The following is a 44,646-nucleotide window of genomic DNA, read 5'->3' as shown; positions in this document are numbered from 1 at the left end:
GTGCCGGGGACGGGGGCGGCGGGGTCGGAATCCAGGGAGATGATCTTGTTGGAGCGGTCGACGTGGACGACACGGGGAACGAACTCGCGGGCCTCGGTGTCGGTGAGCTGGGCGTAGCTGATGATGATGACCAGGTCACCGGGCTGGACGAGGCGAGCGGCGGCGCCGTTGATGCCGATGACGCCGGAGCCGCGCTCGCCCGCGATCAGGTAGGTCTCCAGGCGGGCGCCGTTGTCGATGTCCACGATCGAGACCTGTTCGCCAGGCAGCAGGTCGGCGGCGTCCATCAGGTCCCGGTCGATGGTCAGCGAGCCGACATAGTGCAGGTCCGCCTGAGTCACCGTGGCTCGGTGGATCTTCGACTTGAACATCGTCCGGAACATCAGGGCTCCTCGGGGAACTGGAGGGGGACGTTGTCGATGAGGTGAGTGGCGCCGACACGGCCGGCGACGGCCAGGACGGCCGGTCCCGCGTAGGGAAGTGTGATCGCGGTGAATGTCGCCGGGTCGACGAGGACGAGGTAGTCGAGGAGGAGCGGCGGATCGGCGGTCGCGGCCTTGTCGAGGACCACGCTCGCCGCGGCGATCACCGCTTCGGGTCCTTCAGAGACGGCGTCCGCGCCGGCATGGAGGGCGCGCGATAGGGCGAGGGCGGTCCGGCGTTCGGCCTCGGAGAGGTAGCGGTTGCGGCTTGAAAGGGCCAGGCCATCCGGCTCCCGGACGGTCGGGCAGCCGACGATCTCGACGGGGACGTTCAGATCGGCGACCATCCGGCGGATCATCGCGAGCTGCTGCGCGTCCTTCTCACCGAAGATCGCCACATCGGGACGAACGAGGTTGAGCAGCTTCAGCACGACGGTGAGCATCCCGTCGAAGTGGCCCGGCCGGGTCACGCCCTCGACGACCTCGCCCATCGGGCCCGATTTGATCGTGACCTGCGGAGCGTCCGGATACATCACCGAGTGGGGCGGCGCGAAGACGAGGTCGACGCCTTCGGCGGTGCACATGTCGAGGTCGGTGGCGAGCGTCCGTGGGTAGCGGTCGAAGTCCTCGTCCGGGCCGAACTGGAGCGGGTTGACGAAGATGCTGACCGCGACCGTGTCCGCGCTCTGGCGGGCCTGCCGGATCAGTGAACGGTGGCCTTCGTGCAGCGCCCCCATGGTCGGGACGAGCGCCAGGGTTCCCTTGATCCTGGAGCGGGCTTCGGCCAGTTCGTCCCGTGTCCGGCTGATCGTCGATGTCACGATGTCCCCTTCGCTGCCCCGAAACCCTGGTACCCCGCGTCCGACGGCCTCCCATCGACCGCCGAGTTCTCCACACGCGCCGAGTTCCCCGCAGAGTCCACCCTCGCCGAGTTCCCCAGCAAGGCCAGGCTCACCAAGTCCCCGGCAGAGGCCAAGCTCACCGAACCCCCAGGCGAGACCAAGCTCACCGAACTCCCCGCAGAGGCCAGGCTCAGCGAATTCCCCGCAGAGAACGACCTCAGCGAATTCCCCGCAGAAGACGAGCTCAGCGAGTTCCCAGCAGAGGCCAAGCTCGGCGAATTCCCCACAGAGGCCAAGCTCACCGAGATCCCCGCAGAGGCCGAGCTCACCCAACTCCCCGCAGAAGCCGAGCTCACCCAACTCCCCGCAGAGGCCGGGGTTCCGGTGGGCGTGAGGTTGCGGGTGGAGGATGGGGTTCCGGTGGAGGGCAGGTGGGTTGGTTGCACTGTTTCGTCCTGGTCAGTCGGCCAAGGCTTCTAGGAGGCGTTCGGCGTCCTCGGGTTTGAGCATTCCGGCGGCCAGGGCGCGGTCGGCGGTGAGGCGGGCCAGGGCGATGTAGGCGCGGCGGCTTTCGGCGGACACCTTGCCCAGTTCGCCGACGTGGTCGGAGACGGTTCCGGCGTCGCCGCGGGCGACCGGGCCGGTGAGGCCGTCGATGCCGAGGCGCAGGCCGTTGTCCAGGGCGGCGCCCAGGAGGGGGCCGAGCATCCGGCCGGGTTCGGCCACGCCGGCGATATGGAGAAGGTCCATCGCCTCGACGACCAGGGTGACCAGGTGGTTCGCGCCTCCGGCGAGAGCGGCGTGGTACAGGGGGCGCATCTCCTCGGTGATCCAGACGGGTTCGCCGCCCATCTCCACGACGAGCGCCTCCGCGACGGGGCGCAGCGGCTCGGGGGAGGTGACGCCGAAGGAGATTCCGGCGAGCCGGTTCACGTCGTCCGGGCGTCCGGTGAAGGTCATGACCGGGTGCAGGGCGAGGGGGAGGGCACCGGCGCGGGTGAGCGGGTCGAGGATGGTGGTCCCGTAGCGGCCGCTGGTGTGCAGGACGAGCTTGCCCGTGACCGGGACGCCCGCGGACACCAGGCCAGACGCCAGTTCGGGCAGTTCGTCGTCCGGGACGGTCAGCAGCACCAGGTCGGCGGCGGCCACGACCTCCGGCGGGGTCGCGACGTCCGCGCCGGGGAGGCGTTCCGTCACGTGGGACCGGGACCGCTCGGACACGGCGGTCGCGGCGATCACGCGGTGGCCCGCGCGGGACAGCGCGGCGCCGAGCGCCGTGCCGACGCGGCCGGCGCCGACGACGCCGACCGCGAGCCGCGCCGGCCTGTCCTCCGGAGTCGGCTCCGGCCCGTTTCCGGGCGCGGCGGAGGAAGGCGTGGCATGTGGGTCCATCGGTTCGTTCCAGTCCTCAGGTAGGTACCGGACGTGCGCGAACCAGCGTACCCGCGGGCCTGGGTCCCACCGCCCGGTGGGTGGGGTGGGGGGCGGCGGCCGCCCCCCACCCCATTCAGTCATGCGACAGGGACTCCACTATGGACGTTCTCGCGGCGCGCCGCGCGGGCATCACCGCGGCGGCCGTCCCGGCCAGGCCCGCGAGGACGACGAACGCGACGACCTGCAGGTAGGGCAGCGAGAAGACGGAGTCCGACGCCATCGCGTTCGTCGCGGCCCAGCCGAACGCGACCCCGAGCACGACCCCGGTGAGCGCGCCGATCACGGCCATGACCAGGGCCTCGACGGACAGCATCCGGCGAAGCTGGCGTTTGGTGAGGCCGAGGGCGCGCAGCAGCGCCGACTCGCGGGTGCGTTCCACGACCGAGAGGGTCAGCGTGTTGGCGATGCCGAACAGCGCGATGACGATCGCCAGGCCGAGCAGCCCACCGAAGATCATCAGCATCATGTCGACGGCCTTCGTCATCGACTCCTTGAACTCGGCACTGGAGATCACCTTCGCGGCGGGGTAGGGCTGCGCGGCGCCCTCCACGGCCCTGCGGGCGTCGGACGCGAGCACGTCGTCATGGGTCTTGACGTAGATCGCCGTCGGATCGCGGGCGCCGAAGTATCGGATGAAGTCGGACTCGGGGACGACGATTCCGTCCAGGCCGGTGCCCGGCGCGTAAACCGCGGTGATCTTCACCGGGACGGTACCGTGCGCTGTCTTCACCTGGACGGTCTTCCCCATCGCCAGGCCAGGGGCCTTGGCCGTGTCCGCGTCCACCATCGCGGTGCCCGGCTTTTGCGCGGCGTCCAGCGTGCCTTCCGTCATCTCGGGTCTCACGATCGTGCCGAGAGCGGACGCGGTGATGGTGGTGATGTCCTTGCCCTTCCCAGCGGACTTGGTCTCCTGGCGGTGCATCTCGATGACGTCGGCGACCTCGGGACGGTCGCGCAGCGTCCCGGCAAGCGCGCGCGGGACGGTCCCCTGGAAGTCCTGCGTCCTGATCTGGAACTCGACGGGGAACTGCTCCGCCAGCTTGTGCGTCGCGGTCGCCTTTCCGCTCGCCGCGATCACCGCGAACAGGCTCATCAGCCCAACGCCGACGGTCAGCGCGATCGTGGTGGTCGCGGTGCGGCGGGGGGCGCGCTGCGCGTTCGCCACCGCCAGCCGTCCCGGCACGCCCCCGAGCCGCGCCGGGACCGCGCCCGCGAAACGTCCGAGCGGCCGGACGAGCGCGGGCATCGCCGCGATCACCGCGAGGAAGAACACGCCGCCGGCGAGCGCGACCACGAACATCGCGGCCTGGCCCTTCGGCATGGCGATCGAGCCGAGCGCCCCGATGACCAGGCCCGCGATGCCGAGAAGGACGGAGATCACCGTGCGCGGCACGCCGAGGCGGAACCGTCCGCTGCCCGGTTCCAGTTCCGAGCGCAGCGCGGCGACGGGTGCGACGCGGGTCGCCGCGCGGGCCGGCAGGAGGGCCGACACGACGGTCACGATGACGCCGACCGCCAGGCCGATCAGGATCGTTCGGGGGGCGAGGGACGTGCCCGACGGTCCCGTCATGGCGAGGTTGGCGTCCAGCTGCCTGATCCCGACGAGCGCGCCCGCGCCGAGGCCGACGCCGGCGGCGAGGCCGAGGAGCGAACCGACCAAACCGACCACCGCGGACTCCACCAGGACGCCGCCGAAGATTTGCCGGCGCGTCGCGCCGACGCAGCGCAGCAGCGCCATCTCCCGCATCCGCTGCGCGATCAGGATGGAGAAGGTGTTGTAGATGACCAGGGCGGACACCAGCATCGCCACCAGCCCGAAGATCAGCAGCCCGGTACGGATGATCTTCGTGTCGGCGCCCGCCGACTTCGCCAGCTTCGTCCCCAGCTCCGCACCGCTGTACACGCGACCGGACGGCGCCGCGCCCGCGTCGCCGCCGCCCGCCTTCACGGCCGCCTCCATCGCCGCCCGGTTCCCGCCCGCGACGTCGATCTCCTCGTACGTCGTCTCGCCGGTCATCGCCTTCGCGGTCGCGGGGTCGAATCCCACGGCGCCGCGGAAGCTCGCCTCCTGGTCGATACCGAAATCGACCAGCCCGACGACGCCGAAGCTGTGTGACCGGTTCTTCCCGTCCAGGACCGTCACCGTGTCACCGACGGTGTAGCCCTCCCGCTTGGCCAATTCGGTGTCGAGGACGGTCTCGCCGCCGCCGGACGGAGGACGTCCCGTATCGAAGTCGTACCGCAGCAGCCGGCCGGAGGGCACGGACATACCGACGGTGGGGAAATCGCCGGCGGCCTTACCGTCTTTGCCGACGAGGGCTGCGTCGCCCTTGACCATGCCGTGCACGTCCGTCACGCCAGGTACTGTGCGAACCTGGTTGAGTGTGCTGGCGCTTAGCCCTTTCTCTGTGTCGTCGTCAGGGAGCACCGCGAAATCGACCTTGTCGGCGGACCGTGCGAACGTCTTGGCGACGCCCTTGTCCATCGTGTCGGTGAGGACGAACGTCCCCGAGATGAAACCGACGCCCAGAGTGATGGCGACCGCCGTCAACAGCAGCCGCAGCTTGTGGGCGCGCAGGCCCGCCAGAGTCGTCCTCAGCATCACGCCCCCAGGCCCTTGAGCCGGTCGAGCACGGCCTCGGGCGTCGGCTGGACGATCTCCGACACGATCTCGCCGTCGCGCAGGAACACCACCCGGTCGGCGTACGAGGCGGCCACCGGGTCATGGGTGACCAGCACGATCGTCTGCCCCATCTCCCGGACGGACGCGCGCAGGAACCCCAGGACCTCCGCGCCCGCCCGGGAGTCGAGGTTGCCGGTCGGCTCGTCCGCGAAGATCACCTCGGGGCGGGCGACGATCGCGCGGGCGCACGCCACCCGCTGCTGCTGCCCGCCCGACAGCTCGCTCGGGCGGTGCCTCAGCCGGTCGCGGAGCCCGAGGACGTCCACGACCTGGCCGAACCACGCCCGGTCGGGCTTGCGGCCCGCGAGTTCGAGCGGCAGCAGGATGTTCTGCTCGGCCGTCAGCGTCGGCAGCAGGTTGAACGCCTGGAACACGAACCCGACGCGGTCGCGGCGCAGCATCGTCAGCTGCCGGTCGCCCATCCCGGTGATCTCGGCGTCGCCGAGGACGATCCGCCCGGACGTGACCGTGTCCAGCCCGGCGAGGCAGTGCATCAGCGTCGACTTCCCCGACCCGGACGGCCCCATGATCGCCGTGAACGCGCCCTTCGCGAACCCGACGCTCACCCCGCGCAACGCGTGCACGGCCGCATCACCGGACCCGTACACCTTCGACACGCCCTCGGCCATGACGGCCGGACCTGCTGTGACCGCCGGGACTCCCCCGGGCGGGTCGGTGAACGTGCTGGTCACGGGTGGCTCCTTCAGGGCTCGGCCGCGGCTCGGACTGATCGATGACCACGCTAGAAATCCGCGCCGCGCCTGCCATCAGCCCGCCGGCCACGATCCCCGTCAACCTCGCGCCTACGAACCGCCCCCTCGTACGACCTGAGTCGTACGAGCCCGTCCGACCTTCCACCGACACCGCACCGGCGGCGCCCGCTCGAAAATGCGGAAGCGCCGGAGCCCCCTCGGGTTTCCGACGCTTCAGCGATGGGCGCGAACGCCCGTTCATCAGGACCAGTGAGCCTCATCCCAATGCGGCGCAGAGGCCGCACCCTTCGGCTCCTGCCAGGATGAAGAGCTCAGTTCTTGACGGACGCACCGCCCTTGCAACCCGCCTGAGCGTGGCCGATGACCGCGATCGCATTGCCGCAGACGTTCACCGGGATCGAGATCGGCGCGATCACCTGGGTGCCGCCCAGGATCGAGAAATTGCCGCTGGTCTTGTTGTGGTTGAACGAGCCGTGACCTTTGCCATGGCCTTTGCCATGGCCGTGACCGTGGCCACCGGCGTACGCGGGCGTCGAGGCCAGGGCGGCGCCGGCGACCGCGAAGCCGAGGATGCCGGTGGCGGCGAGCTTCTTGAACACGAGAGTCCTCCCGTACGTGGGCTTAGCAGGCCCGATCTGACAATTGCCGACGTCGCGCGAAGAGGCGGCGTCGCGTACGGTAGTTACCCAGCTACTCTAAGCTAGATCGAAGTCAATCCCCATGATGAAGGCAAATGGTCATCACGGAGTGACAATCTCACTCCGCGGGCCGGTCTCTTTGGCCGCTTTTGACCAGGCCTGTCTCATAGGCGAAGACGACCGCCTGGACCCGGTCGCGCAGGCCGAGCTTCATCAGGATCCGTCCCATGTGTGTCTTAACGGTGGCCTCCGAGACATAAAGCCGCTCCGCGATCTCCGCGTTCGACATTCCCCGGGCGACGAGCCTGAGCACCTCGCCCTCCCGCTCGGTGAGGCTCTCCAGCGCCCCGCCCGCTTTCTCCTCCGCGTCCGGCAGATGCACCGCGAACCGGTCCAGCAGCCGTTTCGTCGTGCTCGGCGCCACCACCGCGTCTCCCGAGTGCACCGCCTTGATCGCCTCGATCAGCTGCGCCGGTCCCGCGTCCTTCAGCAGGAACCCGCCGGCCCCCGCCTTGATCGCCGCGAACGCGTACTCGTCGAGGTCGAACGTGGTCAGAATGACGACCTTCGGCCCCGACTGAGCCACCACCCTCCGGGTGGCCTCGATCCCGTCCATGCGCGGCATCCGGACGTCCATGAGCACCACGTCCGCCTGCGTCCCGCGCAGCAGTTCGAGCGCCTGCACACCGTCGCCGGCCTCGCCGACGACCTCGATGTCCGGCTGCGCGTCCAGCACCATCGTGAACCCGGCCCGCACCAGTTCCTGGTCGTCGACCAGCACCACGCGGATGGGAGCCACGCCATCAACCTCCGTCATGCACTCTCCCTCTGGGACGACCTAGTCAGTCAGGCGACTCTCGCGCCGTTGATCAGGACGACACTCGCGCCCTCCGCCAGAGGAACGTCCGCGCCATCGGTCAGATGAGACCCGCACATTCGCACAGGGCACGCCTCACGCCTTCGAGCAGAGCAAGACCCGCGCCTCCACACAGGGCGCCCCTCGCGCTTCCGCACAGAGCAAGGCCCGCACTTCCACACAGCGCGCCACTCGTGCTTCCGAACGGGACGAGGCCGCTCCCGCGCAGACAGCACGACCTGGCGCCTCCACGTAGGACGACCCTCATGCCTCCACACAGGTCGAACCCACACCCCGCACACCGAGCAAAGCCCGCACCTCCGTTCGGGGCGGCCCTCACGCCTTCACCCAAGGCGAGACCTGCGCGTTCGCACGGTGCGTGGCCCGCTGGCGCTAAGAGCGACCTTCGCGCCTTCGCACGGGCCGACTCTCACGCCTCCACACGGTGCAAGGCTCGCGTTTCCGCTCAGGGCGACCCTCGTGCCGTCGGTCAGGTAAGGCTCGCGTCGTCGCACAGAGCGACCCTCGTACCGTCGCACAGAGCAAGGCCCGTGCCGTCGCGCAGAGCGAGACTCACGCCGTCCCACAGAGCAAGGCTCGTGCCTTCCTATAGAGCAAGGCCCGTGCCGTCGCGCAGGGCGCGGCCCGTGCCGTCGCGCAGGGCGAGGCCCGTGCCGTCCCATAAAGCGAGGCTCGCGGCGTCGCTTAGGGCGGAGCTCGTGTCTTCGCTCAGGGGGAGGTTTGTGCGCTTGGGCTTGCTCGGTCATGCCGCGCCCACCTCCTCGTGTACCGGGATCCGTGCGACCACCTCGAAGCCGCCTCCGGGGCGCGGCGCCGCCCGGACGCTGCCGCCGTACACGGTGACGCGCTCCCGCATCCCGGCGAGACCATGGCCCCGCCCGTCGTCGGGGGCCGCGGCGCCGCGTCCGTCATCGTCCACGCGGATCTCCAGCGAGTCGCCCGCGTACCGCAGCCGGATCGACACGGCTGCGCGCGGGCCGCCGTGCTTGAGGGTGTTGGTCAGCGCCTCCTGGACGATCCTGAAGACCGTCAGCTGGCGTCCCTCCGACATGACCGCCGGCGTCCCGTCCACCTCGAACGTCACCGGAAGTCCGGACGCACGGACCTGCTCCACCAGCTCGTCGATCTGCGCCACCCCCGGCTGTGGTGCGAACACGCCCACATCGTCGTTCTCGCGCAGGACGCCCAGGAGCCGCCTCATCTCCGCGAGCGCCAGCCGTCCCGTCGAGGAGATCGTGTCAAGGGCCTGCCTGGCAAGTCCCACATCGGTGTCGATGGCGTAGGACGCGCCGTCGGCCTGCACAACGATCACGCTGACGTTGTGCGCCACGACGTCGTGAAGCTCGCGGGCGATACGCGCGCGCTCGGCGGCCATGGCCATCTTGACCTCGTTGTCGCGTTCACGCTCCAGCCGCTCGGCCCGCTCCTCCACCGAGCGCAGATACGCGCGGCGCGTACGCATGTGCAGGCCGAGCAGCCACACACCGGCCACGACCGCCGTCAGCATGACGAACGTGTACTTCCTGTCGGCCGCACCATCCGGGTAACGCCACGTCGCCATGGCCGCACCCACCTCGGTGCTCAGCACCGCCGCCAGCCCCCACCGGAACGAGCAGCCAGCGGCCACCGTGTAGAGGCTCATCAGGACGGCGACGTTCGCCAGCAGGGGGACCACGCTCAGCACGCACTGGACGAACGAGATCAGCGCGACCGCGGCGAAGACCGCGCGCGGGAAGGTGCGGCGCAGGACGAGCGGGGCCGTCAGCACGACCGCCATCAACGCGTACGTCGCCCTGCCGATCCCGTACGAGTCCCCTACCAGCCCGGGGAGGGCGAAGAACAGCACAGGTGCCGCGAAGAACGCGTCGACCAGGGGCTTCCTGCCCCGCAGCCAGTCCCACACCGGCACGACCATGCGGACAGCGTACGTACCCGCAGTTCAGCCTCGGATCAGCCGCAGGTCGGACCCCCGTACGCCTCAAGGATGGCCGGCTGCCTGCGGGCTCGCCGACCGGCCCCCAGGATCGCCGTCCGGACACCGTCGCCCACGGTAACGTCACCCTCGTGGAGGCGTTGGTTACCGAGTGGGTGCCGTGGCGTACCGCGATGGAGCGCGCACTGTACGGAGATGGCGGTTTCTACCGGCGCGGCGAGCGTCCCGCCGAGCACTTCCGCACCTCGGTGCACGCCTCCCCGCGGTTCGCCCTCGCCATCGCACGCCTCCTCGTCGAGGTCGACGCCCTGCTCGGCCGGCCCGGCCGGGTGGACGTCGTCGACATCGGCGCGGGTTCCGGGCGGCTGCTGAGCAACATCCTGGCCTGCGTCCCGTCCGATCTGGCGTCCAGGCTCGCTCCGACCGCGGTGGAGATCGCGCCGCGTCCACCCGACACCCCCTCACAGATCGTCTGGCAAGGCGAGTTGCCGGATCGCATCACCGGTCTCGCCGTAGCGAACGAGTGGCTCGACAATGTGCCCTTGGACGTCGTCGAATGCACCCCTGACGGCGTACGCACAGTGCTGGTCCAACCGTCGACCGGCACCGAGCGTCCTGGGCCCGCACCGTCCGACGAGGACCGTGACTGGCTTGAGGACTGGTGGCCCCTCCACGAACCCGGTGACCGCGCCGAGATCGGCCATCCGCGCTGTGCCGCCTGGGCCTCCGTGGTGGGACGGATCTCGCGGGGGCTCGCGCTGGCGGTGGACTACTCGCATTCTCGCGAGTCGCGTCCCGTGTACGGCACGTTGACCGGCTACCGCGACGGCCTGACCGTCCCCGCCGTCCCGGACGGCTCCTGCGATGTCACCGCCCATGTCGCCCTGGATGCCTGCACCGCCGCCGGAGAACGCGCCGGTGCCACGTCCACCCTCTTGACGACCCAGCGCAACGCCCTGCGGGCTCTCGGCCTCTCCGGCGCTCGCCCGCCCATGGACCTGGCCCACCGCGACCCCCGTTCCTACGTCGCTGCTCTCTGCCACGCGGGTGAAGACGCCGAGCTGACCGACCCGTCCGGTCTAGGTGGCTTCGGCTGGCTCGCTCAGACCATGAACATCCCCCTCCCAACCGTTCTGGGCCCGTAACCACCACGGGCCTGCACACTTTCAACCCTCGGAGGGGCCCGCGCCGGGGCCGGGTGGCGTCCGGCGGTCAGCGTTCCACGTGGAGGGCCTTCAGGCCGCGCAGGACGAAGCCGGGTTTCCATTGCGGTTCGGCCGACAGGCGGAGGTCGGGGACGAGGCCGAGCAGCGCTCCATAGGACTCGGCTAGTTCGATCCGGGCGAGCGGGGCGCCTAGGCAGTAGTGGATGCCGAGCCCGAACGTGATGTGCAGGTTCGGGTCGCGCGACAGGTCGAGCCGGTCGGGATCGGTGAACACCTCAGGGTCGCGGTTGGCGGACGCGAACTGGAGCGCGACCTCGGCCCCGCGCGGAATGGAGACGCCGCCGACGGTGATGTCCTCCAGGACCCACCGCTCGAACATCGGCGCCGGGGTGTCATAGCGCATCAGTTCCTCGACGGCCGTGGGGATGAGGGAAGGGTCGGCCCGGAGTCGTGCCAGTTCGCCGGGATTGCGGAACAGCGCCCACCAGCCGTTGCCGGTCGCGTTGACGGTCGCTTCATGTCCGGCGTTGAGCAGCAGGACGCAGGTGCCGATCAGTTCGTCCTCGGTGAGCCGGTCGCCCTCGTCCATGACGTGGGCGAGGGCGGTGATGAGGTCGTCGCGCGGCTCGTCGCGGCGGGCGCGGGCCAGGCGGCGCAGGTAGTCGGAGAACTCGGAGGCGGCGCGGACGGCCGTCCGCTGGATTTCGTCCGGGGGATTCAGTTCGTACATGCCGCAGATGTCGGCGGACCACGGGCGCAGGAGGTGCCGGTCATCCACGGGGATGCCGAGCATCTCGGCGATCACGTTGACCGGCAGCGGCTCGGCTACTTCGGCGAGGAGGTCGCCGCCGCCCTTCGCCGCCAGTGCCCCGGCCAGCTCCCCGGCGAGGCGTTTGATGGTCGGACGCAGCCCCTCCACCATGCGGGCGGTGAACGCCTTGGACACGAGACGCCTCAGCCGGGTGTGGGTGGGCGGTTCCATGTCGAGCATCCCGGCCCGGACGAGGTCCCAGAACGGTTTGAGGAAGTCGGCCTCCGGCTCCTGACCGAACTCCTCATGGCTCGCGAGGTGGAGATACGTGCGGCCGAGCCGACGGTCCCGCAATAGAGCGTTCACGTCCTCGTATCGGCTGATCACCCACTGGCCGGTGGGTTCGTCGAAGTACACGGGACGGTCGGCGCGGAGGCGCTCGAACGCCGGGTAGGGGTTCGCCACGAACTCCGGGGACCAGGGGTCATAGGCCAAAACACTCATGTCTAACGATGTTCGCATCTCATGCACTTCTCGGCCACACCTTTCCTCCACCGACCACCGTGCATTGACGGCGTCGACGTTCCAAGTGCGCCGATAACGTCGGCAAACGCTCGAAGTCTCGATTGAAAAGGGCCGAGTCGCGCCCATCCGTGGACACACGCCGAGGCGGCATCGCGAGTTGGCTCGTCATCTCCGAGGGCGTTGTAAGCAGTTCGTTCACCAGCGGGAGAGCCATCCTTGTGCGGCGACGCACGGCCCCGAACCTGATGCGACCGTGCCGGTACGGCACGAGCGGGCCTGGGCGTCCATCGACGCCAACGGACAGCCTGTTTGCAACCTGCGTGATCATTCGCTACTCCCCCCGATGATGCCGACGGTGGCGGTCGGCCCGCCCATCCCCCCAGCGGGCGGGCCGACCGGGATCCATGTTCGACGAGCGCGGACGAGCCGGGAAGTAGAACGGGATTCTGTGGATAAGTAGGTCAGCGAGCCCAGCGGGCCGGGTCCCCGCCGGCTCGCCGGGCGGCCAGGGCGCGGCGGGCGGTCGACTCCACGATGGCGCGGGCCTCGCCCAGTTCGCGGTCGGTCGCTGCGACCTGCACCGGGCCGGGGGGCGCGTCGACATGGACGGTGGCCAGCCCGAAGAGGCGCTGGAAGAGATTCATGGTGAGCCGGACGCTCTGCGCGCGCGCATGGGCGATCACGTCGGTGCGACGGCAGGGCCAGCCGTGCCTGGTCACGAAGACGACGTCGTCAGTGCCGGCGCCGTCCGCGCGGTCGATGGCCACTGCCTTGGACGACGCGGGGACGAGAGAGACGGCGTCGACATGGGTTCCGGGGAACACCTGCGAGACGAGATGCATGGCGACGTGCCGGGGCGCCACGGGCAGGAGGGTCGACGACAGCGCCTGGCGCTCGCCCGCGTAACCGGCGACGGTGACCTCGACGCGGGCCCAGCCGAGGGAGCGCCAGATCGCCGGTTCGACGATGCTGACGGCCTGGACGCGTCCCGGAGGGAGCGTCTGCATCCGGGTCTCCAGGAGGCCGTAGCGGAGCCGGATCCCGTCCGGGGACATGGCGACTGTGAAGTTGGCGTACATCACGAGTGGCGCGATCACGGCCCGGATGAGCGCTAGCAGGACGGGGATGGTGACCGCCAGGATGCCGCCCTCTGTGTACATCACGAGAAACAGCAGCGACGCGAAGAAGAGCAGGACCGTCCCAAGGACGGGCAACCGTACGACCAGTGACCCGAGGAGGGCGCCGAACGGGACGCGCCACAGGTGACGTTCAGGGGCCTCGGGTGTGTGGCCGGGTAGTCCGGCCGCGCGTGCCAGAAGTTCGGCACGCAATTGCAGGGCAGAATGCCGCCCCAGGTAGCGGAGCGCAATCTCGCTGTGCGCGCCGCCGGCCAGTTCCACGCGCACTTCGGCAAGGGCGAACACGCGGGTAACCAGAGGACGGACGAGATCGATGGCCTGGATGCGTGAAAGCGGAATTCGGCGCTTGTTCTTGCGGAGCACACCAGTCTCAACGACCAGGTCGTCACCGTCCACACGGAAACGTACGGAAAGCCACGTCCAGAGGCCCGTTCCCACTGCGATCAGCCCCATGGGGATGCTCACGATGAGGAATCTGGCAACCACTTCCGGAGTGAGCGCCAACGTTATGCCGTCCTCCGTCTGGGTCAGCAGCAGAGGAAAGCCGAGGAGGACGAAGTAGATGATGAGGAAAATGAACGCGCGCAGTGGGGCCGTTGCCCAATGAAGCCTGTGCGTCCCCTCGGAGAACCGGATCGGTGGACGAGAGCCCGGCGGCGGTCCGTAGCCATAGGGCGGACGAGGCGGCCCATACGGCTGGCCGGGCGGAGGGCTATGAGGCGGTCGCGGCCCATAGGGCGGGCTGGGACGGCCATGGGGCCCGTGCGGCCCGTAAGGGCCAGGCTGCCCTGACGGGCCGTAGGGCCCAGGCGGACCTGATGGCCCATAGGGGCCGGACTGGCCTGAAGGGCGGTAAGGGCCAGGTTGTCCAGGCAGTCCGTGGGGGCCGGGTTGGCCTGGCGGGCCGTAGGGGCCGCTCATAGGCCCATGCTCCGTTCCTCGCCCTTCTGGGCGAGGCGGTCGCGCAGGAGCGCGGCCTCAGAGGCGGGCAGGCCCGGGATGGTGGCGTCCGTGGCAGCGGCGGCGGTGTGCATCCGGACGGTCGCGATGCCCATCCACCGCTCCAGCAGTCCGGCAGTGACGTCCACGAACTGCATCCGCCCGTAGGGGACGACGATGAGCCGCTTGACGAGAACCCCATGGGTGACGATGAGATCGTCCGCGCGCTCGGCGTAGCCGTAGGCCCGGCGGTCCAGCTCGGCCACCAGCCAGGTGAGGATAGTCCCGAACCCGACCGCGGCGACCCACATGGCGGCCGGGACCATGCCACCGTTCCTCCATACGATGAACCCGCCCACACCACCGATCGGAATCGCCCAGAGAACGGCGGTGAGAAGCCTGTGCAGGGCATGGCGTTTCGAGATGGGGGACCAATGCAGGCCGCCGCCTGCCGCGAAGGCCTGGTCCGCTCTGTAAACGGGCTGCCCGGACGGGCGATTCTGGTCCGGCGAGTAGTGGGCCGGTACCTGGCCTTGACCGGAAGGACCCGGCGGTTGACCACCGTGCCCTGGGCCGGAAGGCGCGGGCGGGTGGGCCGCGCCCTGGGCTCCAGAGTTCGCGGCGGGCTCGAACGGCGGTTCGCCGTGGCTCGCGTTCATTGCCTCCTAGTCAATCGGATAACGAGTACCGCTCGCCATGCGACCATGAAGCGGTGACCGGAGCGGCGGAGACGCGACCATGACCACCGAACGGATCGTCGGGATCGGTGCGGGCGCCAAGGAGCTCGCCACCGAGGACATGACTTTGAACATCGGTCCCCAGCACCCGTCCACGCACGGTGTGCTCCGGCTGAGGCTGACCCTGGACGGCGAACGCATCTCGGCGGCCGAACCCATCATCGGCTACATGCACCGGGGAGCGGAGAAGCTCTTCGAGGTCCGGGACTTCCGGCAGATCGTCGTGCTGGCCAACCGGCACGACTGGCTGTCGGCGTTCTCCAGCGAACTCGGCGTCGTCCTCGCCGCGGAGCGGATGCTGGGAATGGAGGTCCCGGCCCGCGCCGTGTGGGCGAGGACGCTCCTCGCCGAGCTCAACCGGATCCTCAACCATCTGATGTTCCTCGGCTCGTACCCGCTCGAGGTAGGCGCCATCACCCCGATCTTCTACGCGTTCCGTGAGCGTGAGACGTTGCAGCGGGTGATGGAGGAAATCTCCGGTGGGCGCATGCACTACATGTTCAACCGGGTCGGCGGGCTGAAGGAGGAGCTTCCCGCCGGTTGGACTGCGCGCGCGCGGAAGGCGGTGTCCGAGGTCCGTGGCCGAATGGGCGACATCGACGACCTCATCATGGGCAACGAGATCTTCCGGGCCCGGACGAGAGGCGTCGGGGTGCTCACACAGGAACAGATCCTGCAGTACGGCGTATCCGGGCCCATCGCACGCGCGTCGGGTCTGGACTTCGACCTCCGCCGCGACGAACCGTACCTCGCCTACGGGGACCTGGACGTCCGCGTGGTCACCCGTTCGGAGGGCGACTGCCTGGCCCGGTTCGAATGCCTGCTGGACCAGGTCCACGCGTCCCTCGACCTGGCCGACGCGTGCCTCGACCGCCTGGTAGCACTCCCGCCCGGCCCCATCAACCAGCGGCTCCCGAAGGTCTTGAAGGTCCCGGAGGGCCACACCTACGCCTGGACGGAGAACCCGCTCGGCATCAATGGCTACTACCTGGTGTCGCGCGGCGAGAAAACTCCGTGGCGCCTGAAACTGCGGTCCGCGTCGTTCAACAACATCCAGGTCCTGAAGGAGCTGCTGCCCGGCAACCTGGTCGCGGACATGATCGCCATTCTCGGCTCGATGTTCTTCGTCGTCGGCGACATCGACAAGTGACGGCCCGGAGCCTCCTGCGGCCGGGCGAGGTCAGGCGCGGGACGCTCCACGGTTGCGTTCCTCTTCGTCCGGGTCCTTGGGCACGCGGCACGCGTACTCCAGGAAGAACGCGGCGGCGACCAGGACGGCCGCGGCGAGGAACGTCCCGCCGCTGACGAAGAAGTCCTGGCGGGGCGTCGGCTTGTCGAGCGACGACGCGAGGCTGGCGGCGAACCCGGCGAAGATGCCGGCGATGACCGCTGCGGAGTGCGCGCTGGCCTTGCCCAGGGCGGCGAGCCGCGCGACCGCCATCGGCTCCAGCGGTTTGGGCGACGGCCTGCGGCGCTCGTCCGGCCGGCGTCTGCCGTCCGGTCTGCGGCGGAGGCGGCGCAGCACGTTCAGGCCGGTGGAGGCCTCACCGAGCGCCAGCAGCAGCAGGGTGGGGACAGCGGTCCACGGCAGCGGCGGCAGCGACAGGTAGGCGGAACGCAACACCGCCCAGGTGATCATCGCTATGACGACCACGAGGGCGACGAGGAACAGGGGGCGGGACGGTTTCATGCAGGCTGCTGGAGGGCCAGGTCCTCGCGGCGGCGAACGGCCGATGGACCACCCTCCGACTGTTTGGCCTGGGCGAGGTCACCGACGCGTCCGTGCCCGGGGAGCAGGACGTCCGGTTCGATGTCGGCCCACGGAACGAGCACGAACGCCCGCTCGTGCGCGCGCGGGTGCGGAAGCGTCAGATCGGGGTCATCGGACGAGATGTCGCCGAAGACGACGATGTCGATGTCGAGCGTGCGCGGCCCCCAGCGGACCTCGCGTTCCCGCCGCATCGACGTCTCGATGTTCAGTACGCGCTCGAGGAGGTTCTCCGGTGGCAGCCGCGTGTCGGCGATGAGCACGATGTTCAGGAAGTCGCCCTGTTCCGGGAGGGTCTCGCCGGGCGGCGCGTACGGGGTGGTCTCGTACACGGGGGAAAAGGCCACGAAGTTCAGCCCGGGTGCGTCGAACAGCGCGTCCACGGCCTCCTGGATGTTGTCCAGGCGGTCTCCGAGGTTGCTGCCGATCGAGAAGACGACGCGGTGCTCGACCAGCATGTGGCCGCCGGTGGCGGTGCGGTCGGGCATGCGGTCGGACGCTGTCATGGGCGACTCCTCCTGATCTTCACGGCCACGTCCGTGAAGGGGTGCGGCACCGGGGCGCTCGGCTTGTGGACGGTGATCTCCACCTCGGACACCGTCCTATCTTGCAGACATATCGTTGCCAACCGGTCTGCCAAAGTTTCAAGCAGGTTGACGGGTTCTCCCTCGACGGCGGCGACGAGGCGGCCGGCGAGCGTTCCGTAGTCGACGGTACGTGAAAGGTCGTCCCCGGCGGCGGCGGGGCGGGTATCGAGACCGAGGACGGCGTCCACCACGAACTCCTGCCCGAGTTCGCGCTCCGCGGGAAGGCATCCGTGCCGTCCTCGCGCCCTCAGGCCGCGCAGCTCGATGCGGTCGAGACTCATTCTTCCTCTGCATCCGCGACGTTGAGGACAGGGGAACCGTGGTGGAGCAGCAGCCTCCACTCTCCGTCCGCCCGTACGAACACGTTGGTGGCGACGATGCTTCCCCCCGCGAGGAACCCGGCCTCGGTGTCCTCGTCGGCGGTGAGGACGTTCTCCTTGCACGTCACCACCGCGTGGTCACCGTAGACGTCGGTTTCCACGTCGGTGAGCACGAACTGTATGTAGGTCGTGTTGGCCATGATGAGCGCCCAGGAACGCAGCACCTCTTCGCGTCCGCGCAGCATCGTCCAGCCGGGATGGACGCAGGAGACGCCGTCGGCGTACGGGCCGTCCGCCCATACGTCGGACATGCGGTCGAAGTCACCGGCCTCGAACGCCGCATAGAACTCCGCGTGGACCTCGTCCACATCGGCACGGTTCACGGCATGGCTCATGGACGCTGACTCCCGTGGTCGGCGTGATCGTCAGCTACGGCTTGCTCAGGACCGTCTTCATCGGCGGGACGGGCGGCGCGGAACGCGGCCGCCACGCGCACGGCGTCCGCGTTCGGGCGGACGCGGTGGACCCGCACACACCACGCACCGGCGGCGGCGGCCAGCGATGTGACGGCGACGGTGGCGTCGTCGCATTCGAGGAATGGACGACGCGTCCCATCAGGCTCAGCCAGAAGCCTGGTGAGGAAGTTCTTGCGAGACCCCCCGACCAGGACGGGATAGCCGAGTGCGGTGAGAGCGTCCAGATGCGCAAGCAACGACCAGTTGTGCCCGGCCACCGGGTTCTTACCGAAACCGAGCCCTGGGTCGAGCACGATCATCGACGGGTCGACGCCCTCGGCCAGCACCGCGTCGACTCTGCTCAGCAGTTCGTCGCGCACCTCCCGCACCACGTCCTCATAGACGGCGCGCGACTGCATGTCATGGCTGTGACCACGCCAGTGCATCACGACGTAGGGAACGCCTGCCGTGGCGACGACCTGAGGCATCTGCGGATCGGCCAGCCCACCGCTGACGTCGTTCACCAGCCGGGCGCCCACATCGAGGGCCGCCTCCGCCACTTCGGCGCGCATGGTGTCGACACTCACCGGCACGTTCTCGTCGGTGAGCGCCTCTATGACGGGAACCACTCGACGCAGTTCCTCGTCCCTGGACACGCGCTGCGCTCCGGGGCGCGTGGACTCACCGCCGACGTCGACGATGTCGGCGCCCTCCGCGACGAGGTCCAGCCCGTGGGCGACGGCCTTCTCCGGGTCGAACCAGGCCCCGCCGTCCGAGAACGAATCGGGGGTGACGTTGACCACGCCCATGACGAGGCAGCGCCCTGGCGCGGGCAGCCCCGGAACAGTGGCGATGGTCATGGACCCAACCCTATGCCTTGAACTCGCCCGGCCGGGCGGCGCCTCCGCCGCCCGGCTCGCCCGGCAGTCCCCGCCCGAGAACGCCGGAACGGGCCTCAGAGCGACGCTGAGGCCCGTTCACACGTTCGATGCCCCTGGGGCCGGGTGGACGGTCAGTAACGCCCGAGAATCAAGCTCATCGCCTCGGACCGCGTTTCGGCATGATCACGGAAGTCGCCGCGGACCGCCGACGTCACCGTCTTCGCGCCCGGTTTCCGCACGCCGCGCATCGTCATGCACAGGTGCTCGGCCTCGATCACCACGATCGCGCCGCGCGGCTCCAGCACGCTCATCAGCGCGTCTGCCACCTGGCTGGTCAGCCGCTCCTGTACCTGCGGGCGACGCGCGTACACGTCCACCAGGCGTGCCAGCTTCGACAGGCCGGTGATCTGGCCCCTCTTGTTGGGCGTGTAGCCCACGTGAGCCACCCCGTGGAACGGCACCAGGTGATGCTCGCAAACGGAGTACACCTCGATGTCCTTCACCAAGACCATCTCTTCGTGGTCGGCGTCGAACACCGTCGTCAGCGCGTCCTCCGGCTGCTGCCGCAGGCCCGCGAACTGTTCGGCGTACGCGCGCGCCACCCTGGCCGGTGTCTCGCGGAGCCCGTCGCGCTCAGGGTCCTCACCGATCCCGATCAGGATCTCCCGGACGGCCTTCTCGATCCGAGCATGGTCGAACCCTGGCGGCTCCTCCAGGATCCGTGCCTCGCCTTCGACGAACGCACGGCCGGCGTCACGCGCGGCCTTCACCTTCTCCGCCTCACGCGCGGTTTTCTCGCCCGCCGTCCACCGGTCCTGCTCAGTGCCCGCGGACGGGTCACCGGGGGACGATGCCTCGTCCCCCGGTTCGCCGTGCGCCGGTCCTTCGTCCCGCGGATGAGCCAACGCGGTCAGCTTTCGCCCTGGGCCGGGTCAGCGGCCTCCGAAGCGACGCCGCCCTGGCCGTTGTTCTTGGTCAGGTCGGTGACGTCCTGCGGGCCGAGCAGTGCCAGTTCCTTCGGCGTCATGATCGGCGGGCGGTCGGACGGCAGCCGCTTGCCATAGCCGGTGTAGGAGTTCTGGTGCGGCCGCTTCTGGATGGGCTCGAAGATCCGCAGCACCTGCTCCTTGGAGAGGGTCTCCTTCTCCATGAGGTTGACGACGAGCTCGTCCAGGACGTCCCGGTACTCCACGAGGATCTCCCACGCCGTGTCGTGCGCGGCCTCGATGTAGCGGCGGACCTCGTCGTCGATGGCGGACGCGATGTCCTCGGAGTAGTCGCGCTCGTGCCCCATGTCGCGGCCCAGGAAGACCTCACCCTGGCCGGTGCCGAACTTGCGTGCGCCCAGACGCTCGCTCATGCCGTACTCGGTCACCATGTTGCGGGCGATCGAGCTCGCCTTCTCGATGTCGTTGGCGGCGCCTGTCGTCGGCTCGTGGAAGACCAGTTCCTCCGCGGTACGCCCGCCGAGCAGCATGGCGAGCTGGTCGTTCATCTCCGAACGCGTCGTGAGGAACTTGTCCTCCATGGGGAGGGTCATGGTGTAGCCCAGGGCCCGTCCACGCGGAAGGATCGTCACCTTGTGCACGGGGTCGGAGTTCGGCAGCGCGTGCGCCACCAGCGCGTGCCCGCCCTCGTGGTAGGCGATGATCTTCTTTTCCTTCTCCGACATCACGCGGGTCTTGCGCTCCGGCCCGGCCATGACGCGGTCGATGGACTCCTCCAGGGTGTCCATGTCGATCAGCTTGCGGTCGAAGCGCGCGGTGAGCAGCGCGGCCTCGTTGATCACGTTGGCCAGGTCGGCGCCGGTGAAGCCCGGGGTGCGGCGCGCGATGATGTCCAGCTCGACGTCCGGGGCGAACGGCTTGCCGCGGCCGTGCACGCGCAGGATGCCCTTGCGGCCCTCCAGGTCCGGGCGGTCCACGGTGACCTGGCGGTCGAACCGGCCGGGACGCAGCAGCGCCGGGTCGAGGATGTCGGGACGGTTCGTCGCGGCGATCAGGATCACGCCGCCCTTGACGTCGAACCCGTCCATCTCGACCAGCAGCTGGTTCAGGGTCTGCTCGCGCTCGTCGTGGCCGCCGCCGAGGCCCGCGCCGCGGTGCCGGCCGACGGCGTCGATCTCGTCGATGAAGATGATCGAGGGCGCGTTGGTCTTGGCCTGCTCGAACAGGTCGCGGACGCGGGACGCGCCGACGCCGACGAACATCTCGACGAAGTCCGAGCCGGAGATCGAGTAGAAGGGGACGCCGGCCTCACCGGCCACCGCGCGCGCGAGCAGCGTCTTACCGGTGCCGGGCGGGCCGTACAGAAGCACGCCCTTGGGGATTTTGGCGCCGATGGACTGGAACTTCGCCGGGTTCTGCAGGAAGTCCTTGATCTCTTCCAGTTCCTCCAGGGCCTCGTCGGCCCCGGCCACGTCGGCGAAGGTGGTCTTCGGGGTGTCCTTGGTGATGAGCTTGGCCTTGGACTTCCCGAAGTTCATCACCCGGGAGCCGCCGCCCTGCATCTGGTTCATGATGAACAGGAAGATCAGCACGATGACGACGATCGGCAGCAGGCTGAACAGCAGGTTCAGGAAGAAGCTCTGCTTCGGCACGTCGACGTTGTAACCACCGGACAGCTTGCCCGCGTCGGCCTGCTTCTGCAGTTGCTCCTGGAGGCGGAGGCCTTGGCCGTCGACCCAGGAGGCCTGCTGCTGCTTGCCGTTGGTGAGCGTCAGCTCGATCCGCTGGTCCTTGTCAATGATCTTGGCGGACTTGACCTGCCCCGCGTTGATCTCCTGGACGACCTTGGAGGTATCGACCTTCTCGTAGGAACGGCCGGGGTTGACGCCCCACATGACGAGGGCGACCAAGAGGCCGAACAGCAGGATCCACAGCAGCGGCCCGCGAAAGTAGCGCTTCACGTCCATTTATCCGGTTACCCCTCCGGGGCCCGTCCCTCCTGACCAACGAATGTGTACGATCCTCGTCCGTCCCGGGGGACGGACGCCGGGGCGACCAACAAAAAGCGTCCCACGAGCGGCCCGACGCCCGGGGGCTCCGGAGCCGCCGTGACGGCTTCCCTCGTGTGGCACCCCGACCCGAGGGTCCGGGACAACGACGGTACACCGCAGGATGCAGAAGACGCAGCCGACGCCGTTCTCCTGCATCCCTTCCATATACCCGTCAACGACCTTTGCAACGATTCGTCACGGTCCCTTTGTTCCCTGACGCCGCCTGTAGGGCCCCTGGGACGTGCTAGGACCCCCCGCCGTACACGTGCGGGGCGAGTGTGCCGACGAACGGCAGGTTCCGGTACTTCTCCGAGTAGTCGAGCCCGTAGCCGATGACGAACTCGTTCGGGATGTCGAACCCCACGTACCGGACCTCGACTTCGGTCCGGACCGCCTCCGGCTTGCGCAGCAGCGCGCAGATCTCCAGCGACGCGGGGTCACGCGAGCGCAGGTTGCTCACCAGCCAGGACAGGGTCAGGCCCGAGTCGACGATGTCCTCGACGATCAGGACGTGCCGGTCGAGGATGTCGGTGTCGAGGTCCTTGAGGATGCGCACGACGCCTGACGACTTCGTCCCCGAGCCGTACGACGACACGGCCATCCAGTCCATCGAGGCGGGCGAGTGCAGGGCCCGCGCCAGATCGGCCATGATCATGACGGCGCCCTTGAGGACCCCGACGAGGAGCAGATCCCTGCCCGCGTAGTCGGCGTCGATCTGCCCGGCGAGCTCCTGCACCTTGGCCTGCAGGTCGGCCTCCGGGATGAGCACCTTCGCCAGGTCCGTGCCCAGGTCCTTCTCGTCCACTACCCCACCCTCATCGCTCTGACCTCGCCCGTCCTGAGGGACGGACATCGCCGCGCGCCGTTTTCGCCGTCCACGCAACGGACGCGCCGTGCGACGTTCATGTGACGATTCGCACACGGCGCGATGTCAAACCGGGCCGAACAGCAGCCTCCCATACCGCCGAACGGCTCGAAGCCCCCCGGGCAGATCCACGTGCCGCTGGCCGTGCCAGGCCGTGACCAGCCGATCGACTGCATCGACATGGACGGCCGCGAGCGTACCCGGTGGGCTTCCCGCCTTGACCGCCGCCATCCGCATTACACGTGTACGGACGGCTCTGGGCAGGTCTTCGAGCCCTTCCAGGCGGAGCGCTACGGAGTGGCCGTCTTCGGGGGACTCAAATTCGTCGTAGGCCCGGGCGGCCAGTTCGTCGAGGGCGTCCGCGTCATCGCGCAGCATCTTCGCCGTGCGCGCCAGGGCTTCGGTCACGCCGGGGCCCAGAGCCTTCTCCAGGGCAGGCAGAGCCTCATGGCGTACACGCACGCGCGCGTAGGCGGGGTCGACGTTGTGGGGGTCGTCCCAAGGTTCGAGTCCCATCGCCTCACACGCCCTGCGCGTCGTCCCGCGGTCGAGCTCGAGCAAGGGCCTCAGATAGCGGACGGTCCGCTCCTCCCCGCCATCACCTGTGGCGACAGGGCGGGTGAACGCGGCCGGCATGCCGGACAGCGATCGCGCTCCCGAACCACGCGCCAAACCCAGCAGGACGGTCTCGGCCTGGTCATCCTGCGTATGCCCGAGCAGGACGGCCGCAGCGCCCAGCCGGTCAGCGGCCTTGTCGAGCGCTCTGTAGCGGGCGTCGCGGGCCGCGTTCTCCGGTCCGCCCGGTCCATCGACCGTGACCGCGATAGATCCGGAGGGGTCCAGGCCAAGGTCCGCCATGGTCCGGACGACGCCGTCAGCGCGCTCTGCAGAGCCGTCCTGGAGGCCGTGGTCGATCGTGACACCGGCGGCCAGGCGTCCCGCTCTGGGCGCCTCAAAGGCCACTGCAGCGGCGAGCGCGAGGGAGTCGGCACCGCCGCTGCACGCGGCGACCACCACCGCGTCCTTGGGAAGGTCGGCCAGGACGCGCCTCACTGCGACACGTACCGCCGCCACTGCCGGATCAGGCCCCATGTGAAACCTCTACCACCACGCGGCGTGCCGCGCCCGGCCGCGCCCGCAGGAGTTCCCCGGGCCAGGCCGCCGCCTAAGCCAGGGCGCCGTTCGACTCGGTTCTCGTACGGTCAGGCTTCGTTCGCCTTAGGCGGCGCGTCGAGGGCGCGTGGGCCGATGACGCGGTCCATCCACAGGGTCGGTTCCTTGATCTCGTCGTGCGTGGGCAGCGTCTCCGGGGACTGCCACACCTGGTTGAACCCGCTCATGCCGACCTCGGTGACGACCCGCCGGACGAACCGCGAACCTTCCGCGTACTGCTTCATCTTCAGGTCGATACCGAGAAGGCGCCGGATCGTCTTGTCGAGCTTGGAGCCGCCGTCCCGCCGCCCCTGGAAGCGGGACCGGATCTGCTGTACCGACGGCACGACCTCTGGGCCGACGGCGTCCATGACGTAGTCGCCGTGCCCTTCGACCAGCGTCATCACCGCGGTGAGACGGTCGAGGATGGCGCGCTGCTCCGGGCTCTGGATCGCGTCGATGAGGTTGGCGTCGCCGCCGCGCACGGCGTCCGCGACTGCTTCGGCAGCGTCGCGGATGCGGTCCAGCATGACGCCCGGGTCGAGGTCGGAGGCGAGCAGGAACTGGGTCATCTGGTCCTGCACGTATTCGCGCAGCCACGGAACACCGGTGAACTGGGCGCGATGCGTCTCCTCGTGCAGGCAGACCCATAGTCGGAAGTCATGCGCCTCCACAGCGAGTTCCTGCTCGACGTGCACGATGTTGGGCGCGACCAGTGTCAGCCGTCCTGTCGGGGCACGTCCGGACGGGTCGGGTGGCAGGAACAGCTCGTACTGGCCGAGGACACGGCTGGCCATGTAGGCGAGGATCGCGCCGACCTGCATGCCGGTGACGCGGGAGCCCACGGCCTGGACGACGACGTTGCCCGCGCCGCCGAGCGCTCCGGGCCCGCGCCGCTCGGACATCTGCTCCATGAGCGGTTCGAGCACCACGCGGAAACCGTCGACGTTGGCCCGGATCCAACCGGGCCTGTCCACGATCGTCGCCGGGTCCGGATCGAGCTCGGAGGCCATGCCGGTGAAGTCCCGGACATGCCCGTGGGCGATCTTCGACAGCGCGCGCAGCTCCGCCACGACCTCGCGGGCCTCGGCATGGCTGACCTGCGGCCCCGGCCTGACGAGCCGGGTCCCGGCCTGGACCGCCACGTTCCAGTCGATCATTGAGGCGCTCATGTACTCCACCGTACGTTTCGGACGCGGCGCCGGAGCGCCCTGCACAGTCGTTCAACGAACAACCGTTCTGGTTATCTCCCGTACGGCCCCGCCCACACACCACCGCAAACCACCAGGTGCCTGTCAGAGCGGTCAACCACAGCCGCAGGCCGCAATGGCAGCCGCCAGCTGGTCCAGCTTTCCCGGATCGACCGGTCCCTTGCCGTCTCCCGCCATGAACGCGAAGGCGAGCAGCCGGCCGTCGACGTCGTACGCAAGCCCCGCAAGCGCGCTGACGCCCGCCAGCGTGCCCGTCTTGGCGCGGACCATGCCCGCGCCTGCCCGGCTGGCCGCGACGGTGTAGCGCGGCGGGCTCAGCGTGCCGGAAAAGCCGGCGATCGGCAGGCCGGTGACGACAGAACGGAGCTCTGGGTTCTTCTCGCCTGCGGCGATCGAGACAAGGTGGGCCAGTGCGATAGGCGAGATGCGGTTACGCGTGGACAACCCGCTGCCGTCGTTGACCAGAACCCCCTGCGCGACGCCGAGCCTGGCGAGTACCTGCTGGACGGTCTGCGCAGCGTCCGCGAACGTCGCCGGGCGGCCCAGCTTCATGGCGACCTGCCTGGCCACCGCCTCAGCCACGTCGTTGTCGCTATCGGTCAGCAAATGCTCCACCAGCGCGGACATCGGCGGTGACTGGACGGCACCGAGCCGCTGCGCCCCCTTCTGCGCGACGATGCTGCGCCCCGCCTTCGCGCTGACCCCGTACTTGGAAAGCAACCGGGCGAACTGCTTCGCGGCAGCGGCCGCTGGATCGGGGACCCGCGTCTTCTTGGACGGGTCAGATGGAGCCACGCGTCCTTCGTCAACCGCCAATGCAGTGACCGGCGCGACCTCTCCGTCAGGCACGTAGTTGGGCTTCCACCCCGCTGCTGTACGTGGCCCCTGGTAGGCGGACGTGTCGTAGTCCACGCGCACGCGTTCCGCACCGGACGTCTTCAGCGCGGTGGCCGTCTGCCTGGCCAGGTCCGCGAGGGACGCATACGGCGGATGGCTCGCGTCAGGACGCGCAGGAAGGGCCGTCAATGTCGGGTCCCCGCCACCGACCAGTACGATCCCGCCACCGGCACCCCGCACGACCTGCGTGGTGATCCTGTGCGCGGGCCCGACAGATGCCAGTGCCGCCACCGACGTCACCAGTTTCGTGGTCGAGGCCGGTGTCGCGGGCCGGTCGGCGCGCCACTCGAACAGTGACCGGCGGGTCGCCACGTCGATGACCACGGCGTTCATCTTCGCGCTCGGACCGCCGATCAGCGCGGAGAGCCGTCCCGCCAGGACGGACGCGTTCGGCGGCCGGCCGTCCGTGAGCTCGGCCGCAGGGAACGCCGCCGACACGGGCGCCCGCACGAGGTCACGAACGGCCACGCTGGGCGGCTGCGCGGTGAGACGCCGGTCAGGTGTGAGTTTCACCACTGCAGACCCAGCGGCGACAGCGAAAACGTTAAGGAGGCACAGCGACAGGACTGCGAGGGCACCGGCCCGTCCAGGCACGTGACCGTCCCTCTCCCACTCAGCACTCACCAACGTGCGACATCCTTATATAAGGGAAACACTCACCTGTGGGGACGGCCTCGCCCACGGGCTCCCGAAAGACTATTCACTGCGCGCGCGCAGGGAGCGGAGGACATCTTGGATTTCGACGTCACCATTGAGATCCCGAAGGGCCAGCGGAACAAGTACGAGGTGGACCACGAGACCGGGCGCATCCGGCTCGACCGGATGCTGTTCACCTCGACGCAGTACCCGGCCGACTACGGGTTCATCGAACACACCCTCGGCGAGGACGGCGATCCCCTGGACGCACTGGTGCTGCTGCAGGAGCCGACGTTCCCCGGCTGCCTCATCCGCTGCCGCGCGGTGGGCATGTTCCGGATGACCGACGAGGCCGGTGGCGACGACAAGGTCCTGTGCGTGCCCGCGACCGACCCCCGCATGGAGCACCTGCGCGACATCCACCACGTCGCCGAGTTCGACCGGTTGGAGATCCAGCACTTCTTCGAGGTCTACAAGGACCTGGAGCCCGGCAAGTCCGTCGAGGGCGCCAGCTGGGTCGGACGCGTCGAGGCCGAACAGGAGATCGAGCGTTCCCTCAAGCGCGAGGCGGATCGGGGCGGCCACTGAGCGCGGCCCCCACCGGCCGCCAGGCCGCCTCCTGCGCATAGACCGACCCGGCTGCGCCAAGCCGCACGTGGTCAACGGTGCCGAACCGCTCCCGCGCCGATGTGACACGAATGCGAAGAACCCTTCCGCACGGAATCCCCTGCGGAAGGGTTCTCGTCTTCCATCGCACCCCAGTCCAGCAACCAGGCGCTCGGTCCCGGTAGCCCTACACGTGGTCTCGGCCGGCGCTGCGCGGTGGCTCGGTCAGCGACGTGCCCACGGCTCAGAGGGCGGGACGGGTCGCGCCGATCAAGTCGCCTCGGTGGATTCCCGATATGCGCACCCTTGCACCGGTGTAGGGCGCCTCGACCATCCGACCCTTGCCGACGTAGATGCCCACATGGTGGATGGTGGCGGGATCGGACGTGTCGGTCGCGAAGAAGACGAGGTCACCGGGGAGCAGCTCGTCGATGGGAACGTGGGGCCCGGACGTCCACTGTGTACCCGTCCAGTGGTCGAGCCGTACACCGGCTTTGTGCCACGCGTACATTGCCAAGCCGGAGCAGTCGAAGCCGACTGTTCCCGCTCCCTGTGCCACGCCGTAGCTCGGACCGTCCACAGTGCCCCCGCCCCACGAGTACGGGGTACCGAGCCACTTGAGTGCCGCTCGCACCACGATGACACCACGGGCCGCCGTCGTGGGCCCGCCCGCGACGGGCCGTTGTGAACCGGTGAATTCGGAACGAATCTTGCGTGTCTCTACCTTTTCCAACGCCCGTTCCCGCGCGCGCTTGACCCGGGCCGCGTGAGCCTGAGCGCTTCCAAGACGGCGCTCAAGACGGCGCTTCTCTGCCTCGATGCGCTGCACGGACGCTTGCTGCTTGGCCACTGCGTCCTGCGCGGCTTGCCTGGCCTCGTCGGCACGTTTCGTCGCGGTGCTTTGCTCGGCGAACGCCGCCTGCGCCTGGCGGCGGAACACGTCGGCGACGTTCCTGGACGCTTCCACCCGGTCGAGCATTGCGGCCCGTCGTTCGGCGAGCAGCTCGACCATCGCGGCGCGATCCATGGAGCCTTGGGGGCCACCGTTGCCGGCAAGCGCCAATGGCATCTGGTTGTAGCCGGTGTTGCTGCGGTAGGCCTGCGCAGCGAACGACGCCAGTTCGGCGCGTGTCCCCTCTAATCTTCGGTTGGCCTCGCCCAGTCGCGCCTGGGTGTCCCTGTACGCCTGCTGCGACCGTTGCAGTTTGAGCCGCTCTCCGTTGTAGCGCTCTATCGCGGCCTCCGCGGCGACGGCGAGCCGGTCCAGTTCGCCGTCGGCCTGCGCGAGCATGGCTTTCGTCCGTCCGACTTCGGCTGCCCTTGCCCTGACCCGGTCCTCGCTTCGTTCAACGTCGCGAGCGCTGGGACCCGGGTCGGCGGCGGTGGGCCGGGCGGACGCCGTCGGCGCCTGCATGCTCATTCCGAGCGCGAGGGTCGCGGAGAAGGCGATCAGCGGCAGCGCCGCACCGCGGAAGGGGGACGGAATCGCGCGACGGGCCTTTGCTACGCCAGATGCCATGCGCACGTCCTGCCCCTGACATGTATTGCTTAGCGCAAACAATCTCCTACGAGGAGTAGTTGAATCGGGCAATGACAGGTACGTCCAGCCGCTCGGCCGATCAGGAACTGGGTGTCGTGCTCGTGCTGGGAGCTGTGGACCTGGTCGACGAAGGCGGTTCCGTGGACGGAGACGGGTCAGGTCCGCCGTCAGACGGCGGTGGCCCGGAAGGCGACGGCTCTGGAGACGACGGCGGCTTGGACGATGGAGGATCGGAGGACGGGGGGCGGGACGATGGAGGCTTGGGCCTCGAAGGCGGCGGGCTGGTCGGCTGCTGCGTGCCAGGCGGAGTGGACGGTTTTCCAGGGCCGGAACCCGTCGGCGTAGGCGAAGGTGTAGGGCCCGGGCCAGGAGCGGCGGGCCGCCAGGTGACCTGCACCTGCTTCCTTCCTGGGAAGAATGTGATGGTGCCGTTCCCGCGGGAGGTCTGCTGGCGCGAGACGTGCACGCGTACGGTCATGCTCTGGCCGGCCCTCAAGTGTCCCGACGTGGGGTCGACTCGCACAGGCGCGCGGCTCTTCGCTTGCCAGGACACCGGTCCGCCCTCTGCTCGCAGCTCTACGGAACCGTCCGCGCCTCCTGCCAGATCCAGGTAGAGCGGGGAGACCGCCAGCGCGCCCTTTGCGGGGGAACCCGTCGGTTCACCTGCGGGTCCGGACGGAGTCGGCAGAGCGGTCGGCGGGGCGGACGAGACCCGAGAGCCCAAGGGGAATGTGGCGGACACTGGAGCGACGTCCAGGTGAGCGGCAGCATCCGGTTGGTCCGCGGACGGGTGTCCTGGGCCTGGTGCCTGCGAAGCGCCTGGGAACACGGTCGGACGCGGACCGGCGACGTGGTCCAGGTCACGCCGTCCTGCGCCGAACAGCCCGTAGATGGAAGCGACACCGCCCCCGGCAAGAACGGCTATCGCCGTGAGCACCAAAACCACACGAACGGCGTGGGCGCCAAGGCCGGCCGACCTGGAGTCGCCTTCCTCGGGCAGGGCTGCCTTCGGCCGGGAGTTCTTCCTGCGGAAGCGACGAGGCCGGAAGAGCCCTTTCGGACCCGACCTTCCCAGCGGACCCGCCGGCTGCCCGGACTGGACGGGGAACCCGTCGGCGGTGAACTCGGTGACCCGGGTGGCGACGAAGAGCCTGAAGCCGACGAGTTCCGGATCCAGGAAGCAGCTCATGACCCGGAGACGCAGTTCCGTTGCGAGGTCGGCGTCCGGCAGTAGCCCGTACACCTTGGCCGCCGACACCGTGCGCGGGCGGAACGCTCCGCAGACGGAGCACTCCTCGGCGTGCTTCATCAGTCGGCCGTTCAGGGCATGGTTGAACTCGCCGCGCCGTTCTCGCAGCAGCCGGGCCCGCTGGGCGCAACCGTACGGCCCCTGGTGCGCGAGTATCTCGGCGGTCAACGCCTCTTCCAGCTCGGCATGCGCGCGTTCAAGCGTCGACTGGGCGTCCTTCAGCGGGACGTCGAACACCGCGGCGAGGTCGGGGACGGACAGCTGGTGCCTGACTCTCAGCTCCAGAATCTCCCGCGAGACGGGCGGCAGCGCCAGAACCGCCTGCCAGGCCATGATGCGCTGGTCGACGTCCTCCTGGTCGTGGCTGGCCACCGGTACGTCCGGCGCCTGCTCTCTGGGCGGCATGCGCCGCGCGCACTCCAGCCTGGCGATGGCGTAGAGCCATGGCCCGAACCGGTCCGGGTCACGCAGCCTGCCGATGTGCGCCTCCGCCACGACGAACGTGTCGCGCAGCGCCACTTGGGCGGCGTCCCTGCAACGCAACTGGAACCAGCAGTAGGCGTAGAGGCGGTCGGCATGGGCGTCGTACACCGCGGCGGGCGCGTCGGCGTCGTGCTCACGCAGTGCCTCGACCAGGAGATGGTCGTCCATGTCACAGAAGGTAAGGGCTGCGAGCGCCATTTACGGGCTAATTCAATAGATCAAACTCTGATGTCGCACACCATTCCCCCACTTCGCTCACTCTTTTCCAGAGTGTCCTGGACGCGGAGTTAGTAGCGTTTTGTCCGACCTTGTACGGACAGAGTCGATCATTAGACGACCAGGCCGTTATGTCTACACGCGATGACGTAACTACGCAGAGCGAAGGGTACGGAAATCCACACTCACTCCGGAAGGAGTATTTCCATCATCGGCGGCAGTCGCCGTTCAGCGGCCGCCGCCAGGGTAGCCACTTGCGCGCTGGTGTAGATGACCGGCTCCCCTGCAATTGCTCGCGGGATGCTCCTTGCCGCATGGAACAGCACTCGCCCGTGCCTTACACCGTCCCGTGCAACCCGTGCCCCGTGTACGACGACCATCGGTGTGACCTGAACATCCTGGTCCAACTCCTCGGAGAGCAGCGCGGCCACCGTCTCGGCGGCGTGCGCCGCCGCAGCGGTCACCCCGGTCACGGGCCTGGACCCCGTCCACAGCCGGTTCTGTTCGGTGTGCAGTCGAGCGCCCCAGCGGAACCGCCTGCTCGCTATCGCATAGATGCCGGACAAGCCGACCACCAGGTGATCGAGGTTCGTCGTCGGCACAGGATCGTCCGAGAAGGCCCGGTCATGCAGAACATGAAAGCCGGCCGGATCCAGGCGCGACAGCCTTCTTCCAGTGCGCCGTTCGGCCGAGGCACCTCGTCGCCAGTTGGTCACAGGGCCTGGCCGGTATCTCGCATACGTCGCATGCACGGCGAAGAAGAGAACGGCGACCAGTATCCCCACCCACCAGACGCTCAGGCCGACCGCGACGACTCCCGCACCACAGGCCAGCACGGCGCGCACCGCACGTCGTTCCCAGCGATGCTCCCCCGCCAGCGCACGGTAGCGGTACAGGGCCGAGGCCCCGGCGCTCGAAACGCCCACACCGCCGCCGCCCACCGCAAGGCCCCTTCTCCTCGCCCCCGAAGCCGCACCTGGAGGCACAAGCGTGCGACGGCCCGGCGGTTCCAGCAAGGACTTTCCGGAGTCGATCTTGAAATCAGCTTGACACTGTCATCGTGACAGTGTCATCATCGGACCATGGACGGCATCTGGACGATCAGCGAGCTGGCGGAACGCGCCGCCGCGGCCCTCGCCGCGGACGGATCCGCGCAGGTCAGCGGCCGGGTGCGCGATCTGCCCAACGAGCGGTTGATCCGCTGGTACACCACGATCGGCCTGGTCGACCCGCCACTCGGCCGCCGCGGCCGCACCGCCCTGTACGGGCCGCGCCATCTCCTGCAGTTGGTCGCGGTGAAACGGCGTCAGGCCATCGGCCGCTCGATCGCCGAGATCCAGGTCGAACTCGCCGCCGCCACCGACGCGACCCTCGAACGAATCGCCTCGCTTCCGTCCCGGCCGGGCCCGGCCTCCGGCCACAATCTGCGCGCCACGGCCGAGGCCGCCCGCGAAGCCCTCCGACGTCCCGGCCGGTCGGAGGGCCCCAGCGCCCGCACGTCCGCGCTCAACCGCTCAGCACGCCAGGCCCCCCGCGCCCAAGGGCCTGTCCCCGGTGGGCCGACAGACCCACCGGCCGTTTCGCCACACCCAGCCCACAGGCAGGCCGACCCTGCGGCCCAGGCTGCCTCTAAGACCGGCGACGACGACGGGGCGGTCGCCCCGCCGGACGTCCGCGCCGACCGTCCCCCAGGCTCTGCTGCCGGCTCGGCAGGCCCCACCGCTGCCGCACGGCCCGACTCCGCGGCTGACGCCGCCGACGCCGAGTCGGCGGGCTCGGCCGCCCCGACGAGTCGGCCGGCCAGTTTCACCACCGCTTCGGCGGGCTCCCCGGGCTCAGAAGCAGCGGCGCCCGGGACCTCCACGGGCGAGCCGCCGCACCACCCCGCCGTCTCGGAAAACCCAACAGCCGAGGAGGAAGGAGCGGGACGGCACGCGGAAGCCGCCCGTGGAACCTTCTGGAACACGCGTCCCGACGTGTCGTACAGGCCGGCGATCGTGGCCGACGACTACGGCATACCTCTTCCACCGGTCGTCCAGGGGGTCCGGCTCGCGTCCGGCGTCACCCTACTTCTGGACGTCTCCGCCCTGAACGGCGATGACCTCGCCGCCATCGAGAACGCCGCGCGCCCATTGCTCGACGTGCTGCACCAGCGCGGCCTTCTCGCCCTCGCAGAAAGCCCCGCGTTCCCGTCCGCCGATCCTTCTCGGAGGTCCCAGTGACCGTGCGCATACTGCCGTTGCCCGAGACCGCGCCACCAGAGCCCGAGCACGGGCTGGGCGCGCTCACCACCGACAAGGGCAACCTGCCGCTCGACTCCGTCGACGTGCACGCCTCGATCACCGGGCTCACCGCCGGCATCGAGGTCGTCCAGGGTTTCCGCAACCCGTACGACACGCCGCTGGAGGCCACCTACGTCTTCCCGCTGCCCGACCGCGGTGCCGTCACCGCCCTGCGGATGGAGGCCGCCGACCGGGTCATCGAAGGGAAGCTGAAGGAGCGCGGCCAGGCCCGGCAGGACTACGACACCGCGATCGCCGCGGGCCAGCGGGCCGCCATCGCGGAGGAAGACCGTCCGGACGTCTTCACCATGCGGGTCGGCAACATCCTGCCGGGCGAACGCGTGACGATCAGGCTCGCGGTCGACCAGCCCCTGCCGCACGAGTCGGCGTCCAGCGCGACGTTCCGCCTCCCGCTGGTCGTCGCGCCCCGCTATATCCCTGGGGCGCCTCTGGACGGCGAGCGGGCCGGAGCCGGGGTCGCCGACGACACCGACGCCGTGCCGGACGCCTCCCGGATCAGCCCGCCCGTCCTGCTGCCCGGCTTCCCCGACCCTGTCCGGCTGGCCGTCACCGTCGACATCGACCCCGCCGGGCTGCCGCTGACCCAGATCCGCTCGGCGCTGCACGTGGTGGCCGAGGAAGGCGACGGCGAACGCACCACCGTGCGGCTACGGCCGGGCGAACGCCTCGACCGCGACTTCATCCTCCGGCTCGACTTCGCCGAGCACGAGAGCGCGGCCCTCACCCTGATCCCGGACGAGTCCGGCGAAGAGGGAACGTTCAGCCTCACCGTGCTCCCCTCCGGGGTGAGCCGGCCGAGCCCCCGCGACGTCGTGCTCGTCCTCGACCGCTCCGGCAGCATGCAGGGCTGGAAGATGGTCGCCGCCCGCCGTGCCGCCGCCCGCATCGTCGACACGCTCCGCACCGAGGACCGGTTCGCCGTCCTGTCCTTCGACACCGTCATCGAACGTCCCCGCGACCTCGGTACCGGGCTGGTGGACGGAACCGACCGCAACCGGTTCCGCGCGGTCGAACACCTGTCGGCACTGAGCGCACGCGGCGGCACCGAGATGCTGGCTCCGCTCGACGAGGGCTGCCGCCTGCTCGCCGAGTCCGAGCGCGACCGGGTACTCGTCCTCATCACCGACGGCCAGGTCGGCAACGAAGACCAGCTCCTCGCCCATCTCGAACCGCGGCTGCGTGGCGTCCGCGTCCACGCGGTCGGCATCGACCAGGCGGTCAACGCCGGTTTCCTGAACCGTCTCGCCGCCATCGGCCAGGGCCGCTGCGAACTGGTCGAGTCCGAGGACCGCTTGGACGAGGCGATGGAGCACATCCATCACCGGATCGCCGCGCCGCTCGCGACCGGGCTCTCACTCCACCCCGACGGCCTGGAGATCATCCCCGACTCCGTGGCGCCGGGCCGGCTGGGCGCGCTGTTCCCCGATGTGCCACTGGTGGTCGCGGGCCGCTTCCGCGGCACTCCGTCGGGCTCGCTGTCCGTCCGCGGCACCGCGTCTGGCGGGAGTGCCTGGGAGCAGCGCGCGACGGGCACCGTCACCAGGAACCTGGCCGCCACGTCCATCTGGGCCCGCGCGCACCTGCGCGACCTCGAAGACCGCTACACGGCTCGCGGGCCTGACGACCTGGAACAACGCATCGTGGACACGTCGCTCCGCTTCGGTGTCCTGTGCCGTTTCACCGCGTTCGTGGCCGTGGACAGCCGGGTGGTCACCGATGGCGACGCCCCGCACCAGGTCGTCCAGCCGGTGGAGATGCCCGGGGGTTGGGCGGCGCCCGCAGCCCCGCCGAGGATGATGCACGCCGCCGCGTTCTCGGCCCCTGCCCCGGAAGCCCTCCTGGCAGGCACCGAGTCCGCGCCTCTCCCGGCCCCAGGATCCCCACCGTCGTTCGCGTATGGCGCTGCACCGCAGGCGGGCCCGCCCACGCGAGGGTCCAGCCGACCCCTCGACACGCAGCAGCCCACAGGCGAAGGTCCGGTATCACCACGCCGCGCTCGCTCCGCATCCGCAGTCACCGGGTTCCAGCAGGAACTCGGCAACGTGCTCGACCGCCTCGGCCAGGTCCCCGAAACGTATGACCAGCGCGTCCACCACCTGCTGAGCGAACTCCTCCCGGCCCTTGACTCGATCATCCAACGCATGGAGGCACAGCAGCTCGACACCACGTCCCTCACAGCCCTGCGCGACGACCTGCGCCGCCTGCACCCCACATCGGACCAGGCCACCGTCAACGACCTGTGGGCCCGCGTACTCCAGGTCCTCAGCGACTTCACCGGAAAGGCAGCACCTCGCCGCCCCTTCTGGAAACGCAAGAACTGACCACCAAGCCCGCCTTGACGACTGTCTCGTCCTGCATGGGCGCAGCGCAGTGCGCCGGAACACCGGTACCGGGCACGCCCTGGTCGCCGGTGAACCACTGGCCTAACGGTCACGGACTGGGGCAACTGCGGGAAAGGGTGCGGGGACGCACTCTGGATGAGTGCGTCCCCGCCCGGGCGTGGGTCGTTGGTGCGTTAGGTCGTTGGGTCGTTGGTGCGTTGGGTCGTCGGTGCGTGGGGCGTCGGTTCGGTCAGGCGTGCTTGGGGCGGTAGCGGCGCAGTAGCGGGACCAGGTTCAGCGCCAAGCCGACAACGGCGACGGCACAGACCAGGTTGACGCCCGGGTGGAACTCGCCGAAGCCATCGCCGCCGGCGGCCGTTCCGCCCGCGACCAGGGCGGTGACCACCGCCAAGACCAGGGCGGCGCCGACCTGTCCCGACGTCTGGACGAGACCGGACGCCAGCCCCTGTTCGGAGTCATCGATCCCGTCCGTGGCCTGTCCCATGATCGAGCTGAACCCGAACGCGAACCCGCCGCCCAGCAGGAGCATCGTCGGCAGGATCGTGAACAGGTAGTGCGGGGCGTTCCCGGCCGTGGCCAGGAACCATGCGTAACCGAGGGTCAGGGACGTCATGGCACTGATGATCAGCCGGGGCGTCCCGTACCGGTCGATCAGGCGGCCGACGAACGGGGAGCCGAAGGCCACGAGCAGTCCGGCCGGCAGGAGCGCCATCGCCATCTTCAGCGGCGACCAGCGCAGCACGTCCTGCAGGTAGAGCGTCATCATGAACTGGAAGCTCAGGTACGACCCGAACAGGGCGACGATGCTGAGATTGGCCCGGACGATCGACCCGATCCGCAGGATGCCGAGCCGGATCAGCGGGTGCCGCACCTTCTTCTCGGTGACGAAGAAGGCGGCCAGCAGCACCGCTGCGAGGGCGACCGAGCCCAGCGTGACCGGGTCGAGCCAGCCCCGGTCGGGCGCGGAGACGACGGTGTAAACGGCGAGCAGCATGCCGCCGGTGAGCGTGACGGCGCCGATGATGTCGTGGCCGCCGCCCGCCGCCGGCCTGTCCCGCGGGATCAGCGCGAGGCCCGCGATGAGGGCGAGAACCGCGAGGGGCACGGGCGTCAGGAACGTCCAACGCCATCCAAAGCTCGTCAGCAGGCCACCGAGGATCAGGCCGGACGAGTATCCGCTGGCGCCGAACACCGAGAAAACCGACAGCGCCCGGTTGCGTGCGGGCCCCTCGTGGAAGGTGGTGGTCAGGATGGACAAGGCGGTCGGCGCGGTGAACGCGGCGGCCAGCCCCTTGACGAAACGGGTGGCGATCAGCAACGTGCCGTCATTCACCAGCCCGCCCACCAGCGACGCGACGGCGAACACGGCCAGCGCGGTGAGGAAGACCTTCCGGCGGCCGAGCAGATCGGCGGTGCGTCCGCCCAGCAGGAGCAACCCGCCGTAACCAAGGACATAACCGTTCACGATCCACTGCAGCGACGTGGTCGAAAGGCCCAGCTCGGCACCGATGGACGGCAACGCGACGCCCACCATCGAGACGTCGAGACCGTCCAGGAACAACACGGCGCACAGGACCGCGAGGACTCCCCACAGCCGGGGAGTCCAGGTCTGTTCGGCCGGCGCGCTCCCGGTCGGCGCACGGACGGCGGAGGCAGGTGAGGTGTCAGTGATAGTCACGTCGAAGGACGGTACATGCACATGCATCAAATGTCTACGCACTAAATTCTGCGGAATTTAATTCGGATGCATCACATGCGCGCGCATGCTAGGATCCGCGGCATGAAAGCGGAGGCTGCACTCGTCGACCGGTGGCGCGAGCTGGCGACCTGCTACAACACGGTGGCCTGCGCCCTTGACCGCGCCCTCCAGGACGCCCACGGCCTCAGCATGAGCGAGTACGAAACGCTCGACCGCCTCGTCGACGCCAACTGTGAGAAGCGCCGCATGCAGGAGATCGCCGCGGCCATGTACCTCAGCCAGAGCGCCCTCTCCCGCACCGTCGCCCGCCTGGAGAAACACGGATACGTGCACCGCGGCCTCTGCGAGGCCGACCGCCGCGGCGTCTTCGTCGAGATCACCGACGCGGGCCGCCGATGCCACGCCGAGGCCCGCGAGACCCACCTGAAGATCCTCGCCGAGCACCTGACCCCGGCACCCTGACCGGCTCTAAGCCCTTCGCACGCACCCCGCGGTCCACGGCCGTCCTACGTCCCACCCTGCGGCTCCGCACGCACACAGATGAACGGCACAGGGAGCGCACCCCCTGCTCGGACACCAATCTTGAGGGGCAAGGCCGCTGGCAAGACCTGATGCGAACACATCTTGTGTTCGCACCCTGCTGTGGGGGCCGAGCAGAACACCAGCAACGTCCTGCACTCCTGCCAGGACGTCCTGCCCGAGCCGCTGCCCATGCTCGGGTTCACGATCTGCGGACATCCACGCGTCGACGCTGCTCCTAGCTGGCGTCCCTGTCCATGTGATGGCTGCTCGGCTCGGGCACGCCGATCCAGCGATCACGCTCCTGGTCTACGCGCACGTGATCCGGTCGGCCGCGGTGGCCGAGATGTCCGAGATGGCTGCGGTGGCTGCGGTGGACGTGTTCGCGCGGGTCATGAACGAGGCGGCCTGGACTTCGCTGTTAGCGAGCCTGTTAGCAAAACGGCCCCTTCCAAGATCGGAAGGGGCCTCTGACGTGGGAGCCGCCTATCGGAATCGAACCGATGACCTATTCATTACGAGTGAATCGCTCTGCCGACTGAGCTAAGGCGGCGTGCCGTGTGGGACACGGCGGGTTGAAGTCTACCGGGTCCCCAGGGGTGAGCGTGCACTGGTTATTCAGCGGCAGGTGGTGCCGTCCTTGGGTGGGTCGGCGGTGATCAGGTACTTGTCTGCGGCGTCGGTGATGCAGTCGTCGCCCTGCAGGTAAGCGGTGTGGCCGTCGCCGTCGAAGGTGAGCAGGACGCCACTGGAGAGCTGGTCGGCGAGGCTCTGGGACCACTTGTAGGGCGTGGCAGGGTCGCGGATGGTCCCGATGACGACGATCGGTGCGGCGCCCTTGGCGGTGATGGGTTTCGGCTGTTGTTCGTTCTGGACGGGCCAGTAGACGCAGGGTAGGCCGCCCCAGACGACGAAGGGGCCGAAGCGAGGGGCGGCCTTCTGGGCCTCGGTAGCCGACCTGCCGTAGGTCTTGAGGTCTGGGGGGTTGGGCTTGTCGACGCAGTTGATGGCCATGTTGGCGTCGGTCTGGGAGCTGTAGGTGCCGTCGGACTTCCGTTCGACCATCTCGTCCGCGAGGGTCAGGAGCATCGTGCCGTCGGCGTTCTGGATGGCCTGCGTGAGGGCTTGGCGGAGGACGGGCCAGTACTCCTTCACGTAGAGGGCCCTGGCTATGCCCATCGTGGCCAGGGACTCGGTGACCATGCGGGAGTCTTGGGTGTTCTTGAGCGGTGTCCTGTCCGTCTTCGCGAGGAAGGAGGAGACGGTGGCCAGAACCGCGTCGACGGAGTTGCCGAAGCGGCAGAAGCCTGCCTTGACACAGTCGCCGGCGAAGGCGCGCAGGGCCGTCTCGAAGCCCTTGGCCTGTTCGATCAGCATGTCGGTCGAGGACTGCCTGGGGTCGACGGCACCGTCCAGGACGAGGGCACGGACGTTCTTAGGGAACTGCTCGGCGTAGAAGGCTCCCAGGTAGGTGCCGTAGGAGGCGCCGTAGTAGGTGAGCTTCTGGTCGCCCAAGGCGGCGCGTAGGACGTCCATGTCGCGGGCAGCGTTGACGGTGCCTACGTGAGGGAGTTCGGTTGTCGCCTTGGTCTTGCAATTGTTGGCGAACTGCTTGCCTTTGGCGGCGAGCGTGTCCGTCTCCTTCTGGTCGTCTGGGGATGAGTCAGTGGCGAAGAAGTCGTCGAGCTGGGCACCGGTGTTGCAGCGGACGGGGTCGCTCTTGGCGACGCCGCGGGGGTCGAAGCCGACGATGTCGAACTTGCTGCGCAGGTCGTTCCCGAACGTCCGGGCCGCCTGGCGGACGAAGTCCGTACCGGAACCGCCGGGGCCGCCGGGATTGGTGAACAGGGAGCCCACGCGGTCGGACTCGTCCTCGGCGGGGAGCCTGATGACGGAGATGCCGACCTTTTCGCCAGACGGTTTGGTGTAGTCGAGAGGTACCTGGACGGTCGTGCATTCGAATCCGTCCCCGCAGTCCTTCCAGGACGGTTTCTGCTTGTAGAACGATCCCAGGCCGACCGGGACGCTCGCTGACGCGGTCGCCCTCTCACCACCGTCGTCGCTGCATCCGGTGGCCGCCGCCACCGTCAGCACGGCGGCCACGCTGATGAACTTCGCTGCCCGCACCTGGGACCCCGTCTCGTCGTAACGCCACGTACGCCGTCGCCTACGCTACGACGCCGCGACGGTCGGGGCTACTTCTGTCCGTAGTCGTGTTCTATGCCGTCGAGCAGCCAGTTGAGGCCCCGCTCGAAGTCCGCGCGCCCGTAGAGACTCCGCTCGAAGACGGGCTTGAGGTGCGGGAACTCTCCGCTTTCCAGAAGCGTGCGGATGTACTCCCGCTCCAGGAGGCTGGTTTGAGCGCGCTCCAGGCCGTTCTCACCGATCTCCTGGACGTGCTGCTCCCTCAACATGTAGCCCAGCGTGTAGTGGTCGACGGTGGTGATGATGGCCACCATGCTCTCGGGGTCATCGGTGAGCAGCGCTGCGGCGGCCAGTGACTGTTCAGCGTGACGCAAACCGTTCGGCCCTACGCGAGGGGAGCGGTGGGAGAGCTCGAACATCCAGGGGTGCTTGAGGCCGGTCTCGCGTTCCTTATGGGTGATCTGGAGGAACGCCTCGCGCCAGTCGTCCGGCAGGTCGCCCTTGACCAGCGCCTCCTCCGCGACCTCGTCGTACATCAGGTCGAAGATGTCATCCTTCGCGTCGATGTGGGTGTAGAGGCTCATCGCGCGCACGCCCAGCTCGCCCGCGATGCGGCGGATCGAGACGGCGTCCAGGCCGTCGGCGTCCGCGACCTTGATCGCGGTCTCGACGATCGCCTCCCGGGTCAGTTTCGGGCGACGTCCGCCGCGCGGACGCGTCCAAACGTCGCCTGACCTCGCCGAACCTGTCACGACAAAGATCCTACGCGATACGCCGTATCGATACGGTGTACGGATCGCTTGATACGGTGTACGGTGGTACCGATACGATGTAAGGATTGGAAAGGCGGCCGGATGACCAGCGCAACGACCGCACCTCCCGCCGACAAGGAGGGCATCGACCCGCACCTGCGCAAACTCGCGGTCGTCGTGCTGCTCGGCGCGATCATGACGGTCCTCGACTCCACGATCGTCAACGTCGCGGTCACGGCGCTTGGCAGGGACTTCGGCACCTCGCTGTCGACAATCCAGTGGGTCGTGACCGGCTACACCCTCGCCCTGTCCATGGCGATCCCGCTGACCGGCTGGGCGGTGCAGCGGTTCGGCACGCGGACGATGTGGCTCGTCTCGCTGGGGCTGTTCGTCGGCGGCTCTCTGCTGTGCGGGCTCGCGTGGTCGATCCCCTCCCTGATCGCGTTCCGCGTCCTGCAGGGCCTCGGCGGCGGAATGCTCATGCCGGTCGGGCAGATGATGCTCATCCGGGAGGCCGGGCCGGGACGGATGGGCCGCGTGATGAGCATCGTCTCGGTCCCCGCGATGCTCGCGCCGGTGCTCGGCCCGCTTCTCGGCGGCGTGATCGTCGACAATCTGAGCTGGCGCTGGATGTTCTTCGTCAACGTCCCGTTCTGCGCGATCGCGCTGTTCGCCGCCTTGCGGATGCTGCCGCGCGACACCGACCGCAGGGCGGACGCCCGGCTCGACGTCCTCGGCATGCTGCTGCTGTCCCCCGGCCTGGCGGCCCTGGTGTACGGGCTGTCGGAAGCAGGGAACGGGACGAGCCTCACGGGCGCGCGCTTCCTCACCAGTGTCATCGCCGGAGGCGTCCTGGTCGCCGCGTTCGTCACGCACGCGCTGCACAGAGGGCAGGGTGCGCTCATCGACCTGCGCCGACTGGGCACCCGGGCGTTCACCACTGCGACCGGCGGGCTCTTCCTCTACTGCGGTTCGATGTTCGGCCTGATGATCCTCATCCCGCTGTTCGCGGGGATCGTCCGCGGCGAGTCGGCCCTGGACGCGGGCTGGCTGCTGGCCCCAATGGGCGTCGGCGCGATGATCACAATGTCGGTGTCGGGACGGCTGGTCGACAGGTTCGGCGGCCGATGGTTCGCCGTGGGCGGCGTCCTGTGCGTCCTCGCCGGCGCCCTGGCGCTCACCACCCTCACCCCGGAGACCGGACGCGGCATGATCATGGGCACGATGTTCGTCGTCGGACTCGGCCACGGCATGATCGCTCCCAGCCTGATGTCGATCGCCTATCAGGGCCTGCCGCGCGAGGCGGTGCCTGCGGCGACGACCGGCGCGAACATCCTGATCCGCGTGGGCAGCTCGTTCGGCACGGCGGCGATGGCGGTCGTCCTGCAGATCGCCATCCGCGGTGAGATCCCCGGCGCGTCCGGCAACCTGTCCGAGGCCGCCGCGCAACACACGGAAGAGACGCCCACACTCCTGACGAACGCTTTCACCGAAACGTTCTGGTGGGCGGCGGCGATCCTGCTCCTCGCCCTCCTCCCGATCTTCGCCATCCCCCGCAAACCAAAGGAGGTCTCGCTCACCAAATGAGAACCGCTGTTCGACGGCGATGGGCTTTCAAGACCCGCCGCCCCCGCGGCCGACGACGGCGCCAGCGCCGGGTGTGGGCCCCCGAACGACGCTAGTGGAAGCGGCGGCACCACCGTGGTTGCAAGAGCTGGAGTTGTGCCGATGGGCTGCGTCCGGGCGGGCGCATGCTAGCTCCGTGGCTGCGTCCGGACGGGCGCCATGCCAGCTCGGTGGGCTGCGTCCGGGTGGGCGCGTGTGAGGTCGGCGGGCTTCGGTGGGTGGGCAGGTGCTGGGTGGCAGCACGTCCTCGAACGAGTCCCGGTCCTGGCTGGGCGACCCTTGTGGGCGGTGCATTCCGCCTCGTAAATCCTGAGGGTTGGTCTTGAAACTCTTACGCGCCACACGGGCGGTGGCACGACGAGCCGACCCGATCGGACGCAACTCCTTGGTCCGCGATACGCCTTGAGTCGACGGAAGACTGGTGTTCCGTCTTGGTGGGTGATGCGCTCGGGTCGCTAGCTAGGCCGTGTCTCAAAGTGCCGTCATGGTGCTCGCCTGACGGCTCGCGATCGAGGGGGGTCGTGCGGGAGCGCGGCGTCGCCTCATGAAATGCCCATTCGGGCTCGCTTCGGCGTCGCCCCATCAGGCGAGCCAGTCGCCCGCGCGTGGGCTGAGGCCCACGTTGAAACACGTCCTAGTGCATGTCGCGGCATCAAAGGCTCGTGTAAACGGGCGGCGGGTCGCTGTCTGGAGTGGCCGGATCTGGGCGAGTTGTTTGAAATAGGCGAAGGAGCGGCGAGGTTGCCCAGGCATGAGCGCATCGCAGAAGACCAGGATTCGGATCGAGAAGAGCGGCAAGCGTGTTCGGGCCTATCTCGGCGGCCACCTGGTGGTGGACACCACGGGTCCCTTCTTGGTGTGGGAAGTCCCCTACTACCCGACCTACTACTTCCCCGAGGCGGACGTGCGGGCCGAACTCGTCGAAGACGGGCCGGGCAAGCGGTCGCCGAGTCGGGGCGACGCGACCGCCTACACGGTGAAGGTGGACGGTGCCGAGGCTCCGGGCGGTGCGCTCCGGTACGCGGAGTCGCCCATCGAGGAACTGCGCGGTCTCGTCCGCCTGGACTGGGAGGCGATGGATGCCTGGTTCGAGGAGGACGAGGAGGTCTTCGTCCATCCGCGGGACCCGTACACGCGGGTCGATGTGCTGGCGGCTTCGCGGCATGTGCGGGTCGAGGTGGACGGGGTGACGGTCGCGGAGTCGTCCAGCCCCAGGTTGCTGTTCGAGACGGGCCTGCCGGTGCGCTACTACCTGCCGAAGACGCATGTCCGGATGGATCTGCTCGAACACACCGACACGGTGACGCACTGCCCGTACAAGGGCACTGCGGAGTACTGGTCGGTGCGCGCGGGCGGCAACGTCCACGAGGATCTGGCGTGGTCGTATCCAACCCCGCTGGAGGAGAGCCGCAAGGTCGCCGGGCTTGTCTGCTTCTACAGCGAGAAAGTCGACATCTTTGTCGACGGCGTCCTGCAACCACGCCCCTCCGCGCGATAGGCAACCGTTGTTGGGGCACTGACGATCGGTTGGGGGGTGAAGAGCGTCGCACACCTGCGCCCAGCGCACATGAGGGGGTGTGGCCCTCTCATCGATGAATGACGTAGCGAAGTGTGGGACGTCGGCGGTGCGTTGAGGGCGTCGAATCGCGCGACCCGTACGGGATGGGTGGCCGGGGAGGATACGTCGAAGAAGCGATGGGTGGGGGGAAACTGCGGCCTTGGGTGGGGACCTTGGTGGCTGGATGCTTGGCGGGCTGATTTGTGCAACCCGCCCCCTCGAAACGGCGCGGCGCCTGGGGTTGCTCGGCGTGCCAGGGCCACCTGGTCACGAGACCACGTAGCGCACATGACGCGGGCTGAACGTAGGGTCTGCGCCCCACGGTCGTCGCGCGCGGGTGTGGGACGGCGCGTCGTCCGCCCTTTTTAGGAGTTCGTCGCAGAAATGGCGGGACCCGCGTGAGCGCTGGGTGGTGTGTCGGAGGTCCGGGCTAGAGCCACGCGCCAAGGATGTGGGCCTGGAGCACAGTGGCTCATCTGGCGAGAGCGATCAGCGCGTGGGGGCTGCGGCAGTGTGCCGAGGACGTCGCGGTCCGAATCACCACGTGGCGGCGGGACAGCGCAATGGCGGGACCCGCAATGGCGGGACGGCGCAGCGGCGGCGGCCTAGTGTGGGTCGGCCTCGGAGATGCGGGACGTTTGGTGATGGTGTGCCAGGGTCGCTCGTCGCAAGGACGACTTGTCGCGCTGAGGCGGCTGGCTGCGGCGCCATGGTCCCTGGTTGCTGCCAGCGTGGCGGCTCCGTTGCCCTAGCGAGTTGTTGGCGAAGAGTCTGCGGGACAGGCGTGAGGCCGTGGTGTGTCGACGACGGGTGAAACCCGGCCGTAGGCGGCGGGCGGGTTCCAGTGCTTGTCGCAACGCTCCTGGTATGTGGAGGGGCGTGGAGTGGGACGACAGGGACGCTAGCGGCAATTGAAGCTAGAGGACGAGTACTGGAGATTGGTCCTCGCCGGTGTCGGGATGGTTGAGGCGGGCCGCCCAGGTGTTGGGGTGTTGGGGTCGTACGCCTGAACCTGTAGGGCGTGGAGGGCGCGGCAGGG

At 69.0% G+C, this 44,646-nt stretch carries 36 protein-coding genes and 1 tRNA gene; 8 read left to right on the top strand and 29 right to left on the bottom strand.

From position 1 onward, the window contains the following. The 8 genes from panD to ETD83_RS11320 form a co-directional block, all read right to left on the bottom strand. A partial coding sequence (gene panD, locus ETD83_RS11355) for an aspartate 1-decarboxylase (RefSeq protein ID WP_138645039.1) occupies window positions 1-383 on the bottom strand: 383 nt, incomplete at its 3' end. After that, window positions 383-1,243 (bottom strand): pantoate--beta-alanine ligase, encoded by an 861-nt coding sequence (panC, locus tag ETD83_RS11350; protein WP_138645038.1) that lies wholly within the window; start codon window positions 1,241-1,243, stop codon window positions 383-385. The genes panD and panC, both read right to left, overlap by 1 nt. A gap of 480 nt (window positions 1,244-1,723) precedes the next feature. Beyond that, window positions 1,724-2,656, bottom strand: a complete 933-nt coding sequence (locus ETD83_RS11345) for a Rossmann-like and DUF2520 domain-containing protein (protein ID WP_138645037.1) — start codon at window positions 2,654-2,656, stop codon at window positions 1,724-1,726. A 115-nt stretch (window positions 2,657-2,771) separates the two neighbouring features. Continuing rightward, on the bottom strand, window positions 2,772-5,300 hold the full coding sequence (locus ETD83_RS11340) for an ABC transporter permease (protein WP_138645036.1): 2,529 nt from the start codon (window positions 5,298-5,300) through the stop codon (window positions 2,772-2,774). After that, complete coding sequence (locus ETD83_RS11335) at window positions 5,300-6,010, bottom strand: ABC transporter ATP-binding protein (protein WP_138645042.1); 711 nt, start codon at window positions 6,008-6,010, stop codon at window positions 5,300-5,302. The genes ETD83_RS11340 and ETD83_RS11335 overlap by 1 nt, the downstream gene beginning before the upstream one ends. A gap of 395 nt (window positions 6,011-6,405) precedes the next feature. Next, window positions 6,406-6,693 (bottom strand): chaplin family protein, encoded by a 288-nt coding sequence (locus tag ETD83_RS11330; protein ID WP_138645035.1) that lies wholly within the window; start codon window positions 6,691-6,693, stop codon window positions 6,406-6,408. A gap of 157 nt (window positions 6,694-6,850) precedes the next feature. Then, window positions 6,851-7,549 carry a response regulator transcription factor gene (locus ETD83_RS11325; protein ID WP_138645034.1) on the bottom strand — a complete coding sequence of 233 codons (699 nt, stop codon included), beginning with the start codon at window positions 7,547-7,549 and terminating at the stop codon, window positions 6,851-6,853. Between the two features lie 802 nt (window positions 7,550-8,351). Beyond that, window positions 8,352-9,524: a sensor histidine kinase gene (locus ETD83_RS11320; RefSeq protein ID WP_138645033.1), complete on the bottom strand. Its 1,173-nt coding sequence runs from the start codon at window positions 9,522-9,524 to the stop codon at window positions 8,352-8,354. A 149-nt stretch (window positions 9,525-9,673) separates the two neighbouring features. Between ETD83_RS11320 and ETD83_RS11315 the strand changes: the two genes are divergently transcribed. After that, window positions 9,674-10,687 (top strand): SAM-dependent methyltransferase, encoded by a 1,014-nt coding sequence (locus ETD83_RS11315; protein WP_329602751.1) that lies wholly within the window; start codon window positions 9,674-9,676, stop codon window positions 10,685-10,687. Between the two features lie 67 nt (window positions 10,688-10,754). Here the strand turns inward: ETD83_RS11315 and ETD83_RS11310 are convergent, their stop codons facing one another. The 3 genes from ETD83_RS11310 to ETD83_RS44355 form a co-directional block, all read right to left on the bottom strand. Beyond that, the gene (locus tag ETD83_RS11310; protein ID WP_138645032.1) at window positions 10,755-11,963 is read right to left on the bottom strand and encodes a cytochrome P450; all 1,209 of its coding nucleotides are present in this window, start codon (window positions 11,961-11,963) and stop codon (window positions 10,755-10,757) included. Window positions 11,964-12,445: 482 nt separating this feature from the next. Beyond that, window positions 12,446-13,588: a PH domain-containing protein gene (locus ETD83_RS11305; protein WP_230420834.1), complete on the bottom strand. Its 1,143-nt coding sequence runs from the start codon at window positions 13,586-13,588 to the stop codon at window positions 12,446-12,448. Window positions 13,589-14,040: 452 nt separating this feature from the next. Continuing rightward, window positions 14,041-14,388: a PH domain-containing protein gene (locus ETD83_RS44355; RefSeq protein WP_230420833.1), complete on the bottom strand. Its 348-nt coding sequence runs from the start codon at window positions 14,386-14,388 to the stop codon at window positions 14,041-14,043. A 412-nt stretch (window positions 14,389-14,800) separates the two neighbouring features. Here ETD83_RS44355 and ETD83_RS11295 point away from each other — a divergent pair, with 412 nt between their 5' ends. Beyond that, a complete protein-coding gene (locus ETD83_RS11295) occupies window positions 14,801-15,949 on the top strand; it encodes an NADH-quinone oxidoreductase subunit D (RefSeq protein ID WP_138645029.1) in 1,149 nt (382 codons plus the stop codon). Between the two features lie 30 nt (window positions 15,950-15,979). On the opposite strand, the gene ETD83_RS11290 is transcribed toward ETD83_RS11295, so the two are convergent. From ETD83_RS11290 to dacB, 11 genes are all read right to left on the bottom strand, one after another. Next, the gene (locus ETD83_RS11290; protein ID WP_138645028.1) at window positions 15,980-16,489 is read right to left on the bottom strand and encodes a DUF3180 domain-containing protein; all 510 of its coding nucleotides are present in this window, start codon (window positions 16,487-16,489) and stop codon (window positions 15,980-15,982) included. Further along, window positions 16,486-17,073 carry a 2-amino-4-hydroxy-6-hydroxymethyldihydropteridine diphosphokinase gene (gene folK / locus ETD83_RS11285; RefSeq protein WP_138645027.1) on the bottom strand — a complete coding sequence of 196 codons (588 nt, stop codon included), beginning with the start codon at window positions 17,071-17,073 and terminating at the stop codon, window positions 16,486-16,488. The genes ETD83_RS11290 and folK overlap by 4 nt, the downstream gene beginning before the upstream one ends. Further along, the gene (folB, locus tag ETD83_RS11280) at window positions 17,070-17,435 is read right to left on the bottom strand and encodes a dihydroneopterin aldolase (RefSeq protein WP_138645026.1); all 366 of its coding nucleotides are present in this window, start codon (window positions 17,433-17,435) and stop codon (window positions 17,070-17,072) included. Before folB ends, folK begins: the two co-directional genes overlap by 4 nt. Further along, window positions 17,432-17,869 carry a nuclear transport factor 2 family protein gene (locus ETD83_RS11275; protein ID WP_131966285.1) on the bottom strand — a complete coding sequence of 146 codons (438 nt, stop codon included), beginning with the start codon at window positions 17,867-17,869 and terminating at the stop codon, window positions 17,432-17,434. The genes folB and ETD83_RS11275 overlap by 4 nt, the downstream gene beginning before the upstream one ends. Next, entirely contained in the window at window positions 17,866-18,789 is a 924-nt protein-coding gene (gene folP / locus ETD83_RS11270; protein ID WP_138645025.1) for a dihydropteroate synthase, read from the bottom strand. The genes ETD83_RS11275 and folP overlap by 4 nt, the downstream gene beginning before the upstream one ends. A 152-nt stretch (window positions 18,790-18,941) precedes the next feature. Further along, complete coding sequence (gene folE, locus ETD83_RS11265; RefSeq protein ID WP_132178704.1) at window positions 18,942-19,529, bottom strand: GTP cyclohydrolase I FolE; 588 nt, start codon at window positions 19,527-19,529, stop codon at window positions 18,942-18,944. A gap of 191 nt (window positions 19,530-19,720) precedes the next feature. Next, complete coding sequence (gene ftsH, locus ETD83_RS11260; protein WP_138645024.1) at window positions 19,721-21,724, bottom strand: ATP-dependent zinc metalloprotease FtsH; 2,004 nt, start codon at window positions 21,722-21,724, stop codon at window positions 19,721-19,723. Window positions 21,725-22,052: 328 nt separating this feature from the next. Further along, the gene (gene hpt / locus ETD83_RS11255) at window positions 22,053-22,613 is read right to left on the bottom strand and encodes a hypoxanthine phosphoribosyltransferase (RefSeq protein WP_138645023.1); all 561 of its coding nucleotides are present in this window, start codon (window positions 22,611-22,613) and stop codon (window positions 22,053-22,055) included. Between the two features lie 126 nt (window positions 22,614-22,739). Further along, the gene (tilS, locus tag ETD83_RS11250; protein WP_138645022.1) at window positions 22,740-23,765 is read right to left on the bottom strand and encodes a tRNA lysidine(34) synthetase TilS; all 1,026 of its coding nucleotides are present in this window, start codon (window positions 23,763-23,765) and stop codon (window positions 22,740-22,742) included. 110 nt (window positions 23,766-23,875) lie between these two features. After that, window positions 23,876-24,985 (bottom strand): zinc-dependent metalloprotease, encoded by a 1,110-nt coding sequence (locus ETD83_RS11245; protein ID WP_138645040.1) that lies wholly within the window; start codon window positions 24,983-24,985, stop codon window positions 23,876-23,878. 144 nt (window positions 24,986-25,129) lie between these two features. Then, window positions 25,130-26,401, bottom strand: a complete 1,272-nt coding sequence (dacB, locus tag ETD83_RS11240; RefSeq protein ID WP_230420832.1) for a D-alanyl-D-alanine carboxypeptidase/D-alanyl-D-alanine endopeptidase — start codon at window positions 26,399-26,401, stop codon at window positions 25,130-25,132. Between the two features lie 264 nt (window positions 26,402-26,665). On the opposite strand from dacB, the gene ETD83_RS11235 reads away from it, so the two are divergent. Then, window positions 26,666-27,157 carry an inorganic diphosphatase gene (locus ETD83_RS11235; protein WP_138645020.1) on the top strand — a complete coding sequence of 164 codons (492 nt, stop codon included), beginning with the start codon at window positions 26,666-26,668 and terminating at the stop codon, window positions 27,155-27,157. 262 nt (window positions 27,158-27,419) lie between these two features. Here ETD83_RS11235 and ETD83_RS11230 read toward each other — a convergent pair whose 3' ends face one another. The 3 genes from ETD83_RS11230 to ETD83_RS11220 all read right to left on the bottom strand — a co-directional run bounded on the left by ETD83_RS11230 (window position 27,420) and on the right by ETD83_RS11220 (window position 31,604). Next, window positions 27,420-28,694: a C40 family peptidase gene (locus ETD83_RS11230; protein ID WP_138645019.1), complete on the bottom strand. Its 1,275-nt coding sequence runs from the start codon at window positions 28,692-28,694 to the stop codon at window positions 27,420-27,422. 100 nt (window positions 28,695-28,794) lie between these two features. Next, window positions 28,795-30,615 carry a sigma-70 family RNA polymerase sigma factor gene (locus tag ETD83_RS11225; RefSeq protein ID WP_138645018.1) on the bottom strand — a complete coding sequence of 607 codons (1,821 nt, stop codon included), beginning with the start codon at window positions 30,613-30,615 and terminating at the stop codon, window positions 28,795-28,797. A 233-nt stretch (window positions 30,616-30,848) separates the two neighbouring features. Continuing rightward, window positions 30,849-31,604 carry a nuclease-related domain-containing protein gene (locus ETD83_RS11220; protein ID WP_171064145.1) on the bottom strand — a complete coding sequence of 252 codons (756 nt, stop codon included), beginning with the start codon at window positions 31,602-31,604 and terminating at the stop codon, window positions 30,849-30,851. Between the two features lie 141 nt (window positions 31,605-31,745). On the opposite strand from ETD83_RS11220, the gene ETD83_RS44350 reads away from it, so the two are divergent. Then, window positions 31,746-32,885 carry a helix-turn-helix domain-containing protein gene (locus ETD83_RS44350; protein ID WP_230420831.1) on the top strand — a complete coding sequence of 380 codons (1,140 nt, stop codon included), beginning with the start codon at window positions 31,746-31,748 and terminating at the stop codon, window positions 32,883-32,885. Then, complete coding sequence (locus tag ETD83_RS11210; RefSeq protein ID WP_138645016.1) at window positions 32,882-35,287, top strand: VIT domain-containing protein; 2,406 nt, start codon at window positions 32,882-32,884, stop codon at window positions 35,285-35,287. The genes ETD83_RS44350 and ETD83_RS11210 overlap by 4 nt, the downstream gene beginning before the upstream one ends. 250 nt (window positions 35,288-35,537) lie before the next feature. On the opposite strand, the gene ETD83_RS11205 is transcribed toward ETD83_RS11210, so the two are convergent. After that, window positions 35,538-37,013 carry an MFS transporter gene (locus ETD83_RS11205; protein ID WP_138645015.1) on the bottom strand — a complete coding sequence of 492 codons (1,476 nt, stop codon included), beginning with the start codon at window positions 37,011-37,013 and terminating at the stop codon, window positions 35,538-35,540. Window positions 37,014-37,088: 75 nt separating this feature from the next. Here ETD83_RS11205 and ETD83_RS11200 point away from each other — a divergent pair, with 75 nt between their 5' ends. Beyond that, a complete protein-coding gene (locus ETD83_RS11200) occupies window positions 37,089-37,469 on the top strand; it encodes a MarR family winged helix-turn-helix transcriptional regulator (RefSeq protein WP_138645014.1) in 381 nt (126 codons plus the stop codon). A 537-nt stretch (window positions 37,470-38,006) separates the two neighbouring features. On the opposite strand, the gene ETD83_RS11195 is transcribed toward ETD83_RS11200, so the two are convergent. The 3 genes from ETD83_RS11195 to ETD83_RS42410 form a co-directional block, all read right to left on the bottom strand. Continuing rightward, window positions 38,007-38,079, bottom strand: a tRNA-Thr gene (locus ETD83_RS11195). Between the two features lie 65 nt (window positions 38,080-38,144). Then, complete coding sequence (locus ETD83_RS11190; protein WP_138645013.1) at window positions 38,145-39,653, bottom strand: alpha/beta hydrolase; 1,509 nt, start codon at window positions 39,651-39,653, stop codon at window positions 38,145-38,147. A gap of 68 nt (window positions 39,654-39,721) precedes the next feature. Next, on the bottom strand, window positions 39,722-40,423 hold the full coding sequence (locus ETD83_RS42410; protein ID WP_171064144.1) for a TetR/AcrR family transcriptional regulator: 702 nt from the start codon (window positions 40,421-40,423) through the stop codon (window positions 39,722-39,724). 102 nt (window positions 40,424-40,525) lie between these two features. Here ETD83_RS42410 and ETD83_RS11175 point away from each other — a divergent pair, with 102 nt between their 5' ends. Continuing rightward, window positions 40,526-42,010, top strand: coding sequence for a DHA2 family efflux MFS transporter permease subunit (locus tag ETD83_RS11175; RefSeq protein WP_138645011.1), 1,485 nt, complete (start codon window positions 40,526-40,528; stop codon window positions 42,008-42,010). Window positions 42,011-42,800: 790 nt separating this feature from the next. Beyond that, window positions 42,801-43,547, top strand: a complete 747-nt coding sequence (locus ETD83_RS11170; protein WP_138645010.1) for a DUF427 domain-containing protein — start codon at window positions 42,801-42,803, stop codon at window positions 43,545-43,547. Window positions 43,548-44,646: the final 1,099 nt, after the last annotated feature.

It is taken from the genome of Actinomadura soli (assembly GCF_005889715.1).
GTDB classification, from domain to species: Bacteria; Actinomycetota; Actinomycetes; order Streptosporangiales; family Streptosporangiaceae; genus Spirillospora; species Spirillospora soli.
The sequence above is the reverse complement of the archived record's forward strand: the minus strand, read 5'-3'. Positions and strand labels throughout refer to the sequence as shown.

Bases quoted from the DNA above. Each gene is read 5' to 3' on its own strand.
- ETD83_RS44350 (WP_230420831.1), top strand. From the start codon at position 31,746: ATGGACGGCATCTGGACGATCAGCGAGCTGGCGGAACGCGCCGCCGCG.
- ftsH (WP_138645024.1), bottom strand. From the start codon at position 21,724: ATGGACGTGAAGCGCTACTTTCGCGGGCCGCTGCTGTGGATCCTGCTG.
- ETD83_RS11175 (WP_138645011.1), top strand. From the start codon at position 40,526: ATGACCAGCGCAACGACCGCACCTCCCGCCGACAAGGAGGGCATCGAC.
- folB (WP_138645026.1), bottom strand. From the start codon at position 17,435: ATGAGTCTCGACCGCATCGAGCTGCGCGGCCTGAGGGCGCGAGGACGG.
- ETD83_RS11340 (WP_138645036.1), bottom strand. From the start codon at position 5,300: ATGCTGAGGACGACTCTGGCGGGCCTGCGCGCCCACAAGCTGCGGCTG.
- ETD83_RS11200 (WP_138645014.1), top strand. From the start codon at position 37,089: ATGAAAGCGGAGGCTGCACTCGTCGACCGGTGGCGCGAGCTGGCGACC.
- ETD83_RS11225 (WP_138645018.1), bottom strand. From the start codon at position 30,615: ATGGACGACCATCTCCTGGTCGAGGCACTGCGTGAGCACGACGCCGAC.
- tilS (WP_138645022.1), bottom strand. From the start codon at position 23,765: ATGGGGCCTGATCCGGCAGTGGCGGCGGTACGTGTCGCAGTGAGGCGC.
- ETD83_RS11320 (WP_138645033.1), bottom strand. From the start codon at position 9,524: ATGGTCGTGCCGGTGTGGGACTGGCTGCGGGGCAGGAAGCCCCTGGTC.
- ETD83_RS11310 (WP_138645032.1), bottom strand. From the start codon at position 11,963: ATGAGTGTTTTGGCCTATGACCCCTGGTCCCCGGAGTTCGTGGCGAAC.
- folP (WP_138645025.1), bottom strand. From the start codon at position 18,789: ATGACCATCGCCACTGTTCCGGGGCTGCCCGCGCCAGGGCGCTGCCTC.
- ETD83_RS11245 (WP_138645040.1), bottom strand. From the start codon at position 24,985: ATGATCGACTGGAACGTGGCGGTCCAGGCCGGGACCCGGCTCGTCAGG.
- ETD83_RS11230 (WP_138645019.1), bottom strand. From the start codon at position 28,694: ATGGCATCTGGCGTAGCAAAGGCCCGTCGCGCGATTCCGTCCCCCTTC.
- ETD83_RS11290 (WP_138645028.1), bottom strand. From the start codon at position 16,489: ATGAAACCGTCCCGCCCCCTGTTCCTCGTCGCCCTCGTGGTCGTCATA.
- ETD83_RS11205 (WP_138645015.1), bottom strand. From the start codon at position 37,013: ATGCATGTGCATGTACCGTCCTTCGACGTGACTATCACTGACACCTCA.
- ETD83_RS44355 (WP_230420833.1), bottom strand. From the start codon at position 14,388: ATGGTCCCGGCCGCCATGTGGGTCGCCGCGGTCGGGTTCGGGACTATC.
- ETD83_RS11275 (WP_131966285.1), bottom strand. From the start codon at position 17,869: ATGAGCCATGCCGTGAACCGTGCCGATGTGGACGAGGTCCACGCGGAG.
- ETD83_RS11335 (WP_138645042.1), bottom strand. From the start codon at position 6,010: ATGGCCGAGGGCGTGTCGAAGGTGTACGGGTCCGGTGATGCGGCCGTG.
- ETD83_RS11325 (WP_138645034.1), bottom strand. From the start codon at position 7,549: ATGACGGAGGTTGATGGCGTGGCTCCCATCCGCGTGGTGCTGGTCGAC.
- folK (WP_138645027.1), bottom strand. From the start codon at position 17,073: ATGACAGCGTCCGACCGCATGCCCGACCGCACCGCCACCGGCGGCCAC.
- ETD83_RS11295 (WP_138645029.1), top strand. From the start codon at position 14,801: ATGACCACCGAACGGATCGTCGGGATCGGTGCGGGCGCCAAGGAGCTC.
- ETD83_RS11170 (WP_138645010.1), top strand. From the start codon at position 42,801: ATGAGCGCATCGCAGAAGACCAGGATTCGGATCGAGAAGAGCGGCAAG.
- ETD83_RS11345 (WP_138645037.1), bottom strand. From the start codon at position 2,656: ATGGACCCACATGCCACGCCTTCCTCCGCCGCGCCCGGAAACGGGCCG.